Source organism: Flavobacterium succinicans (assembly GCF_001662485.1).
GTDB classification, from domain to species: Bacteria; Bacteroidota; Bacteroidia; order Flavobacteriales; family Flavobacteriaceae; genus Flavobacterium; species Flavobacterium succinicans_A.
In genome coordinates this window covers 1-44288 of sequence record NZ_JMTM01000009.1, presented here as the reverse complement: position 1 = coordinate 44288, position 44288 = coordinate 1, and the positions used below count along the sequence as shown (strand labels likewise).

32 protein-coding genes and 1 tRNA gene are annotated in these 44288 nt (G+C 33.7%); 13 read left to right on the top strand and 20 right to left on the bottom strand.

All coding sequences use genetic code 11. The features are described from left to right. Positions 1–130: 130 nt before the first annotated feature. The gene (locus FLB_RS01265; protein ID WP_064714157.1) at positions 131–1279 is read right to left on the bottom strand and encodes a GNAT family N-acetyltransferase; all 1149 of its coding nucleotides are present in this window, start codon (positions 1277–1279) and stop codon (positions 131–133) included. A 786-nt stretch (positions 1280–2065) separates the two neighbouring features. On the opposite strand from FLB_RS01265, the gene FLB_RS01260 reads away from it, so the two are divergent. The 3 genes from FLB_RS01260 (at position 2066) to FLB_RS01250 (ending at position 14081) form a co-directional block, all read left to right on the top strand. After that, on the top strand, positions 2066–12055 hold the full coding sequence (locus FLB_RS01260; protein ID WP_064714156.1) for a LamG-like jellyroll fold domain-containing protein: 9990 nt from the start codon (positions 2066–2068) through the stop codon (positions 12053–12055). Positions 12056–12125: 70 nt separating this feature from the next. Beyond that, on the top strand, positions 12126–13103 hold the full coding sequence (locus FLB_RS01255) for a gliding motility-associated C-terminal domain-containing protein (protein WP_064714155.1): 978 nt from the start codon (positions 12126–12128) through the stop codon (positions 13101–13103). A 102-nt stretch (positions 13104–13205) separates the two neighbouring features. Continuing rightward, a complete protein-coding gene (locus FLB_RS01250) occupies positions 13206–14081 on the top strand; it encodes a type IX secretion system membrane protein PorP/SprF (protein WP_064714154.1) in 876 nt (291 codons plus the stop codon). Positions 14082–14217: 136 nt separating this feature from the next. On the opposite strand, the gene FLB_RS01245 is transcribed toward FLB_RS01250, so the two are convergent. Next, positions 14218–14706: a DUF1761 domain-containing protein gene (locus FLB_RS01245; RefSeq protein ID WP_064714153.1), complete on the bottom strand. Its 489-nt coding sequence runs from the start codon at positions 14704–14706 to the stop codon at positions 14218–14220. Between the two features lie 182 nt (positions 14707–14888). Here FLB_RS01245 and FLB_RS01240 point away from each other — a divergent pair, with 182 nt between their 5' ends. Further along, positions 14889–15590 carry a hypothetical protein gene (locus FLB_RS01240; protein WP_064714152.1) on the top strand — a complete coding sequence of 234 codons (702 nt, stop codon included), beginning with the start codon at positions 14889–14891 and terminating at the stop codon, positions 15588–15590. A 356-nt stretch (positions 15591–15946) separates the two neighbouring features. Further along, entirely contained in the window at positions 15947–16747 is an 801-nt protein-coding gene (locus tag FLB_RS01235) for a hypothetical protein (protein ID WP_064714151.1), read from the top strand. 172 nt (positions 16748–16919) lie between these two features. On the opposite strand, the gene FLB_RS01230 is transcribed toward FLB_RS01235, so the two are convergent. The 9 genes from FLB_RS01230 to FLB_RS01180 form a co-directional block, all read right to left on the bottom strand. Further along, positions 16920–17786 (bottom strand): hypothetical protein, encoded by an 867-nt coding sequence (locus FLB_RS01230; protein WP_064714150.1) that lies wholly within the window; start codon positions 17784–17786, stop codon positions 16920–16922. 260 nt (positions 17787–18046) lie between these two features. After that, positions 18047–18760: a hypothetical protein gene (locus FLB_RS01225; RefSeq protein ID WP_064714149.1), complete on the bottom strand. Its 714-nt coding sequence runs from the start codon at positions 18758–18760 to the stop codon at positions 18047–18049. Between the two features lie 148 nt (positions 18761–18908). Further along, positions 18909–20264, bottom strand: coding sequence for a metal-dependent hydrolase family protein (locus FLB_RS01220; RefSeq protein WP_064714148.1), 1356 nt, complete (start codon positions 20262–20264; stop codon positions 18909–18911). A 55-nt stretch (positions 20265–20319) separates the two neighbouring features. After that, a complete protein-coding gene (locus tag FLB_RS01215; protein ID WP_157490506.1) occupies positions 20320–20724 on the bottom strand; it encodes a hypothetical protein in 405 nt (134 codons plus the stop codon). Between the two features lie 212 nt (positions 20725–20936). Further along, entirely contained in the window at positions 20937–22142 is a 1206-nt protein-coding gene (locus tag FLB_RS01210) for an LETM1-related biofilm-associated protein (RefSeq protein ID WP_064714146.1), read from the bottom strand. A gap of 645 nt (positions 22143–22787) precedes the next feature. Next, positions 22788–23420: an HdeD family acid-resistance protein gene (locus tag FLB_RS01200; RefSeq protein WP_064714144.1), complete on the bottom strand. Its 633-nt coding sequence runs from the start codon at positions 23418–23420 to the stop codon at positions 22788–22790. A gap of 974 nt (positions 23421–24394) precedes the next feature. After that, positions 24395–24949 carry a porin family protein gene (locus FLB_RS01190; RefSeq protein ID WP_064714142.1) on the bottom strand — a complete coding sequence of 185 codons (555 nt, stop codon included), beginning with the start codon at positions 24947–24949 and terminating at the stop codon, positions 24395–24397. An 88-nt stretch (positions 24950–25037) separates the two neighbouring features. Continuing rightward, complete coding sequence (locus tag FLB_RS01185; protein ID WP_064714141.1) at positions 25038–26174, bottom strand: helix-turn-helix domain-containing protein; 1137 nt, start codon at positions 26172–26174, stop codon at positions 25038–25040. 292 nt (positions 26175–26466) lie between these two features. After that, positions 26467–26539 (bottom strand) — tRNA-Met (locus FLB_RS01180). Between the two features lie 150 nt (positions 26540–26689). Between FLB_RS01180 and era the strand changes: the two genes are divergently transcribed. Both era and FLB_RS14210 read left to right on the top strand, forming a co-directional pair. Further along, on the top strand, positions 26690–27571 hold the full coding sequence (gene era / locus FLB_RS01175; RefSeq protein WP_064714159.1) for a GTPase Era: 882 nt from the start codon (positions 26690–26692) through the stop codon (positions 27569–27571). A gap of 88 nt (positions 27572–27659) precedes the next feature. Continuing rightward, positions 27660–27827 carry a hypothetical protein gene (locus FLB_RS14210; protein ID WP_157490505.1) on the top strand — a complete coding sequence of 56 codons (168 nt, stop codon included), beginning with the start codon at positions 27660–27662 and terminating at the stop codon, positions 27825–27827. A gap of 20 nt (positions 27828–27847) precedes the next feature. On the opposite strand, the gene FLB_RS01170 is transcribed toward FLB_RS14210, so the two are convergent. Continuing rightward, positions 27848–28615, bottom strand: coding sequence for a TlpA family protein disulfide reductase (locus FLB_RS01170; RefSeq protein WP_064714140.1), 768 nt, complete (start codon positions 28613–28615; stop codon positions 27848–27850). Between the two features lie 21 nt (positions 28616–28636). After that, positions 28637–29200: a hypothetical protein gene (locus FLB_RS01165; protein WP_082923185.1), complete on the bottom strand. Its 564-nt coding sequence runs from the start codon at positions 29198–29200 to the stop codon at positions 28637–28639. A 74-nt stretch (positions 29201–29274) separates the two neighbouring features. Here FLB_RS01165 and der point away from each other — a divergent pair, with 74 nt between their 5' ends. After that, the gene (gene der, locus FLB_RS01160) at positions 29275–30585 is read left to right on the top strand and encodes a ribosome biogenesis GTPase Der (RefSeq protein ID WP_064714139.1); all 1311 of its coding nucleotides are present in this window, start codon (positions 29275–29277) and stop codon (positions 30583–30585) included. Between the two features lie 42 nt (positions 30586–30627). Here the strand turns inward: der and FLB_RS01155 are convergent, their stop codons facing one another. Then, a complete protein-coding gene (locus FLB_RS01155) occupies positions 30628–31272 on the bottom strand; it encodes a DUF2490 domain-containing protein (RefSeq protein ID WP_082923187.1) in 645 nt (214 codons plus the stop codon). A 171-nt stretch (positions 31273–31443) separates the two neighbouring features. Here FLB_RS01155 and FLB_RS01150 point away from each other — a divergent pair, with 171 nt between their 5' ends. Continuing rightward, the gene (locus FLB_RS01150) at positions 31444–32232 is read left to right on the top strand and encodes an SDR family oxidoreductase (RefSeq protein ID WP_064714137.1); all 789 of its coding nucleotides are present in this window, start codon (positions 31444–31446) and stop codon (positions 32230–32232) included. Positions 32233–32310: 78 nt separating this feature from the next. Here FLB_RS01150 and FLB_RS01145 read toward each other — a convergent pair whose 3' ends face one another. The 6 genes from FLB_RS01145 to FLB_RS01120 form a co-directional block, all read right to left on the bottom strand. Further along, positions 32311–34869, bottom strand: coding sequence for a TonB-dependent receptor (locus FLB_RS01145; protein WP_064714136.1), 2559 nt, complete (start codon positions 34867–34869; stop codon positions 32311–32313). A gap of 400 nt (positions 34870–35269) precedes the next feature. Then, positions 35270–36082 (bottom strand): TPM domain-containing protein, encoded by an 813-nt coding sequence (locus tag FLB_RS01140; RefSeq protein WP_064714135.1) that lies wholly within the window; start codon positions 36080–36082, stop codon positions 35270–35272. A 3-nt stretch (positions 36083–36085) separates the two neighbouring features. Further along, positions 36086–36523: a TPM domain-containing protein gene (locus tag FLB_RS01135; RefSeq protein ID WP_064714134.1), complete on the bottom strand. Its 438-nt coding sequence runs from the start codon at positions 36521–36523 to the stop codon at positions 36086–36088. 58 nt (positions 36524–36581) lie between these two features. Further along, positions 36582–37163 (bottom strand): LemA family protein, encoded by a 582-nt coding sequence (locus FLB_RS01130; RefSeq protein WP_064714133.1) that lies wholly within the window; start codon positions 37161–37163, stop codon positions 36582–36584. A 57-nt stretch (positions 37164–37220) separates the two neighbouring features. Further along, the gene (locus FLB_RS01125; RefSeq protein WP_064714132.1) at positions 37221–37553 is read right to left on the bottom strand and encodes a MerR family transcriptional regulator; all 333 of its coding nucleotides are present in this window, start codon (positions 37551–37553) and stop codon (positions 37221–37223) included. Between the two features lie 60 nt (positions 37554–37613). Continuing rightward, positions 37614–38591 (bottom strand): M23 family metallopeptidase, encoded by a 978-nt coding sequence (locus FLB_RS01120; protein WP_064714131.1) that lies wholly within the window; start codon positions 38589–38591, stop codon positions 37614–37616. Between the two features lie 197 nt (positions 38592–38788). Here FLB_RS01120 and alaS point away from each other — a divergent pair, with 197 nt between their 5' ends. From alaS to FLB_RS01100, 4 genes are all read left to right on the top strand, one after another. Beyond that, positions 38789–41419 (top strand): alanine--tRNA ligase, encoded by a 2631-nt coding sequence (gene alaS, locus FLB_RS01115; RefSeq protein ID WP_064714130.1) that lies wholly within the window; start codon positions 38789–38791, stop codon positions 41417–41419. 249 nt (positions 41420–41668) lie between these two features. After that, complete coding sequence (locus FLB_RS01110) at positions 41669–42409, top strand: hypothetical protein (RefSeq protein WP_064714129.1); 741 nt, start codon at positions 41669–41671, stop codon at positions 42407–42409. 127 nt (positions 42410–42536) lie between these two features. Continuing rightward, a complete protein-coding gene (locus tag FLB_RS01105) occupies positions 42537–43493 on the top strand; it encodes a GSCFA domain-containing protein (RefSeq protein WP_064714128.1) in 957 nt (318 codons plus the stop codon). Positions 43494–43495: 2 nt separating this feature from the next. Beyond that, a complete protein-coding gene (locus FLB_RS01100; RefSeq protein ID WP_064714127.1) occupies positions 43496–44116 on the top strand; it encodes a DUF4230 domain-containing protein in 621 nt (206 codons plus the stop codon). Positions 44117–44288 lie beyond the last annotated feature (172 nt).

Genomic DNA, 44288 nt, shown 5'->3' with positions numbered 1-44288 from the left:
CCAATTGCACCGAAGAACAACACCAAATGAACCGAAGAAGTGAGTTTATTGTAACCGCGCTTTAATAGTTGTTCAAATAGTTGTTCGAAAACCAGAAGAGGCTACTTTTTGAGTAGCCTTTTTTATGAAATTATTTGAAAGGATTTCGTTCTTGCCAAATCGTTTTAGGTTCGAGATAATTAAATAAACGAGGCAAAAAGCGATTGATAATAGGGTTTTTATGCTCCATTAATCCATACATGGTTTCGGGTTTTGCCCCAACAGAGCTTTTGATTTCTAAGGCTGTTCTGGCAAAAATGATTGTTTTGAATTCTTTTTTGATGGAATAAGCAATCATGTCATAAAGCATGTTCAAATACAGCATTTTTTCGCGTTGCAAGGTTTCATCATACCCCAAAAAATAGGTGTCCATGGCTTGGCCATTTTTTATTAACGTATTGAAACCAATCAATCTTCCATCTAAAAAATAACCATAAAAAAGGAAATTGTCTCCCCAAATTCTTTTTAAGTCACTAAAATGATTTTTAGACAAGAAAAAAGAGTTAAAAGGAGCATTTTTGGCTACATGATAATATAAGTCGTAAATCAGTTCTTTATTTTGTTCTATTTCTGTTAGTAAAAGTTTACGTTTAACGACTCCTTCAGCTTTTTTTCGGGCTCTTTTGTATTGATCTCTATATTTTTTTGCTAAAGCGTTTACATAATCTTGTTCGTTTTTCCATTGCTCAGGAATAGAAAAAATCATATTGGGTTGCGTGGTGAACTGAAAAATGTTTCTAAATGGGGTTTGATTGATTTTATCTTTTTCGGCTTTAGAGAAATCTTTACTGGTTCGTAAATGAATCTGTATTCCTTGATTTTTTAGAATTTCTTCAATACTATTTCGGGCTTCATGAAGGACTTTTATTTGCTCATTAAATGGGATGGAGTCCAAAAAGGCATAAGCATTTTCGCCTGTTAGCATGCAATTTCCAAGAAATAAAACATGAGAAGAAAAACGTTTAAAAGCAAAATTGCGAAGGATTGTTTTCAAGCATTGATCACGTTCACCAAAGGATTCTAATTTGTTTAAATCTAAAAACTGACTCAAGGCAACGCCTACTAAATCATTGTTTTGAAATAGGCCTATGAAGAAACATTTCATGTTGCTGGGACACGAATGTTCTAAAATTTCAAAATAATCTCTTTGCAAAAAAAGAGTTCCTTTAGCGATAGCATCCCAGTTTTCTGGAAGTTCGCGTGCAGATTGATAAATTACGAAGGAAAGAGGTGTGTTCAAATAGATTAAAATTGATGTAGAGGACAAATTTAATCTAAAAAGTCAAAGATTTGGATTATGATACAAAAAACTCCAATATAATACATGTTGAGATTTTGGGTTAGCCATTCGATGGTAGGGCATTCGCATTTATATAAATCGAGTTTCTTACTTAAATAACTACTATTTATTTCTAACCTTGATACGGATGTGAGACTAATCGTTTGAGTATGCTAAAAATAGAATCTTTGAAAATTGTCCTGCTCAGTCGATAAAAACATTCATCTAAGTGTTTTTGATGATTTCCGTATTGACGTGTAATTGAATTGTTCTTATAGCCGTTTTTATCTGACGAATGATTGTGTAAATTTCTTTGAAGTTTTTCCCAGGGCGCTTATCCTTTGAATAATTTTATAGCTCTTTGTTATTATTTTGTAATTCGTCCACTGGTTCGTTTTTACATTTTACATCTTTGCTTATAGACTCGTCCAATAATGGTTTATAGACTTTACAGAAGAATCATCAATACCATTCGCATAACCTCTTTTTTCTTTCCATATGGTTATATGTACTAAAAATATAAGTGTTTTTTATGTGAATAACTTGATTTATTAAAAAGAGAAATAAAATCAAGATTTTTATAAAATAACAAAGGAATTCGTATGAAAAACAAAATTGTAAATAACAAGATTTGTATTACAAATTATGGTCTATTCGTTTTAATATGAGGATTAAATGCATTAATTATCGATAAAATGCTGTTTTGTTGAATTTTTGTAATTAAGTTTGCATAACAAATATAAACTTATGAGAAAAAAACTACAATTTACTTTTTATGTAAAACTAAAGATTTTAACATGTTTAGTCTTATTTTTAACAACTTTATTAAGTACTGCACAAGAATCCCATCATATAAGACTTGGGAGGTTAGAAATTGGAGGAGAATACCCAAGGGGGCAGCTGTGGGACGCAAAAATAGTAGGTAGTAATCTCTATTTTACAGCAATACTTGCGGATGTTGATTGTGATACTGGAGATGATATAGTACTTGATTTAGTAGTAGAATTGGCTGGTAAGCAAATTTTCAAGATTACCAATGGAGGAGGTTTTTTTAGACTTACTAATGCCGATGATAGCTGTTTAAATTCAGCTAGGACGAAGTGGGATATTGCTACATCTTATAATTATTCCTATCAGAACTTCATATATGAACATAATAACAACGGTATTCTATACATTACATTTCCGCTTCCTGCCGAATTTCTTACTGGACCCATCACGTTATCGGGTTCAGCTCAAACAGATATAGGAGATCCAAGACAATCGTTAAATGCCCAACTCACAACTGCTGTTTTGCCTAATATGCCGGATGTAAGGGTAACTCAAGGTTGTGATGCTGTAAATCTAGCTTGGAAAAAAATAACAATAGATCCAACTTTGTCTTCGAGCGATTTTACTTATCAAGTTAAAAGAGAGGGGGTAAAAATTACTGATTTAAGAGCTGATGCGACTTCTTATAGTATAAAAGGGGTTACTGGAAGTACAAGTGCAACAGTAGAATTGTACTGGAAAAATGAATTAATTGGTAGTAATGAAATTGATGGATCTTCCTTTGATCCATTGCCAATTCCTGCCGATTTGCAGGCGAGTACTACTAAATGTGATGGTTCGGTTGATTTAAGATGGCAGTGGTCTCAATCAAGTCCAACTAATTTTGTGCTTTATAGATCTACTAGTCCTACGGGTGTTTTTACCGCTATGCCAGATGCTATTTCGGGATCTAAACGATCTTATACTGTAACGGGACTTACTCGTGGGCAAAAATATTATTTCAAAATAGCTGCCAAAGGAGGCAAGTGTCCTGGAGAAGGTGCAAAGTCTGAAGAAGCGGTAATGGGAATATCTCCTGCGAGTCCTGTAGCTCCTAAAAATGCAAACATGGTTATGGTTACGGGTGCAGAATCTGGGGTAAAATTATCTTGGAATGAACCACTATGGGTTTCGGATGATTATCTCAATGCAACTAGTCAAAAATATAAGATTCTTAGAAAAGATTTAAAAAAGGGTACAGAAACAACTATCGAATTGCCAATAGGTGATTTTTATGAAGGGCAGATTAAAAATCAAGTAGCAGGAAGCGATGGGTATTTGCTGACCTACACTGACAAAGAAGTGAGTACTTGCGAATCCTATTCGTACAAGATAATTGCGGTTAACAGTTGCAAATCGTCTGCTGCTACGGTTTTTGTTCAAGCAAATGCTTCAGATAAATTGAGTATTACTAATATTGATCTTTCCAGGGTTTTTCTAGCCAATAACTTAGAAACTTCAAAAGGGTATTTTGGCAATTTAGTGCAATTAGATTGGAAGACCAATGAGAATGCTGATTTTGTAGGCAGTTATAAAATTTTTCGTCGTGCCTTGAATAGTACGATTGCTCCAGAGTTGCAAGCAACGGTGGACAAAAATACTCGCACTTGGTCTGATAACAAAGCAGTTGCGCAAACACTTTATGAGTATTATGTGGTTGCTTCTGCAGATTGTGGGTTAGAAAAAATATCTAGTTATGATATCAGTAAGGTTACTGGAATTCCATACACTCAATTGCAAGGCCTACAAGGTTTAGCGGTGGGTGTTGGTTTTAGATTGCCATCAGCAATTGTAACGGGAAATATTAATTATGCAGGAGGTATTGAAGTACCTAATGTAAAAGTAGTTGCCGAGAAAGACGGAATGGTAACTGGTAATGCGTTGTCTTTTGATGGAGTGAATCAAAGCGTAATAATTAATCCGGACCAAAAAACTATTGCTTATAACACCACTGGGATGTCGGTTTCGATATGGGCAAAACCAAAAGCTTGGACTTCGAAACAAGTTTTAGCAAGCCAAGCAGGTGTTTTTGAAGTAGCCTTAAATAATGATAGAGTCGTGGTTACTATTGCTGGGACTTCGATAACCTCAAAAGCAAAGCTGACCGAGGGGACTTATTCTAATATTTTTGCTACTTATAACAATAGTAAATTGATATTGTACATTAACGGAAAACTAGACAAATCTGTTAATGCCAACGGATCTTTGGCAGCCAATGTTACCAATCCTATTTATTTAGGAAGCACAGGCGCTGGAAATTTTTATAATGGTTTGCTAGATGAATTTCGCATTTATAAAGCAGCATTAACACCTGAGGATGTAGAACGTGATTACAGTAGATTGATACGAGCAGAGACTCCAAACATTGTTGGAAACTGGCGTTTTGACGAAGGTGTTGGTCCTTTTGTATTTGACGCCTCCAAAGAAGGTGGTGTGTACAACAAGATTGACGGTGACTTAATGGGAGCAACATGGAGTAAGGAAGTGCCTTCGAGAGAACAATTGGGCTTTGCTGGATTTACCGATAGCAACGGTAATTATGTCATTGAAGGAATTTCATACGAAAATGCAGGAGAAAATTTTAGTATCACTCCTACCATGACCCTTAGCGGAGCCATCCATTCGTTTTCGCCATCAAACCGTGTCTTGTTTTTAGGCGAAGGAAGAAGCGTCGAAAATAATATTGATTTTATCGATCAGTCTTCGTTTAAGGTAACCGGAACGATACGATTTAATTTTGATGATAAGGAGAATGACCCAACACATTTTCAGAGTTCAGGATCTAAAGGAGTTTCTATTTGGTTAAACGGAACACAACAATTAACTAAAAACGGACTGCCAATTGTTTCTAATGAATTTGGACAATTTGAAGTTGTTGTGCCTATCGGGAAACACTTTTTAGAATTTAGAAAAGACGGACATACCTTTGTAAGTAATAAATTCCCAGCAACGGGCACTTATGATTATCAAGATATCTTGTCTGGAATAGAAGTTTTAGACAACACCAAACACACTTTTACTGGTTGTGTTGTAGGAGGATTGGTTCAGGCCAACAAAAAGTTAGGATTTTCTGCATACAAAGGAAAATTAAAAATGGATGTTCAGCGGATCAATAACATTGGAGCCACTTATTTTACGCTAACTTCCAAAGATACCCGCATTAAGCGCTCGGTAAAAACAGATCCAGAAACGGGAGAGTTTGTAATTCAATTACCTCCCAACGAATACGAATTCTCAGACGTATCTTATATAGGAGACGAAGCAAACCCTGCCGATGATAAAATTTTATTTTTATCCAAAGATATAGCAGCGATAAAACTAGATGATGCTGCTGCGTATAAAGGAATTGAAGAGCAGGAACCTGTTTTGATTTCTGGAGATTATGTTGTTAAAAAGGTAAACTATAACGCTGAAAAACGTTTGATCTATAGAAGTACTCCTACTATGGTGGTGCAAAACCATATTTCGAGAGATTATTTGCCCAACTCTGCCGAAGTAGATGCTAGCGGAAACGTAATTACCGAAAAAACAGTTGTTGGAGAAACCACAGTAAAAATATTTGATAAAGAGTTGTCTAAAGACATTCTTTTGCCAACCAAAGCATTGCCTTATCCTGCTTTTTTACAAGGAAAAGAGTATCAAGTGAGTATTAAAGCGGTAGAAAAATATGAGTATTATGGTACCAAACCAATAAAAAACCCAGCTACCGATCAAGTACCTGTTTTAGATGGTCAAGTTACGGTAAGCAATAACATAAGTGCCAAAGCCGATGCAGGATCAACAGCAGCGTATCAAAAGGCCGATGATAACTGGGTTGATCTTTTCGGGAATACCCATCAGTTTAGTTTGCAAAATGAGGGTAGTGTAAAGTATAATTTTATAGGAGGAGACCCCGATCTTGTTCAAGGTTCTGGTGCTGATGATTCTTTTGTAAAATCAATGGCTATTGCGCTAAAAACAGGGGATTACACCGTGTATTGGCCAGACCCAAACAATGCTTCCAAAGGATATAAAGCATACGTCCTTGGTGGATCAAAAATGCCAGGCACCGATTTTATAACCGAAGCACCTGCTTCTATAACCACTACACTTAGGATTCCACCCGGAAGTGGTAGTAGTGTTACATTAGAGAAGGGGAGTACCATTACCAAAGAATCAACCAGTAGCACACAGGCTGGTGGCGATTGGAGTTTTGGTGTTGGACTGGCTTGGGAATTTGAAGCGGAAGTGCCAGTAACCGGTACAAAACTAGCTAAAACAGATGGGCAAGTAATGGCTACAACTTACGGTTCTAGATATCTAGGTAACGAAAAAACAAATGCAAAAGCAACAACAACAACTCAAAGTCTGACCATTACAGCGGCTGATGCTTTTGATAAAGGAGATTTTTTCATTGCCGATTCTAAGAACATAGAAATTGGTCGTGCCAATAATGTAAAGTTTATTCTTGCCAGTAAATGTATTGGCTGTGTAGGACCTAAAGTAAAAAGCGAGGATGGACAAGAATATATACTAAATAAAGCTGAAACCTATTACCAGAAAGAAAAAGGAGAAACGCTATTGTTGTATTCTGAAGATCATATCAAAACCGATTTGATTCCAAAATTGAAAGCCATTAGAAACAGTCTCTTTATAGATCAAGCCAATTTGTATGTTACAAAATTAGGTGCGAAAGACACATTGTACGGAGTTAATAATGATGATCCTCGTTTAAAAGGAAGGAATTTTAATGATTATACAAAAGATGATATTGAAGATGACAAAGGAGCAAGTTATGAATTTAAGCGAGCATTGGCACCTAAAATAAATGGTATCATTCAGGATAAAGTACGTTGGTACAATAATCAAATTAGAGCTTGGGAAGAAATTTTGATGAACAATGAAATTCAAAAATTTACTGCTATTTCAGAAAACAAACCCAAACAAAAGAACATTTCTATAAGTTCCGGAATTGCTTATTCTAATACTTCGACTACTGAAACTACCGAAATTACAGTTTCTTCTACTGAACTGATGGCGGGTGCTTCTTTAGATACTGAAGGAAAATTCTTGCTTGGTACCGGAACATTGGTTGGTCCAAGTTTTAATCTTCACGGTGGTGGTGATAAAACTTTTGGGGATAGCACAAACGATGGCAAGATCAGCACTGTTACTACCTCTTATACCATTCAGGACAACGATAAGTATAATGTGTACAGTATGAACATTTATGACGGAAAAGGAAGTGACGGTCCGATATTTCAAATCGTATCTGGGCAAACTTCTTGTCCTTTCGAAAGAGAAAAAGAGCTAGAAGTAACCAAAGAACATCCTTATTATTTGCAATACTGGTTAGATCATTTTCCTGCTCTACTAGTCGATAAAATAAAATCGATCAAAGAAAATTATGCAGGTGTTGATGATGAATTGAAGGTTGCTGAAGATGGTTTGATTGCTTCATCTGTACTTTGTGGTACTCTCGCAACGGGTAATCCACTAGCTGTTGCTGCATGTATTGCTGTTCCAATTCAGGAAGCTAAAATAAAAAAACTAAAAGCGGATATTATAGCTCGTGACAAGGAGATTGAAGACATAAGTAAAGTTTTAGGAGAGAAAAAAGCAATTTACGCTCAATTGCTCGAGGCCTTTAAAAACGAACAAAAACCGTTGTTAGGAAAACGTACTGTTCAGATTGAAAAACCTGGAATATTAGTAGATGGAAACGACAAAGCCAATAGGGTAAATGTCCCTTCTAGCAAAGCGGCGATTTTTGATTTAGAATTGCGTAACGAAACTGAGCTAATTCCTTCATCTACAGATCAAGAGATTACTTATCAAATGTCTGTTGATCCTGCATCAAATCCTGATGGTTTGGTGGTATTACTTAATGGGGAAACCTTGGTAAGACCTGTAGAAATTTCGATCCCTTTTGGGCAAAAAATTCGTCAAACTTTGACCGTTTTAAGAGGCCCAAAAGAATACAAATACGAAGGATTGACTTTGGTTTTTGAATCGACATGCGATGAAACTATCCACAAGGAAATTACTTTAGATATTGAATACATTCCTGTTTGTTCCGAAGCAACTATTGTAAGTCCAGGCAATAACTGGACTGTAAATTATGATAGCAAAAATAGATTGCCTATAAAAGTGGGAGATTATGATGTAAATTACCAAGGCTTCAAAGGAATTAAAATTCAGTACAAACGTGCGAGCGAATCAGAGTCTAATTGGAAGCTTCTAGAAACCTTTTATCGCAATGACGAAGCCCGTGCCAATGCAGGCCCAGAAGAAGTGTTGCGAAAAGCACCTTTATTGACCGAACAAGGTGGTAATGACTTTATCTACAATTGGGACGTGTCTAAGTTAACGGATGATTTGTATGATGTGCGCATTCAGAGTATATGTCAAGGCGAATCTCAAGATGTTGTCTATACTTCTCCTACGATTTCTGGAATTGTAGATAGAGTAAATCCGAGTTCTTTTGGTGCACCACAACCTGCAGACGGAGTTTTATCTTCGGGAGACGAAATAATGATACAGTTTAACGAGCCTATCAATGCAGGTTTATTGAATCCATACAATTTCGATATTCGAGGTGTAATTCAAGGTGGAGAACTAAGACACCCAGCGAGTGTATATTTTAATGGCGCGAATGATTATATGAAAATCCCAGTCGGAGTTCAATTGAATCGTCGTTCGTTCTCGTTTGATTTTTATGCCAAACGTAAGAACTCCGGTGCCGAAACTTTGCTTTCTCAAGGAGCAACAGCGGCTCAATCTTTTGGTGCAGGATTTAATTCGGCCAATAAGTTTGAAGTTACTTTAGCTGGAGTAAAATTTAATTCGACTAAATCAATTCCAGCTGATGATTCGTGGGTACATTATGCGTATGCGTACGATGCTAATAATCAGGAAGCAAAATTGTATATCAACGGCGTACTAGATGCTATTAAGCAAAACTACACTCCAAATTACGAAGCAATCGGTGCTATTTTTGTCGGTAAAGATGCATTAGCGCAAAGTCCTTCTTTTAAAGGGAATATGCATGAGTTGCGTTTTTGGGGCAAAGCACTCACAGAAGCAGAAGTAAATGTAGTGGCTACAAAACGACTAAAAAGCAATGAGCCAGGATTGTTAGGTAACTGGCCAATGGAAGAGTCAGAAGGAACATTAGTACAAGATATCGCTAGAGAACGTCATGCTCAAATTGTATCGGGTACTTGGCAAGTGGCCCTAAAAGGGAATGCTCTAAGTACAACTGCCAATACCAAAGCAATTATTAATTCGCCTGCCTATTTGGATGTGTCGAATTTTAGTATCGAGTTTTGGTTTAAAGGAAATAATACAACCAATGCTACTTTACTATCAAATGGTAGAGGGGACGATCAGGATTTAAACAAAAATGGTTGGTCTATTCGAGCAGGTAGCTCTGGTTTATTAGAAGTTTGGAACAATAACAAACAATTTAAAGCCACGACAACCAACTTTTTTGACAACCAATGGCATCATTTTGCTTTAGTAGTTGATCGATTAACCAATACGGTTTGTTTTGTCGATGGAAAACAACAAAATACTACCGAAACTCAAGCGATAGGATTCTCTGGTTTTGGTGGTGCAGCCTTACACTTAGGCGCCATGGGTTGGAACGATATTTTCGGAAACACCAAGCAAGATCAACATTTTGTGGGAGCGCTAGACGAGGTTCGTATTTGGCAAGGTGCCCGTAATGCGTTGCAAATCAAACGCGACATGCGATATATGCTCAGTGGAGACGAAGCGGGATTGGATTTGTATTTGCCTTTTGATAAATACAAAACAAACATGGGAATCGAAATGTTAGAAGCTTCAAACGCTTCAGCAGCTACAGGAGATACCGCGGTTAAGGAAAATGGTCAGGCTGCTCAACTCAAAGAAAGTGTTGCATTTATGCAAGAAACTCCTTTGGTAAAATTGCCTAGACCAGTTCGAAAAGTAAACTTTAGCTACTCAGCCAATCAAGATAAAATTATTTTGACGACGGCTGATCCCGACAAGGTTTTAGAGAATGTAATTTTAGACATTAGCGTCACTGGTGTTCAGGATCTCAATGGTAATATCATGAGAGCTCCTGTTACTTGGACGGCTTATGTAGATAAAAACCAGGTGATTTGGATAGAATCGGATAAAAATTTCCAAATAGAGACTGGTAAAGGACTTACTTTTACTAACCGTATTGAGAATACTGGAGGAAAAGTATTTAATTATAATATTACCAATTTACCTTCTTGGCTTACTGCAAACCCAAGTAGCGGTACCATTGGGCCAAAAAGCTCTTTACCAGTTACTTTTATTGTTGACAAAGATGTCAATATTGGAAATTATGTTCAAGACATTCTTTTAGAAACCGAATTTGGTTTTGCAGAGGTTATGAATCTTAGTTTGGATGTTTCTAAGGCATTGCCCGAAGATTGGAAAGTAACGCCTTCGGATTATCAATATTCTATGAACTTTATTGCTCAATTGAATATTAATGGAGATGTTTCTAGAGACCCTAATGATCAAGTTGCCGCTTTTGTAGGGGATCAATGTCGTGGTATTGCAAAACTAAGATACATTCCAGCTTTGGATAATTATCAAGCTTTTATTAGCGTTTACAGTAATACTACTGCAAACGAAGCTATACAATTTCGTATATGGAATGCGAGCGACGGACAAGTACATCGTGATGTAACTCCAAGTTATGTTTTTGTTTCAAATGATGTGAAAGGAACTTCAATGAAGCCGGAGATGCTTAATGCAGTCGATGTTTTAGAACATACGTATGAGTTGTCTAAAGGATGGACATGGATTTCGGCTCATCTTAATTTCAACTACAATCCATCAAAACAGTTTAAAACCAATGATTTGTTAAAAACCCTTCGTGCAGAAAACGGAGATTTAATTCGTAGTATCGATGCAGTCGATAGTTTTGATAAACAAGAGGGATGGTTGGGATCACTTACCACAAGCGGTTCTATTCAAAACGGTAGAGGATACAAGGTGTTTTTGAGTTACGAAAATAAACTTAAATACAGTGGATTATTACTCAAAGGTGAGCAAGTAAAAATAAATGTTGTTCAAGGTTGGAATTGGATTGGTTTTATAGGATTCAAAAATACACCTATTAATCAAGCCTTGGCTGGTTTTGCAACTGTAAAAGATGGAGATGTCATAAAAAATCAATTTGCATTGGCGGTTTATGCACAAAATATTGGTTGGATTGGTGACTTAACGCACTTACGTCCAGGTGAAGGATACATGTTAAAAACGGCTCAAGCGGGTAATTTCTACTATCCGAATCTAAGCTATACCGCTTCTGGAAATAAAATAAAAGAGGAAATGGTAACTAAGATTCCTGCGAGTACTAAGTACGCAAACAGTATGAATGCAATTGCAGAAGTAGTAGGCGACAATCAAGATACTCGCAATAAATTGAGAGCTTATGTAGGTACCGAATTACGTGCCGAAGCGGCTCCTGTTTTTAATCCAATAACAAAAAAGAATACTTATTTTGTAACTATTTACGGTCAAAAGAATAACGAAAACATCCGTTTTGAATTTGTAGACGCACAAAACAAGCAAAGTTTTGTTGTAAATGAGAGTATTGCTTTTCATGCAGACTCAGTAACTGGAAACGGAAAATCACCACAATTGTTGACCCTTGTAGAAACGACTACAATAAACAATGTACTAGAGATATATCCAAATCCTTTTATAAATAAATTAAAAGTCAAATTGTTCAAGGGGCACACCATTGCTCAAATAAAATTGTCTGATATGCAAGGGCGAAGTATAAAAATTAGTACTACTTCTCCAGAGCAAGAAGAAATCGAATTCGATGCACAAAATCTTCCAAATGGAATGTATTTATTGTCGATGTATGATGCAAATGGTATTCTTATTCAAACCGAAAAAGTAATTAAATAATTCTACTACTAAATAATACTATCAGGATCTAATCCTGATAGTGTTATTTTTTACAATCAATTTATTTCTAATGAAAAAAATAATTTTATATCTCGTATTGTCACTTTCTGTGACAGTTACATTTGGACAAGTACCATCCACGTGGAAAGTCAACCCAAGTGCCTATTCCAATTCAATGGTAATTACTGTTGTATTGAATATGAATTCACAAGAATCAAGAAATCAAGAAGATACTGTAGTAGCCTTCTTAAATAATGAGGTCCGTGGTGTTGCTGCACCAATCACTTTTGTTAAATCAAAAGACCGTTACATGGCTAACCTTATTGTTTATAGTAATGATACTAGTGGTTTGATTACATTTAAATTATACAACAAAGACAGAAATGTTGTTTCAGATGCCGTAACTCTTCCGATTACTTTTGTAGGAGAAAGCAAGTTAGGGTCCTATGATGAACCTATTGTAATCAAGGATAATAACATTCCTACCGATATTGCTTTATCTTCAACTGCTGTATCCGAAAACAAACCTATTGGAAGTCTTGTTGGCGCAATCGCTGTTGTAGACAATGATGTTAGAGACCTACACACGATATCTTTTTTAGATGGTGCAGGTTTCGATAATGAGCTCTTTGAGATCATAAATGGTAGTCTTTATACCAAAGCAATTTTTGATTTCGAGAAAAAAAGCAATTATACAATACGTATTCGAGCTCAAGATGCTAAAAACGGAATTGTTGATAAGACCTTTACAATTCAAATAAACAATGCAAACGAGATAGAAGAAGTTTTAGCTTTTAATAACATCATCACGCCCAATTATGACGGTCATAACGATTTTCTTGTAATAAACAATATCGATTTGTATACCAGTCATGATGTATCTGTTTTCAATACTATAGGGCAGTTGGTTTTCAATTCTGTAAACTATAAAAATAACTGGAGTGGTTCTGAGCTAAAAAGTGGGATTTACTACTTACATTTTGCAGGCAAAGATCAAGAAGGAAAACAATTCGTTTACAAAGAAGCCCTACGTATTATCAACAACTAAAGATTTTTTTGCCCTTCACCAAGGGCGTTACGTTGCAGGTTGTTTAATGAATAACTGAAATGTAAAATTGCTTTAAATCGTTTTACAAATAAAAAAGATTAAATGAAAAATATTTTTAAAAAAATAATAAAAACACTCCTGGTTTCAACCGTGTTTATTACGTCCTCTTATGGGCAATACCCATTGAATAATCGCCTTTTTCAAGAAAATAAATTCAGTATGAACGTTGCTTATGCTGGTGAAGAAAACAACACTAGACTCTCTGTAGTGAATAATTATATACCAAGTAAAGTCGACAATGGGAACAATTCCTATTGGATTTTGGGTACTTTTGATGTAGGATTGACAAAAAATCTCGCTACAGGAACTCGTTTATCATACAATCAACAAGGTGCATTTTTAGAAACGGTTATCGAGCAAGCATTGGCATACAAACTTAATATAAATGAAGAGCAATCGGTAGCTTTAGGGATTAGTTTCGGTCTAAACAGGCAAGTATTCGATCCTCAACGAGGACTTTTTCCTAACCAATTTGTAGATATGGAAGACAAAGTGCTTGACGGGAATAGTATTTCAAGAAATGATTTACGCACCGAAATTGGCGCAGTATATAAATTTAAAAAATTTGAACTCTCTGTAGCACTTCCAGCTTTAATGCAAGACAAGAATTTTGCTTCTGGATTCCTAACGTATGCAAGTTACAACTTCGCTACTTCTACAGATATCGAAATAAAACCATCGATTCTTATCAATAGAACGTACCAAAAAGATTTCGAAATTACAAGCAGTATCAATTTCTTGTATTTACAAAAAGGATGGTTGCAGTTAGGCTACCTCGACACAAATCAGCTACTCATTGGTGCAGGAATTCGTTTTGAGAAAGTAGGAATTGCATACAGCGCCGCAATCCCATTCAATGAGAAATACACCTCCCTAATCGGGAATGCACACCAATTAGGACTTTATTTCAAACTATAAATAGCGAGAATTAAAATAAAAACCCATAAGGTTTATATACGAAACTGCCCTCGATTGAGGGCAGTTTTGTTAAAAAAAAAGCCTATTCGATTGGTAAAAAGATGCGTTTCAAGGCAATTGAAACGCATCTTTAAAATTATACCCAGCCACAAATAATGGCACCCATAATGGTAAGCGTAACAATCCAATAGCCTGAATGAATTAAAATGTATCTCCAAGATTTTCTTTCGAAGAGTCCGTTAATTCCAATCATCGGGAAAGCAAAAAACAGCCCAGACATTAATCCATGTAATGCACCATGCTTATAGGTTCTAAAAGCGGTTCCATAATCAGCCATAAAAGCAGTAAAAGAAGGAAGGGCCTCATTAACTTTTGCAGGACCCCCAACCATTCCCATAGCCCCTATTTGATGAATGGTTAATGTCATTTCGATGGAAGCAATAAACAAAGAAAATAAGTAAGTTAGCCCAAAAATCTTCAGCATGTTTCCAGTCTTAAGCTGTTCTTCGGTGAGTCCGGCTTCTTTCATCCAAACAGTACCAAATACTTTTGGGTGATACCAAACAAATCCTACAAAAAGGGTAATCAAAGCCGCTACAAATAGCGATTGAAAATTCATTTCCATAATTCGTTCATTTTAAGGTTAGTAGTCAAATATACAAAAAAATAAATTGTGCCATTTTAATTACATTCTTGTTGAATTATAGTGCATAATTTTTTTAATGATGTATTTGGTCGATTTTATTTGTATTTCATCTTCAAGTATGTTATTTTTAGAAAGTTAATTTAAGAATTATTTAACAATCAATGAAAAAAGTACTTTACCTCTTGTTTTTGTCTTTCTCTGCTAGCTCTTTTGCAGCAGTTTCTGTTTTAGAACGTGAAGCTTTATTAGATTGGTGCCAAGCTACAAATGATACGCAATGGAATATAGCCGATTCAATTAGTATAGGGTGCGGTGTTGTCCCGAAGAACAATAAATTGATTGGTATTGATGTATCCGATGCTAATTTGTCAGAAGGATCAACCACCGCAAAAGTAAGTTTAGTGGATTTGAAAAAACTGAATTTGCAAGACAATTCTCAAAAAGTTTTGATTTCAATTGAGTCAGCAAATTTAAGGGCATTAGAATTAAGAAATGTTTCGCTTAACCAAGTATCAGGTAGTGTTCCTCCTTCTATTGGAAACCTTAGTCGATGGGTTCAAATCGAGTTGTATATGAGTGAGTTAAAAGGAACTTTTCCATTTATGTTAAAAAAACTGACTCATGTAGAAGTTTTGTCTCTGTTCAATAATGAAATTAATGGAAAAACACTAACATCATTATATACTATTCCTTCCTTACAAGCAGGAGCGCTCAGTAATAATCAATCAAGAGAGGGATTGTGTGTAGATATTGTAATGTTAAGAGATGTGGAAAGTGTAAGTCTATTTGATAATGAATTAAAAGGCCTTATACCAAAAGAATTAGAATCGTTGAAAAAATTAAGAGAATTAAATTATTCTTAAATAAATTGAATGAGCCTTTTTCAAAACACATAATAGTTTATAGTGTTTTTCTTGAAGCTATTGATCACTAAAGAAAATTTGTTTTGTTAATAACAAGATTATACTTTTTAGTTAAAATAAAATCTTAACTTCTTGATAATTAATATGAAAAATATTTAAATTAGGCATTCAAACCATATGCGCTAATTTTCATGATTTTTTTTTAGCAATAGCAAAGTTTGGAATAAAAAAAAACAAAATAATTCTTTCAAAATTTTTTAAACGGATTGAATTATTGCTGAATAATAATTGTGAGTACAAATGTAATTCCTCGCTATTGTAAAATATATTTGCCTCAACGTTTTACGAAATAAATTATGAAATTAAATTTTTTACAAAAGCCTAAAAGAAACATGAATATTTTTTTTAAGGTAGGTGTTGTATTTTTTGTCTGCCATCTTACTAATCTTCATGCACAAACCAAAAAAGATAGTATTAAAACTACAGATATTAGTAGAACCAATCCAGGTATTCTTAATAATAGTTTAACCTTATCAAATGAATACAAAATATTAGATGATAATTCATTTTACAAAAATACATTTAAGGTAATTAATGAGTTCATACTTGATAAAAATGGAAAAACATTGTTTAGATTGTCAACGCCGTTTTTAGCAACAAATCTTCCTGAGAACAAGAATGGTTTAGGGAACTTAAATGTAAGATTTGCATATGTGACTCACAAAACCAAAAAATATGCAGGAGCAATTTATGCTGATTTTGATTTAAATACTACAACAGAAAGAAGTTTAAGAACAAATAAGAATGACTTTGAATTTGGATATACCCAGGCTTTCTATTTTAAGAATAATGACATTTTTGCAGTAGCGTATTTACAATCTTTGAGTTTAACAAATTCGGGCCCCAATTTAAATACAAACCAAGGCTCATTTGATTTTTATTATGTTAAAAGCTTTAATTCAAACAAACAAACTATAAAAGGAGATTTTTCTTTTGTAGCTGATTATGCAAATAAGTTTAATTATAGCTCCTTTAAAATTATTTTTGTTCAGAAAATAACAGATAATATCGTAGCTTCCATAAATCCCAGCATTGGGATTGGTGCTTCGAGAGACCATAACTACTCTTTAGGATTTGGTTTAAGTCATGTTTTTTAGTAACCTTATCCTAATACAATTAGTGAGTATATGATTTAGTTATTTAGGTACTATCTTAAGGTGAGTATTCTCGAAAGAACTAATAAAAGAGGGCGATTTTTATGTCTTAAAATTGAGTGTAAGACACAAAATCGCCCTCTTTTTGGTTTTGTAGTAGTGGTTTAGAATGCTTTTATTTTTTGCTGTAAATAGGGCTTCTTTTTAATAAATACTGCATGGAGTCCATCCAAGAGTCTTTAAAATTAAACACTGGTGTTCTAGTTTCTGTAAATATTTTAGAACCATTTTTGTAAATCTCAAAATACACTGTAAAATCAAATTTCTTATTCTGTGTTGTTGTAGATACGTTAAAATCATCGACTTTTGCTTTTGAATCATTTTTAGCAGTTATTGTGGTATTACCATATCCTGTATTGGTTTGATCCACCGTTACCACATATGAAACTTTAGCAGCAACAATATTGTCAACTCCCAAAATATTTTGCAAATCAGAAATAAGTACTTCATCAATGTTCGAATAATCTATGCCTGCTTTTTTTAACAATGAATTGGTTTCACGCAAATCTTGAACCGTTAAAGGAAATATATTGGCAGATCTTTCCATCAATTTATTATACATGTCATTTTGAGCAAATTTTGCCATCTCTGATGATGAAGCCAAAGTTTCTTTATTTACAAATGGAATTGGTAGTACGGCAATTGTATTTTGTTTAATAGTTGATTGCGTGGTTGGCGTAATTTGATTTGCTTGAGCGACAGCTTTAGTTTCTGTAGTATTTTGTTGAGATCCGGAATTATCCGCTATATTAAAATTTTGCTCTCTACCGCTCTTAAAAATAATTTTAGCTACTTTGGATAGACTTAATGTGTTTTTAAGTTTTTCATTTGGATAATTGAATTCAACATCACTATCAGTAATATTGGTAATATTTACATCAAGTATAGAATAATCTTTCTTGATTATTTTGTCAAGTTTAGTTGCCTGTGCAAATAAATTGCTTGCTAAAAACACTAGTAAAAGAGCAAATAATTTTTTCATTTTTTTTTAGTATTATTTTGAATTTAAAGTATATATGGTTTAATAAGCAATATCTAATATAATTAGTTTATACCTGAAAAATATAAAAATGTTTATTGAGTTATACGCTTAGATTAACATGCAAATTGGTTATATGGCCTGTTTACTATAATTTATTTTCATAATAAAATACATTTCTGTATGATTTAGGTTTTCATCACAATGTACATGACTGATTATTTTAAAGTCAGAAAAATAATCTAGCGTATAACTCAAAAAGATTATTTACTTCTTTTTTTCTCTTTTAAAAGATTTCCATATCTATCGTAAACCTTTTTATCTTTAACACCTGTTACTAAATCTGTGAGTTTAATAACCATTCTATTGTTAAAGGATTGTTTTATTTTTACTTGAATTGGATCTGAAGACGAAGCATTATCCTCTGTTACAGCTGTTGGACCATCAACACTTTCGTCAATTTCAACTGGAGATAATATAATGTCTCCATCAATATCAATAGCTTCTTGAGATTTGGTTACACTAACTGGAGTATCAAAGGTATAATCTTTACTGTTTATAGTTGCAACGCCTTTAAATCTTCTTTTAGTAACTTTTTCATTTGAAAAAACAGTATCTGTTTCTGTTACATGCAAAACTAAAGTATCTTGATCGGTATGACTTGTTAATACAATTCCAATAATATCATTATTTTTATTTACAAATGCATTAGCCTCATCTGTATCATGCTTTGTTGTAACTGCTCCTTTTTTGTTTTTTCGAGTTACATGAACCGTAGATTTAGCGCTTTTAACAACGGATCTTGCCGTAGTGTTTCCGGGTAAAAGCTCTACAAAAGTTATTTCTTCAACTGGTGTTTCATCAACAATAATAGTATCAGTTTCTTTTGATTCTTTTGATTGATCTGTTTTTTTACAGGACTGTACAGTAATCATTGCAAAAAGTGCAAAAAGTACTAAAAATTTATTTTTTTTCATTTTTTAGTGTTTATAAGATGGTTTACTTGATAAAAAAAAGCGATTTTGAAAACCAATTTATTGCTTTAAGCTTTCAATTATAAGGCTTCAATACTCTGCTGATGAATCAAAATCGCCAATTTACATTATCATTAAATTTTGATATGAATTAGTTTGCTAAAGTGTTTTTATACACTTTACCGTCTTTCATTATCAATTGGAAATTCTCATCAGGATTAACAATCAATTGGATATCTTGTAATGGATTTCCGTTTACAATAATTAAATCTGCATAAGCGCCTTCTGAGATTTCACCTAATTTTCCTGCTTTGTACGGATTTCTTTTTCCAGATAAACTAAGCAATTCAGCATTGCTAGAAGTAGCCATTTTAAGTACTTCAAAGTTGCTTAACCATCTTGTTACTTTTGCTAATTGTTTTCCTTGTTTTTTTGCTAATCCTGCATCAAAAAGACAATCTGTACCCCAAGCCAATTTAACATTGTGTTTTTTTGCTAGTTTATAAGTAATGTCAGTTCCATTAGTCATTTCTAAATATTTTTTTTCATTTTCAGAACCTGGAGGAAAATAAATCGCATCGTCGTCATTCAAAAATGGTTGTAAATCCCACCAAATTCCTTTTTCGGCCATGATTTTTACAGTAGCTTCATCCAGTAATTGACCATGTTCAATACATTTTACACCCGCTGCAATTGCAGTTTGAACCGCTTTTGGAGTATAAGCGTGAACTGTAACATATGTGCCCCAGTTTTCAGCCGCAAGTACTGCTGCTTTAAGTTCTTCTAAGCTATATTGTGCTACATCTAAACCATCATAGTTTGACGCTACTCCACCACCTGCTGCTAATTTTAATTGTGTTGCACCTTGGCGTAAATTCTCACGAGAACGTAACAAAACTTGATCTACTCCATCAGCAACGGCATTCATACCATTTCTTTCAGTATAAGTCATATCGCCAATTCTCTTTGGTACATCTGTTGGCATACCGAAATCTCCATGACCTCCAGTTTGAGAAATGAAAGCGCCACTCGCAAATACTCTTGGTCCTGCATACAATCCATGATCTATTGCTTTTGCAAGTGAAAGAGCTCCGCCTCCTAAATCTCTAACAGTTGTAAATCCTCTTAATAATTGTTTTTCTGCAGCTTTTGCCGCAAACAAATTCATGTAAGCAAAGTCACTTGTTGCCATTTGTGCTCCAGATAGGCTTTCCATCATTAAGTGTGCGTGAGCGTCAATTAATCCTGGTATTACATATTTTCCTTTTCCATCAATGATTTGAGTTGAACCACTTTTATCAACTGCAATAGGAGAAGTTGATATTTGTTTAATTAAACTTCCTTCGATTAAAATATTTCCATTAACCGTTTTGTTATCTTTTCCGTTGAAAATGTTAACGTTGTTGATTAAAATTTTTGTCGGTGCTGGAGTTTGAGCTGAGCACACAGTATTAATCATTAAGGTAATGACTAATAGAAATGATACTTGTCTGATTTTGTTTGTCATAATAAGGTTTTTTAATAGTAATAATTTTTTTTTTGCAAGGCAGTGTATGCCTATTTTAGGAAGCATTTTTTATATGCTCGTATTTATTTTGCGCCGTTAATGCTTCAAGTATTGCTTCTTGTACATCGCCTAAAGCAATTTCTGCCCAGTCAATACAGTTTTGCGCATAATCAACAGCATCGTTGTAATCTGCTTCTGCAAATTTTAGATCTAAATGATGTTTTGCATTTGCAATTTTGGCCTCAATTTCTAATTTTCTTGCTTTTGCATGAGCTTCAATCTGAGCAATTTTTTCTTTGAATGAATTTTTTGCATGCGTAATTTTTATCTCTGCTTTTGCAAGTTCCGCTTTTGCAACAAATTCATCTTTTTTTACAACTACTTCTGCTTTCACTTCTGTAAGTTTTTCTTCTAGTTTTTCTTTGTTTTCAGCATTTGCTTTAGTAATGCTTTCTTCCATACTTTTTGTTTTTGCGGATAATGCGGCTATCGCTTCCGAGAATTTTTGTGGCATTTTTTGTTTGTTTTTGATTTTGCCTACTTTGTAAAACGGTGTTCGGCTTTTCCGTATTAATTCCTAATAGTTATATCAATTTACTATAATTGATAAATCTATTTTTTGATTATTTTTTTTTGCTTGTACTAAATTGGCGACTTCAACCTTAACATTATTTAATCATCACTCAAGTTTTCATTCAATAATGTTGGAACAATATTTGGCAAAAATTTTATTAGCATAGGAAATAATATGCTTGTACCTGGCAAAATAAACACGAGCATTGTCGGTATTGTTTTACATATCTCTAATACTTGTTTTTTTACTTTTTTTTCTTCCTCTAAACTTAACTTTCGTTTTTTTGAAGTAAGTAATAGATGTACTAATTCATTGTCATTTTTTATCCTTTCGACTAGGCTGTTTTTACTTCGCTCTAGGGTTTTTTTAACTGAATCTTTTGCTCTTAGATTAAAATTTTTCAATGCAGAAACATTATTTAAAAAAGGCAAATTTGATTTATGTTCTAAAAAAAACATTTTAAAATCCGATAGACTTTCATCTGCTTTACTTGTGTCTACGGCTAATTTTTTTGAGAGCAAAAACAAATAGTCTCTTTCTAAACTTGAAATATTCTCACTTTCGGCATTCCAAAACGCCATAATACAAATGTCAATTAGGTAGTACTTCTCAAGATTGGAGGTGACGTTTTCAAGATTTAGTTTAGAAATTTCATAGTTGTCCGAAACATGAACGTCAGAATATCTCAAGGATTTATTAAAGAGTTTAATCATTAACTCTTCATATTTTGTTTTTATCTGTTTTTGGTTTAAAATTATTGAAACTACTTTTACAACAGATTCTTCTATATTTTTTAAATAATCAGTAGGTATGTTTTCAAAGATTAAAAATTTTTGAAATGCTAAAACATCTTCAAAAATTAACCCGTTGGTAACTATAAATGAAAAGTTTTTGGTAATAAAGTTATTATTCGTCGTAACTCTTGTATCAAGAATTTTTTCTAAATCCAAAGTGATACTTTTCTCAGTATTTTTTTTATTGAATCTGTTTTCTTTTTTATGATTCAATTCGTTATAAAAATCATGTACTTTATGAAAGAAGTCATGATGACTTGTTGATTTTGTTTGAAACGTATATATTTCATATAAGCTAGATAACAAATTTACTTTTGTAAAATCAACCTCAGACCATAAAGAAGTGTCATAATCGTTAAGGTGTTCAAATGAAACGGAATACCCGTAGATTAGACCCGTTTGTCTAATTTTTTTATACAATCTATATTCGTCAGTTACATTTAACTCAAAATTTTCTTTTTGGGTTTTAAAAAATTTTTCAATCCAACCAAAATTAGAAGGGTTTATCATGTTTGTTATTTTACTAATTAAAAAAAAGGGGTGTTGATTTAAAAAAAAGCAGCTTATTAAAGGTTATTTTGTTGAATGTTAATATCAATTTCACTTATTAAAGTTAGTATTACTCTAATAAAATAAATTATTTGTTGTATTGAAATTACATACAAGGAGATGTAAAAAGAGAATAAAACTCTGTGATAATTAACTGGGAAAAAATCATGAATAGCATCAAATACTTCGGAACCTTTATGAAGAAAATTAATGTCTTTTAATATGATTATTGATAAGGAGAGTATGATCATCAATAAATTCAGATAAATTAACCTTTTCACAAAAAATATAAATTTAAAGTATGATTTTCTTGTTTTAAATTTTTCAAACAATCCTAAACAAGCAAAAAATACTCCAAAAAATATTGCGCAACAATCAATTAGCTTATCATTAAACAAAGCTGTTGATGAATTAAAATCTATGCGTAGTAAATAGAAAAATAAGAATGTGGAGAATAAAATTAATACAGAAATCAAGTCATTTTTAGAAATCCTATTTCTTAAATGTAGCATTTTTGTTATGATTTTTATTAAACAACAAAATTAAAACTTTGCCAAAGTGGCAACAATGACAAAGTTTTACGTAATTAATTTAGTTTTTTTAAGATTAGATCAAACGTTCTTTAATTTCAGTTTTTAAATTATTGATTTTATCTTTTAAATCGGAAGAAACAGTTTTAGGAATGTCTTTTATTTTTTTCAATCTAAAAGACAACATGGATGAAGCAATCCCAACAAAAATGAATGTCAAAGCTGTTAATGAAACCAATGAAAGACCTGTAAATACAGGATTTGCTAATAATAAAAAGGCAAATAGTATTCCTGCGATACTCAATAAGGTAACATTGCTCCATTTTGAATCATTTAATTCTTTTAAGTCGAATGAATATCCAAGAAGTTGAAAAGAACGAAACAACATAGTAAAACCAACATAAAATGGAAGTATAGCAATAGAAATTTCTGGATTTACTTGAAGATAAATTCCTATTAATAATGTCAATAATCCTCCAACTAAATACCATCCCCAACCTTGTATAATATCTTTATTTTGAATTGAAAATAAGATTTCAAAAAGCCCTGAAACTATAAATGAAATGCTAAAGAGTATTGATAGTGTTAAATAAGTCTCTATTGGTGTAGAGAAAATGTAAATTCCAAGAAGGATAAAAATTATTCCGATGATCAATGGAACATACCAATATTTAATTGTGTTGGTTAAGTGTTGTAATAAATTTGACATATTAAGTTTGTTTTTTTTGCCTACTTTGTAATAAGGTGTTCAGCTAGTCCTTTTTTTTTTATCCTTTTTAGTTTAATCCGTTTTTCTATGATTTTCATTTATGACATGATTACATAAACTCTAGGTTTATTTTAGAAGAGCAATAGATTTTTTTACTATTCTCGTTGTATTTCTCTTTTCAAATAGCATAATTTATGTTTATTATTTACCTATTTATCATTCTCGAAAGGTTATGAAGGATTAAATTTTGACCTGTTTTGAATTGTATTCATAGGGTTTAAATTGTTAAAATCTAAAATCGCAAGATATTTTAAAAAAATTGAAAAAATGCTTTAGATTTTTTCAAAATTAACAAAATTATATATAAATAATTATCTTTTTAACTTAAATTGTAAAAAAAATCATTTAACGAATAAAGACGTATTAAAAGTTTTGAAAAATTAAGAAATTATATACAGTTGATTTTGTGGGTATTAATTATTGCAAAAATAAACGCACAAAATTTTGAATGCTTAGGGTGCTTTTTTTTAAATCAAATCATATTTTTTTAAGAAAAATCTTCAAAATTATTCTCGGTCAGAATTTTTACTATAACAATTGTACTCATGCGATTTATGCAGCTGCAGAAACTTTTACTGTAAAAATAAAAGCGTTTAGAAGTCAGTTTAGAGGGGTAAGAAAAATAGATTTTTTCTTATTCAGATTATCCAATCTTTTGCATAATCCCCAACTTTTGAACTTGACCCAATATTTAAAGAGGGGATGAAAATAATAGGCATAAAAAAAACACCTGCTTTTTCAAGTGGTGTTTTCTTAGTAGTCCTAACGGGACAATTTTTGAATAGTTTTGTGGATGATTTAAAAATATTAGAAGGGCAAAATGGCTATTTCCAAATTTTTAGATTTTCCATGAAATGATGCATTAATACATTTGCAATTCAGTTTATAAAACTTTTTTATAGAGTTATTAGGTTTTAGAAAAAGAAATAACCAACAGATATTTGAAACACTCCGTTTTTATATTTACTTGAAGAATCATCTAAATTATTAATGTTTGATAATCCAAAATTATATCTTGCTCCAAAATTAAGTCCGTTTTCCAGTTTATAACCTAAGCCAAAATTAACCCCAAAATCAAAAGTCTTAAACGAATTTTTTACATCTGTATTGTCATTTTTAGCGGAAAGTAAAAATCCTATTTGCGGTCCGGCTTCAAGACTCAATCCTTTTGTTACATAATATTTTCCCATCAAAGGTATATTTAGATAACCTAAGGCAATTATATTGTTGTTGAAACTGTATCCCTGACCAGAATACATTAATTCAGGTTGAAAGGAAAATTTATCTGAAATAGGAATTTCTGATAAAACACCAAAATTAAATGATGTTACCATATCGCTGCCAGTGGAATTATTCCCGCTGATTGACGCAAAGTTCAAACCTCCTTTAGCTCCAAATTTAATTTCTTGAGCAGTAACATTTGTAAATCCTAAAGCTGTAAGAACAGCTAGTGCTAAAATTTTTTTCATAAAAATTGTTTTTAATTATTGAATTGCAAAACTCACACAAGAAAAACTAGAAAAGGTTTCAAAAGCTTAAAATTGTATAAATCGGTACTTATTTATTAGAATTTCGATACTCATTTGGTGTTTGACCAGTAGCTTTTTTAAAAGCTTTGTAAAAAGTAGTTTTTGAAGTAAAACCTGATTCTAGACCCATCATCAATAGGTTATATTTTTCATATTCAGAATTAGAAATCATTTCCTTGACAGCTTCAACCCGATAATTATTGATGTAATTGGCAAAGTTGTCTCCTGTTACCGTATTTACGATTTGTGAAACATATCCAGCACTTATGCCTAGTTTTTCAGCGATTTTTTCTCTGTTCAATGTACAATCTGTATAAATATGATGTTCCTTACAAAGAAGATCAAGTTTTTGAAAATAATGATTATCTACCGAGATAGATTCCCGATATTCTTCTGGGTTGTCATTGTCTATAACTTGCGAAGTACTACACGAAATAGCTAAATCTTTATTTAGAAAAGTATAGATAGCATTCTTGTTTTTTGCAAGTCTATACTTGTAAATGCCTATATAGGCTGTCCAATGAATAATGAATGTTGCAGATAAAGCCACGATTCTCATAGCAGAAGAAATGTCATATTGAAGAAGAATGGCGACTAACCAGGTAATAAGCCAAGAGAATAACAATGAAGAAAAAAGGGTTAATAAGGTAACTACCCATTTTTTTTCTTCAAAATCTTTTAAATGTCTTATCATAAAATAAGAGTAAATCAGCAGGAAAGGAATGAACGTAAAGACTAAAAAATGATGAATTAGAGTAAGTATTTGGAGTACGGCTATGCCTGGCTTTGGAATAGTATAAAATCCTGCTACACGATCAAGATCTTTTGTAATGTTAAGTACAGCGGAATATGTAAATGGAACAAAACATAAAAATGTTTTTTGTTTGCTTTTTACAGTAGCATCAATCTGATTTACGATATATAGGAATAGGAATGTAGGTAATAGTAATGCCCACTCGACATTGTCAATAAAGTGTAGCAAAGGATAGGAAGTATATACTTCTTCTAATTCAAAAACATAATTCAATAAAAGAATGGAAAGTGTAAATAGCAAGTATGCCACATATTTGTTTGAATTACTATTAAATAAGGCAGATCTTAAAATAATTAATCCCAAGATGATTCCCTGAAAAATGGCGATATTTAAAAGTGTAGTATAAATCAATTTTTTTAAGATAAAAGTTGTTTTCTATATTTGTTTTGGGATATCATGGGAATTAGTTATTTAAAAAAAAAAATAGCTTATTTCATACGAATTCACAGAACGAATTTATAGTAATACAGATAACTTCCTTAAGGGATTAAGAAATGATTAACTAAAAGGACGATCTCCGGGAAGAAATCTCATGCAAGCTGTCTGAATGCCTCATAATTTTGTATTCGAAATCTAAATGTCTTGATTGTTTGAAAGTGATATAAACAAAAAAAGCTCCAGATTTCTCTGGAGCTTTTCTTAGTAGCGGGAACAGGACTCGAACCTGTGACCTTCGGGTTATGAGCCCGACGAGCTGCCTACTGCTCTATCCCGCGATGTTTCGGGTGCAAATGTACGACGTTTTTCTAGAAATACAACCAAAATTTTAAAAAATGTTTTATTTCGTCTATTGAGTTGATATGGCTACCTTTGCAGCTTATATCTTTTACTTCGGATGTTGCGAAGTAAAATTAAATGAATTAAAAATGACACATAAAGCCGGTTTTGTAAATATAATTGGAAACCCAAACGTTGGAAAATCAACACTAATGAATGCTTTTGTTGGGGAACGATTATCTATTATTACTTCAAAAGCACAAACCACAAGACACAGAATTTTAGGAATTGTAAATGGAGATGATTTTCAATTGATCTTGTCGGATACACCTGGGATTATCAAGCCTGCTTACGAAATGCAGGAATCGATGATGAACTTTGTGAAATCTGCTTTTGAAGATGCTGATGTGTTGATTTATATGGTGGAGATTGGCGAACAAGAATTGAAAGACGATGCTTTTTTTAATAAAATTATCCATTCTAAGATCCCCGTTTTGTTATTGTTGAATAAAATTGACAATTCCAATCAAGAGCAATTGGAAGAGCAAGTCGCTTTTTGGACAGCCAAAGTGCCAAATGCGGAAATTTACCCAATTTCGGCTTTGCAGAATTTTAATGTTCCTGAAGTGTTTCAAAGAATTATTGCTTTGTTACCTGAGTCTCCAGCGTATTATCCTAAAGATCAATTAACGGATAAACCGGAACGTTTTTTTGTAAACGAAACGATTCGCGAAAAAATATTATTGAATTACAGTAAGGAGATTCCCTATGCTGTAGAAATTGTTACCGAAGAGTTTTTGGAAACCGATACTATTATTCGTATTCGCTCTTTGATTATGGTAGAGCGTGACACACAAAAAGGAATTATCATTGGTCATAAAGGTGCCGCTTTGAAAAAAGTAGGAATGGATGCCCGTGTTGATTTGGAAAAGTTCTTTGGCAAACAAATTCATATTGAATTGTATGTGAAAGTGAACAAAAATTGGAGAAGCAACGCCAATATGTTGAAGCGTTTCGGATATAATCAGTAACTATAAGTTAGAGGTGAGAGATTAGAAGTAAGAAGTAAAGGTGAAAAGCATATTGAAGCTGTTCATTTTTTATTGAGATACTATAAACGTGAAATCAGTAGTCGAATTTGTTTGGACTACTGATTTTTTTTTTAGCCCAGATCGTAATGGAAACCCCGGAGTGCCAAAAACTAGTGGTTCTTGTGCTGGCAGAGCGACCAACGGAAGCTCCTGCAAGCGCAGTAGAACCACAGTTTTTTGGAACGAGGAGTTGTAATGGAGTGCTGGATTAGCTACTTACTTAAGAACTTCTTTTTGTAGTGCAATGGCTAGTTCTTTAAAACTAGTCACTTCTTTTGAAATTTTTCCTTTTTTGTTGATGATGATGTGAGTAGGAAATACCGAAACGCGTAAAGTGTTTTTTATGAATAATGCTTGATTTGGTACTACAGTATAGTTGAATTTCTTTTTGGTTAGGAAGTTCGATAATTTTTGACTGTTATCATCGGCTAAACTTATGAATACAATATCTGCTCTGGTTTTGTATTTTTCTACTAATGAATTAAGCGCAGGCATTTCTTCGATGCATTTTTGACAATGAAGGTTCCAACATTTTAAAACTATTATTTTGTTTTTTGTGGTCTCATTGTTGTATTTAACTCCTTTTAGATCTTTAAAATTAAAATGTGGAATTGATGTGCCTTCTTTTTTGAAATTGCGGTATGATTGTAAACTTTCGTTTTTAATTGTGCTTTGTATGTTTGGATCGCAGTTTGGTTCTAATTTGAATAGTTGGTAAAATTGTTGACCGTTTTTTGATACTAATTGAATTGGAATGTATTTTCCTAATATTAGCTTTTTTAAGAAATTTTCTTTGTTGATGATTTTGTAATTTTCGTCAATTGCCTTGAAGTCAGATGATAAAATAATAGTGTTGTAATGATAGGTATACCATTTCATGAAATCTTTCTGAATTAAATTTGGGTCAGTGTCAGGCATTCCGTATTGAGTAGCTGTGGTGCAAGACACAAAAGTTATAAATATTACTAGTAATCGAATTTTCATGAATTTGGTCGTTTTTAATGATTAAGATTCAATTATTTTTAAAAAGACTTTTTCTAAATCATTCATTTGTTTTTCGCCGTTGGATCGGATTTGTCGGGCGATGACATAGAGCAGAAACCAAGCAAAAATCATCATAGAAAGCACGATTAAATCCCATTGTGTGGATTCTTTGAGGACATAATGCGTGTAGGCAATACCGCAAAACACGATGAAAGTGCCAGCAATCATAAAATGCAGAAACATAAATAAGGTCCATAAAGTTGGGTCTGGCCCGTAGAGTCCTCGGATATGGGTTTCGTTTTCGGATTTTTTTTCTAACTCGAGATGCAAATGGGGTGACCAATACCTTTTTTTGTCTCCTTTTATGTTGAGCCAAATGTGATAGCCTCTGATTTTGGCATAATAATCTGGTGATTTTTCATAGATGAATTTTTCGAATTTAGAGCGTAAAATATCCGCGTTTTCGTTGATGTCTTTGTAAAATCGTAGGCGCAATCTAATTTCGTTATCTGGGTCCATGGCTTTTGGGATATTGGGTTTGGTATAGTTTAGTTGTGCTAATATATCAAAAAAATTGATTCTCATAGTTTTAAACACTACCTTTGCGCGCCTTAACCGCAAAAGTGTGCGCTAAGGATAACTATTTGAATACGAATAAAATGAATAATATTGTTGCGATAGTAGGAAGACCTAATGTAGGGAAATCGACCCTTTTTAATAGGCTGATACAAAGAAGAGAAGCTATTGTAGATTCGGTTTCTGGGGTAACCAGAGATAGAAACTATGGTAAAAGCGAGTGGAACGGAAAAGAGTTTTCTGTGATAGATACGGGTGGATATGTTCGTGGATCTGATGATGTTTTTGAGGGAGAAATCCGTAAACAAGTAGAATTGGCAATAGATGAAGCCGATGTGATCATTTTTGTGGTCGATGTTGAAGAGGGAATAACTCCAATGGATGAAACAGTGGCTAAGTTGCTACGAAAAGTGACTAAACCGGTTTTATTGGCTGTGAACAAGGTGGATAATGCGATGCGTGAGAAAGATGCAATAGAGTTTTACAACCTTGGTTTAGGAGAGTATTATACTTTTGCTAGTATTTCTGGTAGTGGAACTGGAGATTTATTAGATGCTTTGATCGAAGCTTTTCCAGTAAAACCTGAGCCAGTTCAAGAAGAAGTGGTTTTGCCACGTTTTGCTGTAGTAGGACGTCCTAATGCTGGAAAGTCGAGTTTTATCAATGCTTTGATTGGTCAAGATCGTTTTATGGTGACGGATATTGCGGGTACTACTCGTGATGCTATTGATACAAAATTTGATCGTTTTGGATTTGAGTTTAACTTGGTAGATACTGCAGGAATTCGACGTAAGGCCAAAGTAAAAGAAGACTTAGAATTTTATTCTGTAATGCGCTCCGTTCGTGCTATTGAACACGCAGACGTTTGTATTTTGGTGATTGATGCTACTCGTGGTTTTGAAGGACAGGATCAAAGTATTTTTTGGTTGGCAGAGAAAAACAGAAAAGGGGTAATCATTTTGGTTAACAAATGGGATTTGGTAGAAAAAGATACGATGTCTACTCGTGATTATGAAGAGAAAATTAAAAAGGAATTGATGCCTTTTACGGATGTGCCTATTCTTTTTGTTTCGGCTTTGACCAAAAAACGTTTGTTGAAAGCGCTTGAAGCGACTGTAAAAGTATATGAGGATAGACAACAAAGAATACCTACTTCAAAATTCAACGAATTCATGTTGAAAGTGATTGAAGCCTATCCACCTCCTGCAACTAAAGGGAAATATGTGAAGATTAAATATTGTATGCAGTTGCCAACAGCTACACCGCAATTTGTGTTTTTTGCGAATTTACCACAATACGTAAAAGAACCTTACAAACGCTATTTAGAAAATAAAATTAGAGAACAATGGGATTTTTCCGGTGTACCAATTGATATTTATATTAGAGAGAAGTAATATAAAAGAGACCAAAACAGTTGAAATGTTTTGGTCTTTTTTTTATAAATGCATTTTATGAAAAATACTCAGTCTTATGATGTCTCTATTGAAATAGTCGACCCCGCTAGGACGTTGTTGAAAGCTCTTTAGATAGCCAAGTTCCACAGAGATATTTTTGTTGATACCATATTGTAAGGCAGCATAGATTCTATTTTGGTCGAAGGTGTTGTAGATGATGCTTTTTCCAGCATTTAGCATGATTTCGTCGTATACAATTGCTTTGAGATATTGCTTTTCTTTTTCCCAAAACGGATATTCTGCTTGTAATCGGTAGCGAAATCGCCAACTGAAGGTAGTGCCATCTATAAGTCCTGTTTTAGAGGCGTTGTGTATGAACCGTTCTTCAACCTGTAGTCTTTGGTTGAGGGTTATTTTTTTTAGATTGAATTTATACGTTACATCCTGCTGTCCTCTATATTCAGGAATTTCAAAATCAAAGTCCTGTTTTGGGTCTTGTGTATAAACCGAAAAGTAAGTGAAACCAGCTCCAGTTTCTATATTTGAATTCCATTTGTATCTACCTTGGATTCTAAAAACAAATAGATTTTCGGCAATTGGTTTCAAGAAAACGCGATTGTCAAATTCTGTATGAATGGACCAATTGTTATTTAAAGTTAGTAGATTATAATACCGAGTCCAAAGAATACTTTGGTGGTCGATGTTTTTTTCTGATTGAGAAAAGGAAAAAAAGCAGGATAATAAGAGTGGAACAAGGAACTTTTTTTGCAAAATATTTTTTTGGTAAATGTAAGTCTACGAATAGAATAGTGCAAAAAAAATGTTTTATTTTATATATTAGTAAAAAATCAAAATGTTATGAATGTAACTGGAAAAGTAATTTGGATTACAGGTGCTTCAAGTGGAATAGGGGAGGCATTAGCCTATGCTTTAGCTTCAAAAAAGGCAAAGCTAATTTTATCGGGGCGAAATCTGGAAGCTTTAGAGCAAGTAAGGGAGAAATGTAATAGCGCTGATGTTGTGGTGCTTCCTTTTGATTTGTCTCATTTCGATGCATCCAAAAGTACTGTTTCTAAAGCTTTACAATTTTTTGGTTCCATTGATATTTTGATAAATAATGGTGGAATTAGTCAACGCTCCTTAATTGCCGAAACTGATTTTGAAGTAGATAAAAAATTGATAGCCGTTGATTATTTGGGAACTGTGGCTTTAACAAAGGCGCTTTTACCGTATTTTATACAACAAAAGAAAGGTCATTTTGTAACGGTAACCAGTTTAATGGGGAAATTTGGAAGTCCATATCGTTCAGGTTATTGCGGAGCAAAACACGCATTACATGGTTTTTTTGATGTTTTGCGTATGGAACATGAAAAAGACAATATCAAAGTCACGCTTATTTGTCCCGGCTTCGTACAAACTAATGTAGCTATAAATGCTTTAACCGCAAACGGAGAAACTCAAAAGTCAAATGATGAAGCGACACAAAACGGAATGCCTGTGGATGTCTTTGCTTCCAAAATGATTAAGGCTATTGAAGCCAATAAATTTGAAGCTTATATTGGGGGTAAAGAAGTTTTAGGGGTTTATTTAAAAAGATTTTTTCCCAAAATGCTTCATTATTTTGTTTTAGAGAGTAAAGTAAGATAGATGTTAATGATAAAGAGCCATCTAAAACATAAATTTCAGACGGCTCAATATCAATTAAAAAAATGAAGTTCATTTACACTATAACGAATATTTTAAGGTGATACCATACGTTCTTTGATCACCAAGTACTGCTGCATAATGTCCTGAATTTCCACCAGCTGGCAGTAATTGCTCGTAGTAATCTTTGTTGAATAAGTTGCGTCCCCAAATGAACGCTGACAAACCATCTGCAACACGGAAACCTAAACGACCATTAAATATAGCATAACCTGGTACCACCAAATATTTTGATGCCGAGGGGCTTGAGGAGAATTCCGAACGAGCAAAACTATCAAGAGCAATAAAGAACTTCCCTATGCTTCCGAAGAATTTAGCATTTTTAGTATATTCCCCTCCAAGACTTCCTGCCCATTTTGAAACTCCTGGTAAGTCTGTTCCAGAAACATCTTTAAACGATACCGCAGCTCCAGTTTCTTCTAATGGCAATGGGGCGTTTGTGAATGTAACATATTTTCCATCACTATAAGTTGCGGCAGCATTAAAGCTAAAGTGTTTGTTGAGTAAAAAACTAGCATCTAATTCTATACCTTTTACTCTTACTTTGTCAGCATTGGCAAGATAGCCACGATTTACACCTAATTCAGCCGCTTGCACATTGGTTTGGAAATCTTTAATTTCAGTATTAAAGAAGGTCAAGTTCAAAACCGAATTTTTAATAGGTGAAGTTTTTATTCCCAATTCATAATGATTCACGCTTTCGGGTTTAATTACTGCAAGGTCAAGAGCTGGTTGGCCAGCAATTGTCGGAAGTCCTGCTACATTCACACCAACCGGTTTATAGCTTTTTGCATAGGTAGCATAGGCATTGATTTTATCAGATACTTTGTAGTTCACGGTTAAATTTCCTGAAAAGTCTGTGTCATCAGTACTTGAAGTAAACGATTGGTCTGTATAAACTAATCTTTTAAGTGCAAGTAAAGCTGGGTCTGTTGTTTGAAGTCCTCCGTAGGTTTTACGGTCGTAATCGGCAGCTTTTTTGTCATAATTATATCGTAAACCTGGGAGTACGTGTAATTTTTCAGTGATTGCCCAATCCAATTGAGTAAATACAGCAGCACTTGTTGAACGTACATTCGAGTTGGTTCTTATACCATAACCTTCAAAAAGACCCGGTGTTTTCCATAATGCGCTAGTGGTGCTTTGTGCAAATCGCCATTGTGCCTTTCCAGATTCTTCATTTCCTCTTACTTTTACTTCTTGGTCAATAAAAAACAGACCTACCACACCACTTAAGGATGAGCTTAATTGTCCTGCATAGCGTACTTCTTGCGTAAATTGCGTATGTCTAGCAGGGTTTTGTGATAATGCCAATACTTGTAAACCTGTAAAATCTCTATCATTTGATGGATCCCAATTCCAGAATCTCCAAGCTGTTGTTGAGGTAAGTGTTCCGTTGCCAATTTTTGTATCAATATTTAAAGAAGCTCCACCTAAATCTTGTCCAGAGCGCCAAGGGGTGTCGTGGTCAATCTTACGGTCAAAAGCATTCAAGCTAGGAAGTTGGTAATTCAAGTCAGTAATTATGGCATTAAATTGGCGGTAAGCCGCTCTTTGTGTAGGAGCAACACCAGCAACTACTTGAGCATATCCGTCAGGACGCTGCAATGTGATATCTGCTGCGAATAATATATTTGTTCTATCAGAAGGAGTATAAAGTAATTGTCCTCTAATTCCTTGGTTATTTAGTGTATTAGTAGCTCTTCCTGTTACAACATTCTCGATTAATCCATCACGTTGAGTACCAGAGAATGATATTCTACCAGCAATTTTAGAATTCAAAGCTCCTGTTACAGAGGCTTTGGCTTGAATGAATTGGTAATTGCCATAACTCACTTCAAAATCAGCGCCTGAAGTAAAACTAGGTTTGCGAGAAGTGATGTTAAATGCACCCGAAGTTGTGTTTTTTCCAAACAAAGAACCTTGCGGACCACGCAATACTTCAATTCGATCTACATCTATAAAGTCTAAGGTTGTAGCGGCAGGTCTAGAAAAGTAAACACCGTCTACATAAAAACCAACACCTGGGTCAATACCGTCATTAGTCAGTCCAAAAGGAGATCCCAAACCACGAATGTTAATTCCAGTATTTCTTGGATTGGAAGAATACAATTGAACTGACGGAACCAATTCTTTTAGACGATTCACGTTGAATGCCCCAGCTTGTTCTGCTTGTTTACCTGTTACAACTGAAATGGCGATTGGAATATCTTGTGCTTTTTCTATTCTACGTCTTGAGGTAACCACTACCTCAGATAATACTTTTTCCTCTCCAGTTGAGATATTTATTTGTAATGGTTTTGCATTAGAAGGTAGTTCGGTGATTTTAATTTCTTTGGTATTAAAACCAGCGTATTGCACAATAATGGTAAATGGTAATGCTTTGGATTGAATGGAAAACTTACCATTAACATCTGAAGTCGTACTATTGGTAGTTCCTTTTATAAATATATTGACACCTTCTATAGGTGCGTTGTCATCGTTTCTAACTTCTCCCTCTAAAAGGCTTTGGCCATATGAAGTTGAAAATAGTAAAATTAAAAGTAGGGTTGATAGTGTTTTTGTATAGATATTTTTCATAATTATATAAATTATATGTAAATAGTCGAATTAAAATATAAATTTTTATTTGGCTAGGCACATACACATCATACAATCACTGATTTTGATACTTGATTTTCGTTTCTTTTTTAGCTTTTCCTTTGAATAAGCATTCTTTTGATTCGTTTTCATTGTAGTCTTATTTTGGATTGAAATTATTTTCGGGAGCAAATATAAAATATTTATTCTATATAATTAGTAGGGTAATAAAAAATTTTTAATTTTTTGTTAAAAGGTAAGCGAAATAGAGATGTTTTCGGCGCTATTCTTCAGTTTAATAACAAAAAACAGCGCAATGTTTTTTCTATCATTGCGCTGTTCTTTTATGCTTTTTAGAAATGGTTTTGATGGAATAGTAAAAGAAGATTATTAATTAAAATTACCAACTTCCGCTTGATCCTCCACCAGAGAATCCGCCTCCGCCGAATCCGCCACCGAATCCGCCACCGCCAAAACCTCCACCAGAAGAACCACCAAATCCACCTCCGCCGCCACGGCCAAGGTTACTTAAAATGATAACATCTAGTAGGCTAGGGCCTCCGCCTCCTCGGTTTCCAGAATTGCCTCCGCCTTTGTTTTTAGAGAAAATGATAATCAGGACGACAACAATAAAAATCAAAGGTAAAATGGGAAAGCTTTTTCCTGAAGACTTTTTTCGTTCTCCTTTGTATTTGCCTTTGAAAACATCAAAAAGGGCATCAGTTCCTTTGTCAATTCCTCGGTAATAACTTCCTGCCTTGAATTCTGGCGTAATGATATTTCTGATGATTTCACCTCCAATTCCAGCGGTAAGTCGATCTTCGAGTCCGTAACCTGCTTGAAGTGCGATTTTTCTATCGTTTTTTGCGATTAATAGAATAACGCCATTGTCTTCTTTGGCTTGTCCAAATCCCCAAGTTTGTGCCCACTTTGTAGCAAGCTGATTTATGTCTTCGTTTTTTAAACTTTCAATACTAATCACTACAATTTGCGTGGTAGTCGAATCCGAATAGTGAACTAATTTTTCTTCTAGTTGTGCTTTTTCTTCAGCACTAAATAAATTCGCATAATCATACACCGAAGTTTGAAAACTAGGTTTTTCTGGAATGGTAAATTGAGCAAAGGTGAAATGGAATGTTAAAAACGCAATAAGCAAAAGGGTTAATCGAAAAATCCCGTTGGAATTTGATGTTTTTATTTTGGAATTTTTCATAGTTTATCCTTTAGAAATTTCGTTTGACAATTCGTTGGTATCACCTTCTTGCCATGGGAAATGTTTTTTGAGTTGTTCTCCAGCATTTAAAATACCATCAATCAAACCTTGTTTGTAATTTCCTAATTTGAATTGGCTCACCATGGCATCACGAGTGCAGTCCCAAAAATCCGAAGCTACTACATCATTGATTCCTTTGTCACCACAAATCACAAAGGTTTTGTCATTCACTGCAAGATAAATGAGTACACCGTTTTGTAATTCGGTAGCATCCATATTGAGTTCGTGGAAAACCTCCATAGCACGATCATAGGCATCAAGAGAAGTGGTAGCTTCTATGTGAACTCTAATCTCGCCCGAAGTATTTTTTTCTGCCACACGAATGGCTTCTACTATGGCGCTTTCCTCTTCTTTAGTTAAAAAGTCTTCTACTTTTGACATTTGTTTTGTTTTTTCAGTGGTATAAAAAAAGCCCCTCCTTCGGAGGGGTTGGAGAGGATTAGAATTTTACTTCAACTGGCTTATCAGCACCTTCAACAGATTTGAAAACCGCTTTTTCTTTATATTCTGATAAAATTATATTTCTAGGCATTTTCAAAACATAATTATTGTATTTTTCAACTGATTCGTTAAAACGAGTTCTTGCTGTCAAAATTTGATTTTCAGTGCTAGCTAATTCGTCTTGTAATTTCAAGAAATTTTCGTTTGCTTTTAAATCAGGGTATTTTTCTACAGAAACTAATAATTTTGATAAAGCAGAAGAAACACCACTTTGTGCTTGATTAAACTGCTCAAATTTTTCTGGTGTAATATTGGTTGGATCAACTGTTACTGAAGTAGCTTTTGCACGGGCTTCAATTACAGCAGTCAATGTGCTTTTTTCAAAATCGGCTGCTCCTTTTACTGTATTTACTAAGTTTCCAATTAAGTCATTACGTCTTTGATAAGAGGTTTCAACATTTCCCCATTCTTTTTTTACAGCCTGATCTACTTCAATGGCTCCATTTTTAACATTCATGTACCATAGACCGATAATCACTAGTAATCCAATTCCGATAATCCAAGGCAAAAATCTTCTCATGTTTATTTAATTTTAAAGTTTAATATTTAGTTTTAATTGTTATTGAAATTCTTCTTTTCAAAGTTCGTTTTTAATATTCGTTAATTGCATTTTTATGGCTTCCAATTTTCGAATAATGTCAAATTTATCCAAAGTTTTCTTTTGTCCTTCTTTCAAATGGGTTTTGGCACCTTCTAAGGTAAATCCTCTTTCTTTGACCAAATGATAAATCAATTGCAGGTTTTTGACATCTTCGGGGGTAAACATTCGGTTGCCTTTGGCATTTTTTTTAGGTTTTAAAATATCAAATTCACTATCCCAGAATCGAATCAAAGAGGCATTAACGCCAAAGGCTTTCGCTACTTCGCCAATGCTATAATATCTTTTGTCTGGTGCTAATTCTATATGCATTTTCTCTTATTTTTTTAACGCTCTTTTTATAATTATACGAACCGATTACTGTTTAAAATACTAATCCAGCGATTGATTTTCTTGGTTGGCAGCATTAGAAATAGCAACATATTCTACCGCTGAAATTGAACCGTAATAAAAATTCAATGGATTGACTACTTTACCGTTTTTGTGCACTTCATAATGTAAGTGTGGAGCTTCTGAGCGTCCTGTACTTCCTACATAACCAATAATGTCGCCTCTTTTAACCCGTTTTCCTGCTCGACATTTGTATTTGCTTAAATGCGCGTAGAGGGTTTCATAGCCATAACCATGCCGAATTACAATATGATTTCCAAAGCCAGAAGCCGAATTGTCAGCTCGTACCACAATGCCATCACCACTGGCAAAAATTGGTGTTCCAGTTTTAGCTGTAAAATCCATCCCCTCATGCATCTTGCGAGCTTTAGTAAACGGATCGGTACGATAACCAAAACCAGAAGCTACATGTTTTAAATTTTCATTTCGTACGGGCTGAATGGCAGGAATGCTAGCCAAAAAGACCTGTTTTGCTTCTGCCATTTTCAAAATAGCATCCAAGGATTTTGATTGAATGGCCAATTGTTTGCTCAAAACATCCATCTTTTTGGTTGTACTGCTTACGAGTTCCGAATTGTTAAATCCTTGTAAGGCGGCATATCTATTTTTGTTTTTGTAGCCTGATTTTCGCTCTTCATCAGAAATGGGTGCTGTATTGAAATACGTTCTGTACAAATTATTGTCACGTTCAGCTATTTGTTCAGCTACTCCTTGTAATTGCTCCAGTTTTTTATTTAAAATGGCATAATTCAATTTTAAGTTTTCAATTTCCCTTTCTTGAATCCTGTCATTGGGGGTTTTGAAATAAGGAACATTCAATAACGCAACAAAAGACAGGAAACCAAAAAGTGCTGCAGCCACTAAAAACAAGACGGCAAAACCGAATTTCTTACTTTTTTTAGTGGTAATTTTTCGATACGCTAATTTTTCGGAATCGTAATAATATTTTACTTTCGCCATATTTTAAAATACCCTATTTTTGCAACTTGTAAAAAAGTTAGTCGAACAAATTTAAGAAATGTTTCAAATGTTCTTCTTTTTTTTACCATAAATAAAATAATTAGAAAAAGTAGTCTTTGTAGCCTACTGATAAACAGGAAACTGTTCTTTTTTCTAAATTATGAAATCAACTCAAGACCAATTTCGCATCAAATACTATGAAATCACAAGACGTACGTAAACAATTTTTAGATTTTTTTGAAAGCAAAGGGCATTTAATTGTTCCTTCGGCGCCCATCGTTCTTAAAGACGATCCAACCTTGATGTTCAACAACTCAGGAATGGCGCAATTCAAAGAATATTTTTTGGGCTTAGGAACTCCAAAAAGCCAACGTATAGCCGATACTCAAAAATGTTTACGTGTTTCAGGAAAGCATAATGATTTGGAGGAAGTAGGTATTGATACGTATCATCACACGATGTTCGAAATGTTAGGGAACTGGTCGTTTGGTGATTACTTCAAGAAAGAAGCCATTCATTGGGCTTGGGAATTACTGACCGAAGTATACAAAATTGACAAAGACATCCTTTATGTTACCGTTTTTGAAGGAAGCGTAGAGGAAAATGTGCCTTTTGATCAAGAAGCTTATGATATTTGGAAAACATTAATCGCTGAAGACCGTATTTTATTAGGCAATAAAAAAGACAATTTCTGGGAAATGGGAGATCAAGGTCCTTGTGGTCCTTGTTCCGAAATTCACGTTGATATTCGTTCAGCAGAAGAGAAAGCTGTTATTGATGGTAAAGAATTAGTCAATGCCGATCATCCTCAAGTGGTGGAGATTTGGAATAATGTATTCATGGAATTCAACCGTAAAGCAGATGGTTCATTAGAAAAACTGCCAGCTCAACACGTTGATACTGGTATGGGATTCGAACGTCTTTGTATGGTTTTACAAGGAGTGCAATCGAATTATGATACGGATGTATTTACCCCGCTGATTAGAGAAATCGAAACCATCACGGGCGCAAATTATACCATTAAAGCTTCTAACGAAGCCGAAGAGAAAGTAAATATTGCGATTCGTGTTATTGCGGATCACGTTCGTGCCGTAGCTTTTGCTATAGCCGATGGACAATTGCCATCCAACACAGGTGCAGGATATGTTATTCGTAGAATTTTACGTCGTGCTATTCGTTACGGCTTTACTTTCTTAAATACCAAAGAGCCTTTTATCTATAAATTAGTAGATACTTTAAGTGCTCAAATGAGTGCTTCTTTTCCTGAAATTCGTTCTCAAAAAGCCCTTTGTTCTAACGTAATTCGTGAAGAAGAAAGTTCCTTCTTGCGTACGCTAGATCAAGGATTAGTTTTGTTGGACGTAGTGATTGCTAACAATCAAGGGACTGTGATTGATGGTAAAAAAGCCTTTGAATTGTACGATACCTATGGTTTTCCAATCGATTTAACAGCTTTGATTTTATCTGAAAAAGGATTGCAATTAGACGAAAAAGTTTTTGAAGAACAATTACAATTGCAAAAAGAACGCTCTCGTGCCGCTTCAAAAGTTTCTGCAGGGGATTGGAATGTAATTGTAGAAGATGATATCCAGGAATTTGTAGGTTACGATCGTTTGCAACACCAAGTGAAAATCACAAAATACCGCAGAGTAGAAAGTGTAAAAGAAGGCGAAATTTTTCAGTTAGTTTTTAACGCGACTCCTTTTTACGGAGAAAGTGGTGGACAAACGGGAGATAAAGGCTATTTAGAAGCAACTAATGGAGATATTACATACGTCATTGATACCAAAAAAGAGAATAATCAAACGATTCATTTGGTAAAATCCTTACCAGAAAATCTAACCGATACGTTTAAGGCTATAGTAGATGTTAAGCAAAGAGCAAGAACCTCTTCTAATCATACCGCAACCCACTTGTTGCATCAAGGTTTGAGAAAAGTGCTGGGAACACATATTGAACAAAAAGGTTCGATGGTGCGTTCGGCTTCCTTGCGTTTTGACTTTTCACACTTTTCTAAAGTATCAGACGAAGAATTGAAAGAGGTAGAAAACTTTGTTAATGCTCGTATTCGTGAAAGTTTACCATTAATTGAAAAACGCGGAATTGCCAAAGAACAAGCGCTAGAAGAAGGAGCTATTGCTTTGTTTGGTGAAAAATATGGCGACTTGGTTCGTATGATTAAGTTTGGAGATTCAGTTGAGCTTTGTGGAGGAACTCACGTTTCGAATACTTCTGAAATTTGGCATTTTAAGATTGTTTCCGAAGGAGCAGTGGCAGCAGGTATTCGACGAATTGAGGCGATTACTAGTGAAGCAGCCAAGGATTTCTTTGAATCACAATTAATCACTTTTGGGGAAATCAAAGATGTGTTGAAAAATCCAAAAGATCCAATCAAAGCCATTCATGGATTACAAGACGAAAATGCTCAATTGAAAAAACAAATAGAGACCTTGTTAAAAGATAAGGCTAAAAACATGAAAGGTGAATTAGCAGCAGCTTTTCAAGAAGTAAACGGAGTAAAATTCCTAGCGCAACAAGTAGATTTAACGGCTGAAGGTGCAAAAGATTTGGTGTATGAATTAGGGAATTTAGGTAACAATATTTTCATTGTTTTGGCTACGGTAAATGAAGACAAACCAATGTTGACCTGTTATATTTCTAAAGAGTTAGTTGCAGATAAAAATCTAAATGCGGGACAAGTAGTTCGCGAATTAGGAAAATATATCCAAGGTGGAGGAGGAGGACAGCCTTTCTTTGCTACTGCTGGCGGAAAGAACGCAGCTGGAATTTCAGAGGCTTTGTCGAAAGCAGTTGAGTTTTTAAACTAAAATGCTACTGTATTTATAGTTGTTAATTTAGGAATTTACCCCTTTAGTAATCGTTTTGGTAAAGATTACTAAAGGGGTTTTTTGTTTTGAAGGTCTTCAAAATAAAAATTAAAACAAATAAACAAATCATTAGCAATTGTTTATGTTTTTCGTTTTATTTTATAGGTATATCTTTATAAATTTTAAGATTAATAAGTTGTGTTTTGTTTTTTTTATGATTTTTTTTGCAAAAAAAATACACACATAATAATGAAAAAATTACTTTCCCTACTTGGTGCTACTTTGTTAGTACTTGCCTCTTGTTCTACTGATGATACTAATTCATCAAATCCAACAGCTTCAATATTAGTAAAAAAAATGTCTACTGTTAATAACGGCAAAACTTATACTCAAGATTTTACCTACAGTGGTAATAAAATAGTAAGTACAGTCGATAGTGATGGAAACAAAACAGCCTATACTTATACTGGAGATTTTATAACTAAAATTGTAGATACAGATAATAAAGGAGCTGTAGATTATACGATAGAGTTCTCCTACACCAATAGTAAGCTCACATCTAAAACAACTTATGAGTCTGGAGCACAATACAAGTATAGAACTAAATATGTTCATAATACAGACGGTACTATTTCCTATGAAGAGTTTAGAACTGCTGTTGCAACAGGTGTAGAGCAAGAATATGGTTATATTGGGAAATATACTTACAAAGGTGGTAATTTAATCAAGAACGAATATTTATACTATGGTTCGGAGAATACTGCATCATATGAATATGATACTAAAAATACTCCTTTTAAAAATGTACTAGGTTTTAATCTGTTGTTAGAAGAGGATATGACGAGTAATAATATTGTTAAAATTACTTATTCTAAATCTAAAGATGTAATTTCAAATACGTATATCTATAATGCTGATGGTTTTCCGACGGAGCAAAAAGGTTTTTACAATGGAGCTTTAATTAAAGGTCCAACTACATTCATATACTAAGATTTTTTAATATTTAGTCAAATAGAATTAACTTAAATCCACAACTATTCCGTTTCAAAATTGGAGTAGTTGTGGTTTTTTATTTTAAAGATTTTTATTTCGTATTTTTGGAATATTAAAATTAGAAATGAACTTTACAACGAATATACCCATTCCTCGAAATCTTAATTCCATAGAATATAGTTCCAAAATCCTTTTGTTTGGCTCTTGCTTTGTTGAAAATATGGGAAAGAAATTAGGATATTTTAAGTTTCAAAATAGTACTAATCCATTTGGGATTATTTTCAACCCATTTTCTATTGAAAAGCTTATTGAAAGAGCGGTATTGGAAAGATGTTTTACCAAGGAAGATATTTTTTTCTTCAATGAAAGATGGCATTGTTATGAAGTGCATTCTGAGTTGAGTGATGCTGATTCTGAAGTATTCTTGAGTAAACTGAACCAAATTCTTTTAGACACCCAAAAGCAATTACGGCAAGCGACCCATTTTATCATCACTTATGGTACTTCGTGGGTGTATCGGCATATTGAAACCAGCACTATTGTAGCAAATTGTCATAAAGTACCACAAAAGCAATTCAGCAAAGAGTTGTTGTCCATTGATACTATCCAAAAATCGATTCAGAATACAGTCTCTTTAATTGGAACCATAAATCCGAAATGTAATTTTGTTTTTACCGTTTCGCCTGTGCGCCATCTCAAAGATGGTTTTGTCGAAAATCAAGTAAGTAAAGCGCATTTGATTGCTGCAATTCACGACGAACTTAAAACTGAGCACTTAAAACTGAGCACTGATTACTTTCCTTCATACGAAATCATGATGGATGAGCTACGAGACTATCGTTTTTACGCCGATGATATGATACATCCTAGTGCATTAGCGATTGATTATATCTGGGAACGATTTACGGCGACTCAAATTAACGATACTGCAATAGCTACAATGGAATTGGTTCAAACCATACAAAAAGGCTTGGCACATCGGCCATTTAATCCAAATTCAGAAAGCCATCAGAAGTTTGAGGCAAATCTGAAAGAAAAAATAGCTACATTAGAGGCACAGTATTCATTTATGAAATTTTAGTTATGTTGAAACGCATTTTAATTGGAGTTGGAGTAGTAGTCATTGGCTTGTTGTTGTTCAAATACTGCGATTTTAAAAAAGAAAAAGAAGACGAGTTCGATTACAATACGAATCTCATTCAGCAACAAATCCTAAATGTGGGGAAATTGGTGGTGACCGAAGGACATTTTTCGGAAGTAATCACGTATAAGAATTCGAATAAATATCTCATGGACATGATTTCATTTGAAAAGAAGGCGATTGTGATTGTGAATGCTAAAGTCACCGTGGCTTATGATTTGCACCAAATGAAATACAATATCGACGAAAAGAACAAAACCATAACGATTCTTTCCATTCCAAAAGAAGAGATTTCAATTTATCCCGACATCCAATATTATGATGTGGAGCAAAGCAAGCTCAATGAATTCACAGGAGACGATTACAACAAAATCAATAAAACCGTACGAGCAAATTTAGCCAAGAAAGTAGATAAATCGACACTGAAGTCCAATGCAAAAAATCGTCTGGTAAGCGAAATCTCAAAAATGCTTATTTTAACGAATTCTTTGGGCTGGAAACTACAATACAATGGTGAAGTCATCGAAAATGAAAGCCAGCTAAAGCAGGATTTGAAGTTATAAAGCAAGAATAAACTACAAAAAATAAATTCCAAATTCCATAAAAAAAAAAATAGTTTACATCGAAAGGTGTTTTTAAAAATTAAACCGCAAATTCACAAATTTTTATTTCATATTAAAGGTAATGTGGTCAAAAATAGTTGGTGATTTTTCATTTAAGATTAGTTAAATTGCT

Excerpts from the sequence above, each read along its gene's own strand:
- FLB_RS01260 (WP_064714156.1), top strand. The coding sequence starts at position 2,066 with ATGAGAAAAAAACTACAATTTACTTTTTATGTAAAACTAAAGATTTTA.
- FLB_RS01255 (WP_064714155.1), top strand. The coding sequence starts at position 12,126 with ATGAAAAAAATAATTTTATATCTCGTATTGTCACTTTCTGTGACAGTT.
- FLB_RS01250 (WP_064714154.1), top strand. The coding sequence starts at position 13,206 with ATGAAAAATATTTTTAAAAAAATAATAAAAACACTCCTGGTTTCAACC.
- FLB_RS01245 (WP_064714153.1), bottom strand. The coding sequence starts at position 14,706 with ATGGAAATGAATTTTCAATCGCTATTTGTAGCGGCTTTGATTACCCTT.
- FLB_RS01240 (WP_064714152.1), top strand. The coding sequence starts at position 14,889 with ATGAAAAAAGTACTTTACCTCTTGTTTTTGTCTTTCTCTGCTAGCTCT.
- FLB_RS01235 (WP_064714151.1), top strand. The coding sequence starts at position 15,947 with ATGAAATTAAATTTTTTACAAAAGCCTAAAAGAAACATGAATATTTTT.
- FLB_RS01230 (WP_064714150.1), bottom strand. The coding sequence starts at position 17,786 with ATGAAAAAATTATTTGCTCTTTTACTAGTGTTTTTAGCAAGCAATTTA.
- FLB_RS01225 (WP_064714149.1), bottom strand. The coding sequence starts at position 18,760 with ATGAAAAAAAATAAATTTTTAGTACTTTTTGCACTTTTTGCAATGATT.
- FLB_RS01220 (WP_064714148.1), bottom strand. The coding sequence starts at position 20,264 with ATGACAAACAAAATCAGACAAGTATCATTTCTATTAGTCATTACCTTA.
- FLB_RS01215 (WP_157490506.1), bottom strand. The coding sequence starts at position 20,724 with ATGGAAGAAAGCATTACTAAAGCAAATGCTGAAAACAAAGAAAAACTA.
- FLB_RS01210 (WP_064714146.1), bottom strand. The coding sequence starts at position 22,142 with ATGATAAACCCTTCTAATTTTGGTTGGATTGAAAAATTTTTTAAAACC.
- FLB_RS01200 (WP_064714144.1), bottom strand. The coding sequence starts at position 23,420 with ATGTCAAATTTATTACAACACTTAACCAACACAATTAAATATTGGTAT.
- FLB_RS01190 (WP_064714142.1), bottom strand. The coding sequence starts at position 24,949 with ATGAAAAAAATTTTAGCACTAGCTGTTCTTACAGCTTTAGGATTTACA.
- era (WP_064714159.1), top strand. The coding sequence starts at position 26,690 with ATGACACATAAAGCCGGTTTTGTAAATATAATTGGAAACCCAAACGTT.
- FLB_RS01170 (WP_064714140.1), bottom strand. The coding sequence starts at position 28,615 with ATGAAAATTCGATTACTAGTAATATTTATAACTTTTGTGTCTTGCACC.
- FLB_RS01165 (WP_082923185.1), bottom strand. The coding sequence starts at position 29,200 with ATGAGAATCAATTTTTTTGATATATTAGCACAACTAAACTATACCAAA.
- der (WP_064714139.1), top strand. The coding sequence starts at position 29,275 with ATGAATAATATTGTTGCGATAGTAGGAAGACCTAATGTAGGGAAATCG.
- FLB_RS01150 (WP_064714137.1), top strand. The coding sequence starts at position 31,444 with ATGAATGTAACTGGAAAAGTAATTTGGATTACAGGTGCTTCAAGTGGA.
- FLB_RS01145 (WP_064714136.1), bottom strand. The coding sequence starts at position 34,869 with ATGAAAAATATCTATACAAAAACACTATCAACCCTACTTTTAATTTTA.
- FLB_RS01140 (WP_064714135.1), bottom strand. The coding sequence starts at position 36,082 with ATGAAAAATTCCAAAATAAAAACATCAAATTCCAACGGGATTTTTCGA.
- FLB_RS01135 (WP_064714134.1), bottom strand. The coding sequence starts at position 36,523 with ATGTCAAAAGTAGAAGACTTTTTAACTAAAGAAGAGGAAAGCGCCATA.
- FLB_RS01130 (WP_064714133.1), bottom strand. The coding sequence starts at position 37,163 with ATGAGAAGATTTTTGCCTTGGATTATCGGAATTGGATTACTAGTGATT.
- FLB_RS01125 (WP_064714132.1), bottom strand. The coding sequence starts at position 37,553 with ATGCATATAGAATTAGCACCAGACAAAAGATATTATAGCATTGGCGAA.
- FLB_RS01120 (WP_064714131.1), bottom strand. The coding sequence starts at position 38,591 with ATGGCGAAAGTAAAATATTATTACGATTCCGAAAAATTAGCGTATCGA.
- alaS (WP_064714130.1), top strand. The coding sequence starts at position 38,789 with ATGAAATCACAAGACGTACGTAAACAATTTTTAGATTTTTTTGAAAGC.
- FLB_RS01110 (WP_064714129.1), top strand. The coding sequence starts at position 41,669 with ATGAAAAAATTACTTTCCCTACTTGGTGCTACTTTGTTAGTACTTGCC.
- FLB_RS01105 (WP_064714128.1), top strand. The coding sequence starts at position 42,537 with ATGAACTTTACAACGAATATACCCATTCCTCGAAATCTTAATTCCATA.
- FLB_RS01100 (WP_064714127.1), top strand. The coding sequence starts at position 43,496 with ATGTTGAAACGCATTTTAATTGGAGTTGGAGTAGTAGTCATTGGCTTG.